The sequence below is a fragment of the Modestobacter sp. VKM Ac-2983 genome, assembly GCF_026967885.1.
Classification (GTDB): Bacteria; Actinomycetota; Actinomycetes; order Mycobacteriales; family Geodermatophilaceae; genus Modestobacter.
Map to the genome: position 1 here is coordinate 852,563 of NZ_JAPVBK010000002.1, position 55,283 is coordinate 907,845.

Below are 55,283 nucleotides of genomic sequence, written 5' to 3' on the forward strand. Positions count from 1 at the left end.
CGACGCCTACCACGGCCAGCGCCTGGTGGTTCGGGTCGCCGGGCGACTGGTCGCCACGCCGTTGCTGGCCGTGCTGGTGGTCATCGAGGTCACGGACGTCGTCTTCGCGATCGACTCGATCCCGGCCATCTTCGCGATCACCGACGAGCCGTTCCTGGTGTTCACCGCCAACGCCTTCGCCGTCCTCGGCCTGCGTGCGATGTACTTCCTGCTCGCCGACCTGATGCACCGGTTCGTGTACCTGAAGGCCGGGCTGGCGCTGGTGCTGGTCTGGGTGGGGATCAAGATGATGCTGAAGGTCGACCTGTTCTACGTGCCGACGACGATCTCGTTGGCCGTCGTCGCCACGATCATCGGGGTCTCGGTCGTGGCCAGCCTGCGGGCGACGCGCGGTCAGGGCCGGGCGCCGGTGGCCGCGGGCGCCGCAGCTCCCTTCCGGGTCGCCTCGGCCGAGGAGACCGCGGCGCTGGAGCCGACCTGGCGGCGGCAGCGGCAGCCGGTCGGGACGACGGGAGAGGGGCGCGACGAGCGATGACCGGTGAGCGGCGGTGGACGTTCCTGACCAACCACGGGCACGTCCTGCTGGCCGTCGCCGGCGCCCCCGACCTGCGGGTCGCGGAGATCGCCGCTCAGGTGGGCATTTCGTCCCGCGCTGCGCTGACGATCCTCCGCGACCTGGAGGACGACGGGTACGTCCTGCGGACGCGGGTCGGACGGCGCACCCACTACGCCGTGCAGCCGCACCAGCCGTTCCGGCACCCCGCGACGGAGGCGCACGAGGTGGACGAGCTGCTGGCGATCTTCGGCCGCCCACCGTCCGGCCGAGCCGGGAGCTCGGCCGGACAGTGACGTGCACCACTCTCGCCCCGTAGGCTGCGCGCATTCCTGACCGATCGGTCGGGAACCACCGGGGAGGAGTGACCGGCGCCCGGGAGGCCCCCGGCGAGGCCGCACCGTCCCTGCTCGGAGAGGAGCACCCGTGCCCGTCACCACCCGCGTCTCGCTCGTCCGCAAGGCCCCCGGCACCTACGAGACGGCCACCGTCGAGCTCGACGACCCGCGCCAGGGCGAGGTGACGGTCAAGCTCGCCGCCTCGGGCCTGTGCCACTCCGACGACCACGTCGCCACCGGGGACGTGCCGGTCGCGGTCTACCCCTACGTGGGTGGGCACGAGGGCGCCGGCGTCGTCACCGCCGTCGGGCCGAACACCCCGGGCTACGAGGTCGGCGACCACGTGGTCTTCTCCTTCCTGCCCGCCTGCGGGCGCTGCGAGCCGTGCGCCCAGGGGCAGAGCAACCTCTGCGACCTCGGGGCCTCCCTGCTCACCGGCGCCCGGGCCGACGACCCGACCAGCTTCCGGATGAGCGAGGACGGCAACCCCGTCGGTCAGCAGTGCGGCATCTCCACCTTCAGCGAGTACACGACCGCCTCGGTCGACTCCGTGGTGACGATCAGCAAGGACGTGCCGCTCAAGGCCGCTGCGCTGGTGGGCTGCGGGGTGCCCACCGGCTGGGGGTCGGCGGTCCGCTCGGCCAACATCAAGCCGGGGGCGACGGTGATCGTGATGGGCATCGGCGGCATCGGGGCGAACGCGCTGCAGGGGGCGGTGCACGCCGGGGCCAGCACGGTCATCGCGGTGGACCCGGCACCGTTCAAGCAGGAGAAGGCCAAGGAGTTCGGGGCCACGCACGTCTTCGCCGGCATCGAGGAGGCGACCGAGTACGCCCGGTCGATCACCAACGGGCAGGGCGCCGACGCCGTCATCATCACCGTCGGCGTGGTGCAGGGCGAGCACGTGGCCCAGGCGCTGGCCGCGATCCGCAAGGCCGGCACCGTCGTGCTGACCGGGCTCGGTGACGTCACCGCCACCGGCGCCCCGATCGCGCTCGGCGACCTCACGCTCATGCAGAAGCGGCTGCAGGGGTCGCTGTTCGGCGAGTCCAACCCGCGGCACGACATCCCGGCCCTGCTCCGGATGTACCAGGCCGGTCAGCTGAAGCTCGACGAGCTCGTCACCCGGGAGTACACGCTGGACCAGGTCGCCGAGGCCTACGAGGACATGCACGCCGGCAAGAACATCCGCGGCGTCATCGTCTTCGACTGACCGCACCCTCCACCACGCCCCAGCACCCTGCGTGGGTGCTGGGGCGTCGGCGGCTCAGGAGGACGCCGGGCGGCCGATGGTGGTGAGGAAGTCCTCGAGCAGGGCGGTCTGGCGTTCGGGGGTGTTGTGGCGTGGGGAGAAGCAGGCGTTGATCTGCAACCCCATCGTCGTGGCGAGCACCGCGTCGACGATCAGGTCGTGCGAGCGGCCCGGTGCCAGCTCGCCGGCGACCTGGGCCTGGCCCAGGTACATCCGCATCTCCGCGCGCCAGGTCTCCATGGCGTTGTCGTAGAACGCCACGAGCTCCGGCTGACCGGCGGCGTAGTCCCAGAAGCCGATCACCACCCGGGCCTCGGCGAGCCGGACCTCGTCCAGCGGCATGATCTCCAGGCACAGCAGCCGGAACGCGGTGAGCCCGCCGCGGTCGCCGATCGCGGCGCGGGCCCGCTCGTTCGTGGCGTCGAAGGCCCGTTGGAACGCCGCCCGGAGCACGGCGTCCTTGTCCGGGAAGTACCGGGCCAGGGCGCCGTTGGCGTACCCCGCCTCCGCGGCCAGCTCCCGCATGGTGACCGCGATGAAGCCCTTACGGACGATCAGCGACCACACCGCCTCGATGATCTCGGTGCGGCGGGCGGCGTGGTCGACGATCTTGGGCACGGGGCTCCTCGGGCGACGGGGGTGCTCAGGTGAGCATCGCGGTCATCCCCGACAGCATCACCAGCCCCCCGGTGAACCGCAGGGCACCCAGCGCCCGGCCGGCGCGGTCGGGTCGCTCCGGGACGACGGCGTCCCGGCCGGCGCGGTGGTCGTGCGGCCCGCCCTCGCGGGTCACGTGCCGCACGGCGAGCCAGACCACCAGGACGGCGACGGCATACGGGAGCGTGCCCTCGCCGCCGGTGTGGTGGGCACCGTGGACACCGCCCGCCGCCGTCCCGCCGCCGACCCCGGCGAGCGCGATGAGCGCGGCCATCGCCGCGGTGTCGACCGCCCCGGACCAGCGGGCGGCCGGCGTCCGCACGCGGCACAGCTGCCAGGCCACAAGCGCCGCCAGCGCGAGCAGCGCCAGCGGCTCGCCCAGCGGGCGGGCGGCGGGCAGCCAGGCCACCACCATCGCCACCAGCCCCAGGGCGTGCGGCACCCACAGCGGCGGCCGGTGCGGGAAGTGCCCGATCATCGCCAGCCCCGCGCCCGCGCCGCAGACCACCAGATGAGCGGTCACGGCTCAGCCCACGACGTCGCGCAGCGCAGGGCGCTGGTCGGCGTTCCGGGAGAGCACCGCGCCGACCACCGATCCGACCAGGAACAGCACGAAGGGCAGCAGCACCAGCGTCCAGCCGGTGGCGCTGAGCTGCCAGGCGGTCACGGTCGGGTCGACGCCCTCGGGGACGGTGCCCGCCAGCAGGCCGAACCGGCCGATCAGCAGGTAGAGCCCGGTGGCCAGGCCGAGGGCGGCGAGCACCGGTGCGGCCAGCGTCGACCACCAGTGGCCCCCGCGCCCCGTCCCGCGGAAGTGCACCAGGACGGCCACGCAGACGAGGATCTCCACCAGCACGACGGAGATGACCGCCATCCCGGAGGACCAGTAGAAGAGGTTGAGCACCGGGTCCAGGCCGGCCAGGGCGAAGACCACGATCACCGCGCCGGTGACGGCGCTGGTCACGATCGCCCCGATGCCGGGGGCACCGTGCCGGTTGGTGTTCTGCAGCGCCCCGGGGAAGACGCCGGCCCGGCCGAGGGAGAAGAAGTAGCGGGCGCTGCAGTTCTGGAAGGCCAGCAGCCCGGCGAACAGGCTGGAGAGCACCAGCCAGCTCATCACCGTGGCCAGCCAGTCGCCGACGTAGGTGGCGGCCACGGAGAACAGCACCGCCGCGGGATCGGCCAGCGGCACACCGTCGACCGAGGACTCCTCGAGCACTCGGGCGACGACGTCGTCGGTGCCCAGTCCGCTCACCACGGCCCAGGAGGCCGCCGCGAAGATGACGGTGATCAGCCCGACCGCGGCGTAGGTCGCCCGCGGCACGGTGCGCTCGGGGTCCTTGCTCTCCTCGCCGTAGATGGCGGTGGCCTCGAAGCCGATGTAGGAGGCGAACGCGAAGGCCAGCGCGATGCCGGCCGAGCCGGCCAGGCCGCCGACGAACACGTTCTGCGGGGCGAAGGACTCGACCAGGTTCGCCCCGTCGGGGCCGCCGCCCTCGAGCATGACGGCGACGGCGACGACGGCCAGGCTGAGCAGCTCCAGCACCATGAGCGTGCCGAGGACCTTGGCGCCGACGTCGACGCTGACCACCGAGAGGGCGAGCACCAGCGCCCAGGCGGCGAGGGTCCACAGCCACCAGGGGGCGTCGATGCCGAAGATGGCGTCCATCTGCCCGGCCATCAGACCGCCGAAGAACCCGTAGACCGCCAGCTGGATGCTCAGGTAGGCGAACACCGAGACGAACGCCGAGCCGACGCCGGCGGACAGGCCCAGGCCGCGGCCGACGTAGGCGAAGAACGCCCCGGTGTTGGTCACCACCCGGCTCATCGCCGAGAAGGCGGAGGCGAACACCATGAGGACGATCCCGACGGCGACGTAGGCGCCCGGGGCGCCGGCGCCGTTGCCGGCCGCGATGGCCACCGGCACGGCGCCGGTCATGCCGACCAGCGGGGCCGCGGCGGCGACGACGAAGAAGACGATGCCGAGGACGCCGAGCCGGCCGGACCTCAGCTGCTCGCCGTCGCTGCGGCCGGCCGGCGCGCCGGGGGAGGTCAGCGCGGTCGCGCCGGTCGAGGTGGTCGGGCGCTCACTCACCGGAGGCCTCCGTGGTCGAGCAGGAGGCGGCGCCGCCCGCGCAGTGCGCGGAGGTCGAGGCCGGCACGTCGAGGGTGGGGTTGCGGTCGAAGAAGCCGAACGGCTTGAGCCGGAACCCGGTGTAGTCCACCGGCATGATCGGCCAGTCCTCCGGCCGGGGAACGTGGGTGAGCCCGAAGGTGTGCCACACGACGAGGTCCTGGCCGTCGATGTCCCGGTCGGCCGCGGCGTACTCGGGCAGCCCGGAGCCCCCGCTGTGCTGGTTGACGAAGTCCCCGGCCGAGTAGCGCTCGGCAGGGTCGTAGCGGGTCACCCACAGGTGCCGGGTGGCGAACGCCGCCCGCCGGGCGATCGAGGACCCCGGGTCCGACAGCAGGGTCGGCAGCCCCTCCGGGTACAGGGCGTAGCCGACGGGCTGGCCGACGTGGTTGAGCCGCTCGGGGTTGACGATGTGCCAGACCCGGTCGGTGGCCGGGGAGGCGTCGCGCTGGCCGGCGGACTCGGTGGCCAGGGTGGTGCAGGAGGTGGTGAACGCGTTGCCGCGCTGGTTCTCCGGCCCCATCGGGACCCGGACGACCTCCACCTCGTCGACCCGGTTGGCGACGCCGTCGACGGTCATGTCCAGGCGGGCGCTGAACAGGTGCTGGTGCAGCGGGGCACCCAGCCCCGGCGCGATCTGGGAGGCGTAGGGGTACTCGCCGCCGGGGTGGGCGGAGGTGAAGACGACGCCGGTCGCCTTGGCCTCGAACTCGATGGTGCCGTCGAGGTAGAGGTACCAGTAGAAGCCGTAGTCGTAGTTGCCCACGGTGGTGAAGAAGGAGACGACCAGCCGCCGCTGCCGGCGGGTCTGCTGCGAGCCGCTCCACAGGTCGGTGTGCTTCCAGAGGATCCCGTGGTCCTCCTCGTGGATGCAGACGGCGTTGGGGAGCGTGCGCGGGTCGCCCTGCTCGTCGGCGATGACGGCATCCAGGTAGGTGATGTCGCCGAGGCAGTCGCAGCCGAGCTCCAGGGCGTTGGCGTAGCGGCCGACCAGGTACTCGCCGGTGTCGAAGTAGTTCTGCCAGGAGCGCACCGGGTTGGGGTCGGCGTAGGGGACGACCATCTCGGCGATCGAGGCGCGGTAGACGATCGGCCGCACGCCGGCGCCCTCGTCGAACCCGATCTGGTGCAGCACGAGGCCCTCGCGGGTGTCGAAGCCGACCCGCAGGGACCACTTCTCCCAGGTGAGCACGTTGCCCTCCAGGGTCAGGCTCGACCCCTGGGGCTGGGTGATCTCGATCGGCTTCTGGGTGGTCCGCGGCGGGCCGCTCACCGCTGGGTCGTCGTAGTTGCCCGAGCCGGTGGGCACCGGGACGGCGCCGGTGTCGATGACCTGGTCGACGACCCGGTTGATCGTGTCGACGTAGGCGACCAGGCCGTCGATCGGGTGTGCCCAGGCGGAGTCCGTCGGCGTCTCCTGCCAGAAGGCCAGCCCGCGCAGGACGCGGCGGCCCGCCTCGTCCGGGTACTCCTCGTAGGCGCCGGCCGACAGCGGGGCCACCCGGACCTGGGCGACGTCCAGGTCCCGGGCGGCCAGGGCGGCCAGCCACCGCTCGTCGGTGGACAGCAACTGCTCGACGAGCTCGAACTCCTCGTCCAGCACCGGGAGCTGACCGGAGGTGGCGGTGTCCAGCTCGACCGCGGTGACGACCTCACCGGCGGTGGCGTCGACCACGACGTCCCGGGAGACCTGCGAGGCGAGGTCCAGCAGCAGGACCCGGAAGCGCCGGCTGACCGGCTGCCCGGGACGGTGTGCCAGCACCTCGGCCTTCGGCGGTTCCTCGAGGCCGACGTAGACGAAGCGGGTGCTGTCGACGACCAGGCCGGCCGCGGTGGTGATCCGCCGGACCTCCTCGATCTCCGCGGCCTGGACGGGGTCCAGGGGATGGGTCAGTTGGAGCTGGGTGGTGGTCATGGCTGCACCTCGGAACGTCTACGGATGTTGACGAATGCGGGTGCGCGGCGAAGGGGTCGTCCGCGCGGTGTGCCGGACAGGGTGCCCCACGTCACGTTTCAGCGGAAGACCCTTCTGTGACGTTCAGGTCAATTCCTCTGCAGGCCTGGCCCACGGGGCGGCTGCGCTCGCAGCGGCCGGGCGGTCAGCCGCCGTCCGGACGGTGGGCGCGCGGTGTCCGGGGCATCGGCGCGTTCCAGCCGAAACGGACGCTGAGCATCCGGACGGTGAAGCACACGGCCGCCGCGCCGACCGCCGTGGCCACCCCGTAGACGTCCAGCTGGGCGGCCACCACGGTGACGGTCGCGCCGATCAGCGCCGGGATCGCGTACAGGCCGCTGCGGAAGACGGACGGGACCTGCCCGATCAGGACGTCGCGCAGCGTGCCGCCACCCACGCCGGTCAGGGCACCGAGCAGCACCGCCTGCGTCGGGCCCAGCCCGAGCGCGAGCGCCTTGCTGGCGCCGGTGACCGCGAACAGGCTCAGCCCCGCGGCGTCGAGCACCGTGATCGGGGTGTTCAGCCGGTCCAGCCCGGGCCCGAGAACGAAGGCGACCAGCCCGCCGCCGGCGGCCACCGCCAGGTAGCGCCAGTCGCTGAACGTGGCCGGCGGCAGGGCGCCGAGCAGGACGTCGCGGATGATCCCGCCGCCCAGGGCCGTGGTCATCCCCAGCGTGATGACGCCGACGATGTCGAGCCTGGTCACCCGCAGCGCGGTCAGCGCACCGTTCAGCGCGAAGGCGAACGTGCCGACGAGGTCGAGGGTGAGCAGCAGTGCCGCCTCGGTGCTCACCGGTCGGTTCTACCAGCGGGCTCCCCGGCGACCGCACCGGCCGGGCGCCCGTGCGCGACGGGCCTCCCGCGGTCGAGGTGCGCCCTACGCTCTCGCACGTGGCCGGTGGACCCGTCTCGGAACAGCGCCTGCGCGACCTGGTGCTGCTGCGCCGGGTGCGGGACCGGATCGACCGCGAGTACGCCCAGCCGCTGGACGTCGCCGCGCTCGCCCGTGGGGTGCACGTGTCGGCCGGGCACCTGAGCCGGGAGTTCAAGCGGGCCTACGGGGAGTCGCCGTACGCCTACCTCATGACCCGGCGGATCGAGCGCGCGATGACGCTGCTGCGCCGGGGCGACCTCAGCGTGACCGAGGTCTGCTTCGCCGTCGGCTGCGGGTCCTTGGGCACCTTCAGCACCCGCTTCACCGAGCTGGTCGGGATGCCGCCCAGCGCCTACCGCGAGCAGGCCGCCCGGGGGAGCGCGGGGATCCCACCGTGCCTGGCCAAGCAGGTGACCAGACCGGTCAGGAATCGAGAAGCCCGGACGTCCCTGCCGCCCCTAGCGTGGCCGACATGACCTTGATCATCCACTACGCGTTCCTGCCGCACACCGACCCGGAGGCCTCCGTGGCCTTCTACCGCGACGTCCTCGGTTTCGAGGTCCGCAAGGACGTCGGCTACGAGGACATGCGCTGGATCACCGTGGGCCCACCCGACCAGCCGCAGACCTCCATCGTCCTGCACCCGCCGGCCGTCGACCCGACCATCACCGACGAGGAGCGCAGCACCGTCCTCGAGCTGATCGCCAAGGGCAGCTACGCCGCGATCACCCTGGCCACCGACGACCTCGACGGCACCTTCGGGAAGATCGAGGCCAGTGGCGCCGAGGTGCTGCAGGAGCCGACGGACCAGGACTACGGCGTCCGGGACTGCGCCTTCCGTGACCCGACGGGCAACCTGATCCGGATCAACCAGCTGACCTGACCCCGCCGGGAGCCCTACGGTGCGGTGGCATGGTGCCCCGCTCCACACTCGTCGCCGTGTCGGCGGCCCAGCTGGCCGCTCAGCTCGCCGGTCACGTCGTCGCCCTGCGGCGCCGTCGGCACTTCGACGTGCCGTTCCTGGCCGGCAGCCCGGACCACCTCGTCCGGGACTGGCTCTGGTTCGGCACGGCGTTCAGCGCACCGCCGTACCTGCTCGGCCCGCAGCTCTGGGCGACCGCCCGGCTGCTCCACGGGCCGGACGACCGCGCCCGCTGGGTGCTCCGGTGGCTCGGCACCGGGCTGACGTTCGGCTACCTGAGCGAGCGCTGCACCCGCCTCCGGGTCAGCCCCGGCGGGTTCGACCCGGTCGAGACCCCGGTGGTGGTGACCGGGTGGGGGTGCGCGGTCGCCCTGGCCGTCCTCGCCCCCCGCTGACGACCGGTCAGCAAAGCAGCGGGGCACCGGCGAGTCACCGGGCTCGACGCGACCGTCGAACGACGGATCGCCGAGGTCGTCCGGCCCGCCGCAGGCTGACCCCGGCGGCGACCGGGAGCCGTGCGGTCACCCGTCGGCGTGGTGGTCGAGCACCTCGGCCTCGCGCCGGAGCCGGCCGGCGGCCTCGTGTTGCCCGAGGCCGTCGTAGCGGTCGGCCTCGGTCCGGCGGTCCGCGATCTCTGCGCGCAGGAGGGCGCGGACGTCGCCGATCGACAGGGCGCGGCGGTCCGCCTCGGTGGAACCGACCCCGGTCCGGGTGCCGGCGAGGTGTGCGTTCGTGGCCCCGGTCGCGGTCCCCGGCGGGACGACGGCCTCGGCGTTGTCGATCGCCGCCAGGGCGCTGCGGAGGGCGGCGACGGCGTCGGCCCGACGCGACCTCATCGCGGCGGCGAGCTCCGTGCGCAGCGCCGCACGCAGCGACCGCGCGTCGTCGGTGGAGTCGTTGCAGTCGGTCTTCACGTCCATCTGTCCTCCCTGGCTCTGCCGGTGTGGTCCACGGTCCCGCCGCAGCCGGTGGGGTCGTCGAGAGCACCCTCCCAGCCGCCGGGCCGGTCATCAGCTGAGTTCTGCCGCTGGGGGACGGCGGCGCTGCGCGGCCGTGTCCCCGGTTCGAGGGAGTCGGTCCTTGGTGCCGTGCCGGACGACGGGCACACTCCCGACGTGATGGACGACGGCCAGGCGACGACCGACCCCGACACCGACCCTGGCGTCGGGCTCCCCGCCCCCCGTGCCGGAGGTGCCGTCCCGCCGGAGGCGGGTGCGCGCATGTTGATCCCGGGGGAGACCTGCTGGCGGATCGAGCGGGCGGACCGCTTCGCCGTCTTCGTCGACGCGGCCGAGTACTTCGCCACCCTCAAGCGCGCCGTGCTGCGCGCCCAGCGGCGGGTGCTGTTCATCGGCTGGGACTTCGACCCGCGCATCCGGCTGGACCCCCTCGCCGCCGGCCGGCCGAAGGACGACCGGCTCGGCGCCGTGCTGGAGCGGGCGGTGGCGCAGAACCCGCAGCTGGAGATCGGCGTCCTCCAGTGGGACCTCGGCATGCTCCGCGCGCTCGGCCGGGGACTGCAGCCGATCGTGCTGCTGGACCGGCGCACCTCCGACCGCCTCACCCTGGCCATCGACACCCACCACCCGGTCGGCGGGGCACATCACCAGAAGATCGTGGTCATCGACGACTGCCTGGCCTTCACCGGCGGCATCGACGTCACCGCCGACCGGTGGGACACCCCCGACCACGCCGACGTCAACCCGCACCGGCGTTCCCCGGCCCCCGGCCGGGCCGAGGGGCGGCTGGCCGGACCGTGGCACGACGCGACGAGCATGCTGACCGGGCCCGCTGCCCGCGCCGTCGCCGAGCTGGCCCGCACCCGGTGGGAGAGCGGCACCGGGGAGCGCCTGGAGCCGCTGATCGAGGAGCGGACGTGCTGGCCCGAGGAGGTCGAGCCGCTGCTCACCGACGTCGACGTCGCCATCGCCCGCACCCGGCCCGAACACGACGGCGCAGAGCTGGTGCACGAGATCGAGCTGCTGTGGCTCGCCGGGATCGCCGCCGCCCGACGGTCGATCTACGTGGAGAGCCAGTACTTCGCCAGCCGCCGGATCGCCGAGGCGATCGCCGAGCGGCTGCGTGAGCCCGACGGCCCGGAGGTCGTCGTGCTCAACCCGTGGACCGCCGACGGCTGGCTGTCGGAGAAGGCGATGGGCACCGCGCGCGCCCTGGTGCTGGAGATCGTCCGCGAGGCCGACGTCCACGACCGGTTCCGGCTCTACTGTCCGGTGACCGAGCAGCGCGAGCCGATCTACGTGCACGCCAAGGTGGCCGTCATCGACGACCGCCTGCTCCGGCTGGGCTCCAGCAACCTGAACAACCGGTCGATGGGCCTGGACACCGAGTGCGACCTGGCGATCGAGGCGGTCGAGGGCCGGCCGGGCGCCGACCGGGTGGCCGCGACCATCCTCGCCTTCCGTGACCGGCTGCTCGCCGAGCACCTCGGGTGCACGCCGGACGACGTCGCCGCCGCTGTCGCCGACACCGGCTCGCTGGTGCAGGGCATCGAGCGGCTGCGCCGGCCGACCGGTCGATCGGTGGTGCTCTTCGAGCCGCCCGAACTCGGTCCGGTCGACCGGGCGCTCGCCGAGTCCGAGGTGCTGGACCGCGAGAAGACCCCCAACCGCTGGCGCCGGGTCGAACGGTGGTTCGCCGGCGGTCGGCGACCGCGGAACCGGGTCCGCCCCTGACCTCGCGGCTGCGCCGGCTCGTACATGGAATGCGCAGTCCCTGGGTATGGCCTGGTCCAACCGACCCGGAGGAGGAACCGACATGGGGATCGTGTCCGGACTGATCAAGGCCAACCTGCTCAAGAAGCTGCTCAGCCGCCTCACCGGCAGCCGTCGCAGCAACTGAGCCACCCCGACCGGCGGCGCCGGTCGGAGCCGGTGCCTGCGGGCACCGGGCACCAGCCCCCGCGGCGTGACGCCGCGGGGGCTGGTCCGTGTCCGGGGCCGCGCAGTCTCCCGGGGGACGGGTGCGGCCGACGTCAGCTCGGGGCCGCCAGGGACGGCCCGGAGTCGGCCAGGAACGCCTCCAACGACCGGGCCGGCCGTCCGGTCACGCGCTGGACGGCGTCGCTCACGACGGCGAAGCTGCCGGCCTGCACGCGCTGGAACGTCACCTCGGTGATCTCCCGCTCGAAGCCCTCGGTCCCGGCCAGCGCCTCGGCGATGGTGATCTCCCGGTGCGCCATGGAGCGCTTGGTGGCCCGGGAGATCAGCTCCGCGGTGCGGGGCAGCGAGAGCGCTGCCGGACCGGTGAGCTCGTACACCTGACCGGCGTGCCCCTCCTCGAGCAGCGCACGCTCGGCCACGGCGGCGATGTCCCGGGCATCGATCCACGCGAGGCCCGCGCCGCCACTGGCGAACGGCAGCTCGCCGGTGCTGGTGAGCTGGTGGAGGTAGAAGCGTGGGTCGGTGAGCACCTGCATGAACCAGCTCGGCCGGAGCACCGTCCAGCTGTGGCTGCCGGTGCGCACCGCGCGTTCGGCCCGCGGCGCCCACCCGGCCGGACCGGTGTGGTCGGCGTCCTGTTCGGACAGCAGGACGACGTGCGCCCGGGGTGGCGTCACCTCGAGGAGCGCCCCGATCAGCTCCGGTGCGTCCGCACGATCGGGCCGGACGACGAAGAGCGCATCGATGTCGCCGGTCGCCGCGGGCCACTCGGCCGGCCGGTCCCAGGAGAACTCCGTCGGCCGGACCCCGGCGACGTCCACCGTCTCCGGGTTGCTGCTGCCGCCGAGCACCTCGACGCCCGGCCGGGCGACGAGCAGCTCCGCCAGCGGGGCGCCGGTCTTCCCGCGCACCCCGGTGACCAGGACCCGGGTCGTCGCCGTGTCTCCGTGTCCGACCGCCATGTCGATCTCCTCCAATTGATTGAGCCACTCAAGTTCCTGTGGGTCATGGTGGCACGACTACTTCAGTCCATCAAGTAACCTCGGCGTCGTGGCAGACGACGGCAGCACGCTGCAGCAGCAGGTGTGGGACTTCGTGTACGCCTACGACGCGGCCTACGACCGCGCGGCGCAGGCGGTCGGGTTGAGCGCTGCCCAGGCCTGCCTGCTCGCCGAGCTGACCACGGGCGCCAGTGCGATGGGCGACCTCGCCGCCGAGCTGCTGTGCGACCCGTCGAACGTCACCCAGCTCGTCGCCCGGCTGGAGGCCCGCGGGCTGGTGACCCGGGTGCCCGACCCGGCGGACCGGCGGGTCAAGCGGGTCTCGATCACCCCGGCTGGGCGGCGCGAGCACCACGCCGTCCGGCGTGCCTTCGACTTCCCCGACGACCGGCTCGGCCGTCTGGACGAGGGGGAGCAGCTGCAGTTGTCCTCGCTGCTGGCGAAGCTGTTGGATCGTCCCGGCCAAGCTGCGGCAGGAGGGTGAGAGCCCGCCGCCCCGGATCGGGGAAACCGCTCGTGACGGGGTCGTGACCGAAGGGATCGACCAGTTAGACAGCGCCGCTCGACGTCGGTGCCGTGGCGGCCACGTCCGGGGTGGCTCCGCGTCCTCGGGGTGACGCTCTCCACAGCCGGGAGGGCGTCACGAGGCGTTCGGCGTCGGAGGGCAATCCGGTTCACGCCCGAGGCCGAGTCGCAGACCGTCTTCGCAGCGGTCGGGCGACCTGGTCACCGCGGACGAGGGCGACCTGGCCAGAGCCCAGCGGGGCCGGGGTGGACCGCCGTCGCGCCGGAGGGGCCGGTCCCTTTGGCGTCCGGGGCCACCGACAGGCAGCCCTTCACCGCCGACGGCGAGGTGCCCCGGCGGACGCAGTGGCGAGGGAACCGGAGGTCGCGCCGCCGGTCGACCGCCCTCAGAGCAGCGACGCGCGCGCTTCCGCGCACGCCTTCACGGGGCGGTGCTGAGCGGATCGGTCCGGGGAGCTGTGCTCGGAGGCGCTCTTCACCGTCGCGCGGGAGGCCTGCCCAGGAGGCGGACAGCCCGGCAGGCGCCGGGGACGGCGGTGCGGGCCGTGCACGCGGAGGGGCGCTCCGGCCCGAGCAGGCGGGAGGAGTCCCGTGCAGCAGTGTCCGGCGGTCGACGTCCGGGGTGCAGCAGCGGACGGCGGTCAGGGCGTGCCGGCGTCCACCCGTGTCTCGGCACGGCCCGCACGACCGCGCCGGCGGCGCCTGGCAGCAACGGTGAGGTAGCCGCTGACCGCCAGGTAGTACACCAGGTAGGCGAGTGAGACGGTCACCACGATCGGGTCCACGGACGGGAACTGGAGGAGGAGCAGCGCATACGTGCCGATCCAGATCGCGGTGAGCACCAGGCTGAGGGGTCTGAACGTCTGAGTGCGTGAGGGGTACAGGTAGCGCACCGGCACGAACACCAGGATCGAGCAGACGACCAGGATGGTCGCGACGGTGACCCGGTCGAGTTCGAGCACGATGACGTAGAAGGCGACGACGTTCCAGTAGCTGGGGAACCCGAGGAACGTGTGGTCATCGGTCTTCGCGTCCACCCGGCAGAACTGGTAGCTGGAGGAGAGCAGCGGCAGGGCGGCCAGCACCCACCCGGACGCTCCATCCGGCAGGGCCCCGGTCGTCCAGAGGAGGACCACGGGGGCGAAGACGTAGGTCAGGTAGTCGACGATGTCGTCGAGGCGGGCGCCGTCGAACCAGGGGATGGTCTCCTTCACCCGCGCGCCGCGGGCGAGCATCCCGTCCGTGCCATCGACGACGAGTGCGACCAGGCCGATCCAGAGGGCCATGACCACGTGACCGTCGAACGCAGCCAGCACGATCAGCAGCGCGAGCACGGAGCCGCTCGCTGTGTACACGTGCACGAGTGCGCCTGCCAGGCGCCGACTCAGGGAGAACAACTGCGGCCAACCGCCTCTGGGTCCGGGGACGGAGCGGAGCCGGTGACCCCGTCCGGGTGGCGTGTCCTGTTACGGGGACCTTTCCATGCCCGCGGCTCGTCGGCCGGATGACCGTGTCGCGCAGGCCGGATCGTCCGCTCTCGCGGGGGCGGCGGGTGCTGAATCGGCGCCAACATGGCCCAGACCGCGCCCCTCCCACTCGCGATCCACGTCATGACTCCGTCCGCGTCCGCGTGCGCCGGTTCCGGCAGGGCCCGCGCGAGTTCCCCGAGGACCGGCTGGGCAACCTGACGGGGGAGGAGCAACGGCAGCTGTCCGTGCTGCTGGCGAAGGTGCTGGCTCCCGACCCCGGCGCTGCCGGAGGGGGTGCGTCCACCGCCCCGGACACCGAACGCCCCTCATGATGGGGGCGTGGCCGACGGGCGATCGACCGGTTCGACAGCACCGCTGGGCGTAGGGGCCGCGGCCGCCCGGCTGGGGGTGGCCCCCGAGACGTTGCGCAGCTGGGGCCGTCGCTACGGGCTGGCGCCCAACGGGCGCACCGCCGGCGGCCACCGGCGGTACGACGACGAGGACATGGCCCGACTGCTCCTCATGCAGCGGCTCGTCGCCTCCGGGGCGGCCCCCGCCGAGGCGGCCCGCCGGGTCCTCGCAGGTGACTCCCAGCCGCTGGGCGGCGACCAGGCCACCGCACCGGCCGCCGGCGGACGCCGGGCCGGTGCCGGCGGGACCGTGCTGGCGCTCCCCGACGCGCCGCCGGAGGCCCGTGGGCTGGCCCGGGCGGCCGCCCGCCTGGACGCCGGCGCGGTGCACTCGATCCTGGGTGAGCTGCTGGTGGAGCGGGGGACCATCGCCACCTGGGACACCGTCCTGCGTCCGGTCCTGGTGGCGGCCGGCCTCCGGTGGGAGCAGACCGGAGCGGGCATCGACGTGGAGCACCTGCTCAGCGAGGCGGTCACGGAGACCCTGCGGGCGCACCGGGCCTGCCAGCGGAAGCCGGACGCGGGGCGGATCGTGCTGCTGACCTCCCCGCCCGGCGACTGGCACGTGCTGCCGTTGCACGTGCTCGCCGCCGCGCTGGCGGAGCGCCGCACGCCGGCGCAGGTGCTGGGGCAGCTCCCGGTGTCCGCGCTGGTGTCCGCCGTCCGCCGCACCGGTGCGTCGGGGGTCTTCATCTGGAGCCAGCGACCGCCGCAGTCCGCGGAGCAGACCGGGCAGCAGTTCCCGGTCGACGCGCTGCCCACCTCCCGGGCCCCGCGCGCACTGGTCGCCGGCGGCCCCGGGTGGGCCCACGGCGTCCTCGACCGGCGGGTGGTGGTGTCCGAGAGCCTCGCCGACGCCGTCGACCTGCTGGCCGCCACACCGCGCTGAAACCTGTGCAACTCGACCGGGAGCGTGGGACGGCGTAGACCCGCCACAACCGGAAACGGTTGCGGCCCGCCGACCGACGGGACGCCGTCACCCTCGAAGGGGCCCCGATGGTCCAGGCAGCCGCCGTCAACATCCCGTCGCTCTCCGCGACGAGCTTTGCCACGGTCTACAACCTGTTCTCGCTCGCCATCGCCTGTCTGCTGTTCACCTCGCTGTACCTGCTGGTCTCCCAGCGGCAGGTCCTCCGCCAGTACCGGAACGCGGTGGTCGTCTCCGCGATCGTCTGCGGCATCGCCGCCTACCACTACTTCCGGATCTTCAACAACTTCCAGGAGAGCTACCCGGCCGGCGCGACCATCGACGCACCGCACCAGCTGTCCAACATCGAGTTCAACGAGGGCTACCGGTACGTCGACTGGTTGCTCACCGTGCCGCTGCTGCTCTTCGAGACGGTCGCGGTGATGGCCCTGGGGCGGGCAGCGGCGAAGAAGCTGCTGGTCAAGCTGATCCCGGCATCCGCCCTGATGATCGCGCTGGGCTACCCGGGCGAGCTGGCCAACGAGGTCGGCCCCCGGCTGCTGTGGGGGACGCTGTCGACGATCCCGTTCCTCTATCTGCTGTACGTGCTCTTCGTGGAGCTGTCCCGGTCGCTGGACCGGCAGCCACCGGAGGTCGTGCACACCATCAAGATGCTCCGGATCGCCCTCGTCGGGCTCTGGGGCGTCTACCCGATCGCCTACCTGTTCCCGATCCTGGGCGGGGACTTCTTCGGCGGTGAGGGTGGCTTCGTGCTCAAGCAGGTCGGCTACTCCCTGGCCGACATCTTCGCCAAGGCGGCCTACGGCCTGGCCATCTACAAGGTGGCCCGGGTGAAGAGCCGGCTGGCCGATCCGTCCTACGACGACGACCACTCGGTGGAGCCGGCCGCCGCAGCGAACGGGGCGCACGCCGGGGACGAGGTCCTGAGCACGGCGGGGGCTCCGAACGGGAACGGCGCACGGGCCAGCCGGCCGAGCTGATGCCGGGCTCCTCGGTGGTGCGCCGGCCCGCGTCCCGGGCCGGCGCACCACGCCGGGGGCGCCGGCCGGTCCGGGCGGTCGGGCCCGCCCTGGCCGCCGGCGCCGTCGGCGCCCAGCTGCTCGCCCCCGCGGCCCTCGCCCAGGTCGCGCCCGCCGTCGCACTGGCCGGCATCGTGCTGGGCGTCCCGCACGGCGCGGTCGACCACATGGTGCCGTTCTGGACCAGCGGACGGCGGCCGGCAGCCGCGGCCCTGGCCCGGGTGCTCGCCGGCTACACGGCGGTGGCCGGGGTGGCGGTGGGCGCCCTGCTGCTGGCACCGACGACCACCGTCGCGGTCTTCCTGGTCGCGTCGGCCGTCCACTTCGGCCGGGCCGAGGTCGTGGTCTCCGCGGAGGACGCCGGCCGGCGGGTGCCCGGACCGGGGCAGGACTGGTGGCCGACGGCGGCGCACGGCCTCGCGGTGGTCGCGGTGCCGCTCGTGCTGTGGCCGGGGCCGTCCGCCGACGTCCTCGGCCGCATCGCACCGGGCTGGCAGCAGCCGTTGCCGCTCGCCGGCCGCGCCGCCCTGGGGCTGGGCTGCCTCGTGGCGCTGGTGGTGGCCCTCCGGCTCCAGGTGGGGGCCGGTCGGCGACGCGAGGCGGCCGAGCTGGCCGGGGTCGCCGCGCTGTTCGTCGTGGTCCCCCCGCTGGTGGCCTTCGGGGTGTGGTTCGCGGGCTGGCACGCCCTGCGGCACACCGAACGGCTGGTCTCGCTGCTGCGCACGACGTCCCCGGCCGGGGGGACGTGGCCGGCGCTGCGGCGGTTCGCCGCCCATGCCGCGCTGCCCACCGTGGTCACGCTCGCGGCCGTCGTCGTCCTCGCCGGCGGGGACACCTCGGCGGTCGCGGTGAGCGCGGCGCTCGCCGTCCTGGTGGCGCTCACCTTCCCGCACGTCCTCACCGTCCAGGCGCTGGACCGCTGGGCCGCCGAGCAGGGCCGCCCCGGCCCGTGACCGGGCGGCTCTTGGCACGCGGTGCGCGACGGCGGATGATCCGTCGCAGCGGCGGGAGGTGTGGTGACCCAGTCCCCGGAACCGGTGCAGCTCCGTCCCGGTCTCCTCGTGCTGCCCGTGCAGCGGCAGGTCGTCGAGGAGCTCGTCCCCGCCGCGGCCGAGCACCGCGTCCTGGTGAACGTGGGCCGGCCCTACCGCCTGCTGGAGACCCTGGACTCCCGCGAGCACGCCACCGCCGGCCTGCCCGGGGACGTCGCCGTCGTGCCGGCCGGGTTTGACCTGGCGGCCCGGTCGCGGGACGGCACCCCGCAGGGCGTCTCCACCGTCGTGGTCGCCGTCGCCCGGCAGGTCCTGGACGAGGCACTGAGCGCGGCCGGGAGCCACCGGACGCCGGGCCTGGCCCCGGTCGTGGGCGCACGCTCCCCGGCCGTCGCACCCCTGGCGCGGCTCCTGCAGGCCGGGCTGGACGACACCTCCGGTCTCGGCCGGCTGGCGCTGGAGTCGATCGGGCTGGCGCTGGTCGCCGCCCTCGCGCGGGACCACACCACGGCCCGGCCGCCGACCACCCCGGCTCCGGCCGGGCTCTCCCGGGGTCAGCTGGAGCGGGTGGTCCGGCACGTCGAGGACGACCTGGCCGGGCCGCTGTCCGTCGCCGAGCTGGCGGCACTGGCCGCCGTGAGCGAGTTCCACTTCAGCCGGCAGTTCCGCGCGGCGACCGGGGCGAGCCCGCACCAGTACGTGCTGAGCCGGCGGCTGGCCCGGGCCCGCCAGCTGCTGACCTCGACCGACCTCCCGATCTCGGCCGTCGCCGCGCGGTGCGGGTTCGCCGACCAGAGCCACCTGACCCGGCACCTGCGGCGGGCGGTCGGTGCCACCCCGGCCGCGGTGCGTGCGGCCGGCCGCGGTCGCTGAGCAGGAACGTCCCAGCACCGAGCAGAAACGTTCACGCGCGGCCCCGGCCGTCGGCGGGACCGTGGTCCCACCGACAGAGCGGAGGAGGGCGACGATGCAACAGGCAGAGCAGGACCTGACGCTGGTGCGTGAGGTGTACACGGCGTTCGAACGGGCGGACGTCCCGCGGATCATGGCGCTGTTCGCCGACGACGGGACGGTGACCCAGTCCCCGGAGCTGCCCTGGGGCGGCGTCCACGTCGGGCACGAGGGGCTCGGGCACTTCCTCGCCACGCTGACCGGTCACCTCGACTCGCACCCGGAGACCGAGCGCTTGTTCGCCGACGGCTCCGGCCACGTGGTCCAGGTCGGGCGGACCCGCGGTGTGGTGCGGGCGACCGGCGCACCGTTCGACGTCCCCGAGGTGCACGTCCTCACCGTCTCCGGTGGCCGGGTGCAGTGCTTCGAGGCCTACCTGGACACCGCGGCGATGCGCGCCGCACTGGCCGCCCCGGCCCCCGTTCCCGCCGGCACCTGACCGGTGCCGACGCGATCGTCGAGCGCCCCTCCTCCGGCTGCTGTGCGTCGCCTCAGTGGGGCGTGCGACGGACGCCGGAGCCGGTCGGGGAGGGTGCAGCGGCCGCAGGGAGCACCGGAGGCATCGCCGGCGGGGCGGTGAGCTCCTGGTAGGCGGCGGTGTGCGCGCGCAGCGCGGTGACCGCCTCGGCGACGTCGGCCGTCGTCCGGCTGGTCGGGGCGACGGCCCGCTCGGCCTGGAGCACCGCGTCGCAGACGTCGGCGACCGTGTCCAGGTACGCCCGGGCCTCCGGTCCCGGCTCGTCCCGGTCCATCGGCTCCGGGGCCAGGGCCCGCTGCCGCAGGCGCTGCTCGAGCCGGCTGCCCTCGGCCTCCAGTGAGGGGAGCAGGTCCGGCACCTCGCCGAGGTGGGCCCCGGCGGTCTGGGCGGCGGCCACCTGGCGGCGCAGCCGGTCACGGGCGCGGGCGACCTCGAGCTGGAGCTCCGCGGCCGCGCGCCGTCGGCCCGGCGGCAGGCGGCGGGCAGCGACGGCGGTGGCGCCCTGCGCGCCGAGCTCGCGGCCGCGCGAGGCGAGTTCCCGGCTCCGGGCCACCAGGGGGCTGCGCCGGACGCGCCGGACGACCAGCCACCCGGCGAGCAGGGCCATCAGCAGCACGGTCACGAACACGCCACCGAGGACGGCGAGCACCGTGCTGTCCAGCGTGAGCAGCCAGGCCAGCTCGTCGTCGGCCCGCAGGTCCAGTGAGCCGGCGGGGCTGGTCGGCAGCGGGGTGGTCATGGTGCTCCTCGGAGGGACGGGCTCGTCGTCCAGACGACGATCGGCTGCCGGGCCAACGTCCCGGCGGCCTCCACCGGTTCCCTGGCCGTGCCGGGTGCTCGCCGAACACGGCTGACCGGGCCCCCCGGGAGCGCGGCTGGTGCGGTGTCACCGCCTCGGTTTACCCCCCGGGTGGGTGCGGGCACGGCTCGGGAACGGCGGACGCCGGCGGGTGTGGTGGGCGCGCCCGAGGGAACGGGAGGGGACTCGGGATGGACGTCGCCGAGCGGTTCGCCGAGGCGCTGGCCGAAGAACTGCCCGACCGCGACGGCGACCTGGACCACCTGCCGATGCGACTCGTCCGCGCCGCCGCTGCCGTGCTGGAGGTGGACGGAGCCGGCTTGGGCATCCACGGTCGCCCACACCAGCGGACACCACTGGCGGCCAGCGACGCGACCGCGGCGCTGGTGGAGGAGCTGCAGTTCACCATGGGCGCCGGCCCGTGTCTGCAGGCCGTGGAGTGCGGCGCCCCGGTGCGGGCCGTGGAAGCGCGCCTGGTGAGTGAATGGCCGGCGTTCCACGACCAGCTGGTCGCCCGCACCCCGATCCGCAGCATGCTGGCGCTGCCCCTGCCCGGCTCGCTGACGGGGTTGGGCTGTTTCTCCCTGTACTGGGTCGACCCTGTCGGTGCGGCCACCGCGGCAGAGTGCGCGGCCGAGCTGGTCGCTGCCCTCGTCGCCCAGCAGCTGGAGCAGGCCGCCGCGTGGAGCCCGTGGCTGCCCCCCGAGGTCCCGGATGCGCGCGAGAGGCCGGAGGCGCGCCGCCGCGGTCGGCTGTGGATGGCAGTCGGCATGGTGATGCTGGCTGGACGGCTGGAGGCCACGGACGCCCTGGCGTTGCTGCGGGCCCAGGCCTTCGCCGGCGACCGGACGGTCGACGACCTGGCGGACGACCTCGTGGAGCGACGCCTCCACCCCGGCCACCTGGCCGGTGAGGACCCCCTCGGCCCCTGAGCGTTCCTCGAGCCCAGGGCGGAGGAGTTCGGGTCCGGTCGTCGGGCACACGTCCTCGGCTGCCGATCAGTGCATCCGCGGTGTGGGGGGTGGGCGAAGAGCCAGGTGTTCGTGATCGAGCAGAGGCACGAGGCCGCAATCCCGCAGGAGACCGCGTGAACGTCGAGAACACCTTCACCTACGACTTCTTCCAGTACACGATCGTGTCCCACGTCTTCACCGTCGGCTACGCCGCCATGGCGGCCGGGCTGGTGTACTTCGTGCTCACCAGCAAGAACTCCCTGCCGAGGTACCAGCTCTCCTCGACCCTGTCCGCGGTCGTGATGGTGTCGGCGTTCCTGGAGCTGTTGGTGATCTCCCAGAAGTGGGAGAGCTCCTTCCGCTGGGACGGCGAGTCGTTCAGCCAGGCGGACGCGTTGTTCTCCAACGGCTACCGGTACATGAACTGGTCGATCGACGTCCCGGTGCTGCTCCTGCAGATGCTGATCGTGCTCGGGGTGACCGGCGCCGCCTTCCGTCGCGGCTGGATCGTCTTCACCGTCGCCGGGCTGGGGATGGTCTACACCGGCTACGTCGGCCAGTTCTACGAGGTCGAGCGCAGCGCCCCCTTCTGGGTCTGGGGGTCGATCAGCACGGTCTTCTTCCTGGTCATCCTGGCGCTGGTGTACCGCACCGTGTACGGCAACGTCGGCCGGCTTCCGGCTGAGGTGCGCCCGCTGGTCAAGGCCGTGTGGTGGCTGCTGCTGGTCTCCTGGATGCTCTACCCCGGCGCCTACCTGATGCCGGCGATCTGGGACTCCGCCGACGGCGTGGTCGCCCGGCAGATCACCTACACCGTCGCCGACGTCACCTCCAAGGTGGTCTACGGGATCCTGCTGGCGGTCATCGCCCGCAAGGTGAGCAAGCACGAGGGCCACGACGAGGCCGTCGCCTCCGACGTCACCATGCCCCGCGGTGGCATCACCGAGGTGGCTGCTCCCGGCCGAGCCGCCTGATCCGGAGGACGGCGTCGTGACCGGGGGCGCGCGGGTGACCGCGCTGACGACCCGGCTGTCGGTCGGAGTCGTCGGCGCGGCCGTTGCGGCGGCCGTGCTGCTGCCTGAGCAGGTCTCCGCCTGGGCGCTCGGGATCCTGGCCGCCGGGGTGCTGCTCGGGTTGCCGCACGGTGCGGTCGACCACCTGGTCCCGGACTGGGTGGCCGGCCGCCCGGGGCGGATGCTGCGGCCGGGGGTGCTCGCCGGCTACGCCGCCACGGCACTGCTGGCGCTGGGTGCCCTCCTCGTGGCGCCGGTGGTGAGCCTGCTGCTGCTGTTCGCCGTCTCCGCGGTGCACTTCGGCATGGGGGAGGTGGCGTTCGAGGCGGAACGGTCGGGACACCCGTGGCGGCCGGGTCTGCGGGACATCGCGCCGGTGGTGGGCCTGGGCGGGCTGCCCGTCGCCGTCCCGCTCGCGTGGTGGCCCGCGGAGGCCGACCGGGTGCTGGCGGCGCTGGCTCCGGAGCTGCCGGCCCTGCTGACCCCCGGGGTCCGGCAGGTCGCGCTCGCGGTCGTCGGCGTGACCCTGCTCGGCTCCGTCCTCGGCGCGCTGGCGCGTGGCCGGCCGGGGTGGGCGGCCGAGGCCGGCCTGCTGGCCGCGCTGTTCACCCTCGCGCCACCGGCCGCCGCGTTCGGGGTGTACTTCGGTGGCTGGCACGCGGTGCGGCACATCGGGCGCCTGCTGGTGCTCGACCCGCGCAACGGGGACGACCTCGCCGCCGGCCGGCTCGGGGCCCCGCTGCGCCGCTACGCCGTCGCGGCTGCAGCTCCTACCGCGGTGGCCCTCACCGGGATCGTGTTCCTGGTTCTGAGCGCGCAGCGGCCCGACTGGACGGCGGGCGCACTGGCCGTCCTGCTGGGTCTCACCGTGCCGCACATGGCCGTGGTCGCGCTGCTCGACCGGCGGGCGGGCCGGCCAGCGGGCGTCGTCCAGGTCCGGGAGCCCGGTCGCGCGGGCTGACCCGCCGGCGGGCGCGGAGCTCCGGCGCGGGCCGGCGACACACCGGGCGACACACCGGCCGGCGCCCGAGTTCGAGGCGGACTCCCCGGCCGTCTCTCCGTGACCCCCCGCACGTTCACCTGCCGGGCCGAGCCTGGAGGTCCCGATGGACCGAGCACAGGAGGACCACCTCATGACCGGACCGACGAACACGACGAAGCAGGCCGCGGCCGAGAAGAACCAGCCCGCCGACGCACCCGACGTCGACCAGCGGACGGCATCGGAGCTGCCCACGGGGTCCGACGGCGAGGTCCAGGAGCTGGCCCGGACCCAGGAGGACGTCGCCCAGCGCGCCCGGCAGCTGGTCGCCGGCGAGCTCGTGCGTTCCGCGTCCGGCGGGACGGAGGAGCGCCGGCAGGCCGACCGGGTGCTCGAGCAGGCCCGCGCCGGCCTGCTCGCGGAGCTGCGTGACCAGGAGCAGGAGCGCGCCCGGCGACAGCTGCAGGAGGCCGCCCGCAGTGGCGAGGACGCCGTCGCCGGCGTCGTCCAGAGCATCACGACGATCGTCCGCGGCATCGTGCCGGCGGCGCTGGTCCGCCCCGAGGACGTCATCGAGGCGACCTTCGCCCTCGCCGACCAGGGGCTGCGGATCAGCCGCCGGCTGGCCCTCACGACGACCAGCAGCGTGCGCAGCCTGTCGACCTCGGCCTGACGCCGGACCGGCGGGCGGCGGCAGGGGGTCGAGGACCCGGCCGCCGCCCGAGTCCCTCCGCCGGGCCGGGTGGCTCAGCTGCGCGCGCAGCGGTCGCGCAGCACGGGCACGCCGGGGCCGGTCAGCTCCTCGCAGAACGCCGCGCGTCCGGCCATGGCCATCGTCAGCGCCAGGGTCGTGCCGGTGACCAGCGGGCCAGCACCCGCGGCGAAGGGCCCGTCGTCGGCCTGCAGGCGCAGGCCGGCGGCGGCGGTGCGGCTGTTCACGGCGAAGTCCCGGGCGGCGTAGAAGCGGGCGACCGCGGTGACCACGGGCACCGGGGGTCGACCGGGCAGACCGAGCGGGCGCCGGACGTCCTGGGCGTGGACGACGACCTCGCCGAGCCAGGCGGCGGTGTGCCCGCTGGGTGCGGTGGTGCTGTCGCCGACCGTGCGGAAGCGCTGCAGCGTCTCGGCGGGCGTGCCACCGCGGTGCTCGGCCAGCCGGCGGTCGTTGTGCACGTCGGCGTCGAAGCGCGCGCCGATCATGCTCACCAGCCAGCGTGCCCGCCCGGTGCTGGCAGCTGCGCTCAGGTGGGCCACGACCTCCTCGACGCTCCACCGCCCGCACAGCGACGGCTCGGCCCACTGCGCCTCGTCCAGGTCGGCCAGGTCGCCGGCCAGGGCGGCGCGTTCGGCGTGGGCGGCCGCCCACAGGGCCTGCGGGGTGGTGACGGGCACGAGGGCCTCCAGTCGCATCGGTCGCGGTCAGCTCTTCGACTCGGTGGCTCCGCGGAACTCATCGCTCACCACAGTGCAGCGTTCGTCGGCGCGCCCCGTGGGATGGGCGGTCGGTGCTCGCCGATGGGGTGGCGCGAGGAGCTCGGGAGGTGTCCGATGTGTCCCTGCGCATCGATGACGCCCGAGGAGTCTCCATGTCGCGTCCACGCACCACCCTGGTCGCCCTGACCGCGCTGACCGCCGGTGCCCTCGCGGCCGCAGGTCCGGCCGGCGCCGTTCCGCCCGAGCTCGTGACGGAGAAACGGGCGCTGGCGGTCGGTACCGGGGGCGCGGTCGCCACCGTCGACCCCGACGCCACCCGGGTGGGCCTGGAGGTGCTGGCCGACGGCGGCAACGCCGCGGACGCCGCCGTGGCCACGGCCGCCGCGCTGGGCGTGACGGAGCCCTACTCGGCCGGGATCGGCGGTGGTGGGTTCTTCCTCTACTACGACGCCGACACGGGGGCGGTCACCACGATCGACGGCCGGGAGACCGCGCCGCTGGCGATGGGCGCCGACGCCTTCCTCGACGAGGCAGGCGACCCCCTCCCGTTCGCCGAGGCGGTGCAGAGCGGGCTGTCGGTGGGCACGCCGGGGACGCCGCGCACCTGGGCGACGGCGCTGGAGGAGTTCGGCACCTGGTCGCTGTCGGAGGCGCTGCAGGGGGCGATCGAGCTGGCCGACGAGGGCTTCGTCGTCGACGAGACGTTCCAGCAGCAGACCGCGGAGAACGAGGAGAAGTTCCGCCGCTTCGAACCGACCGCCGAGCTGTTCCTGCCGGACGGCGCCCTGCCGGAGGTGGGGTCCACCTTTGCCAACCCCGACCTGGCCGAGACCTACCGCCTCCTGGCGGACGAGGGGGTCGACCCCTTCTACGACGGCGAGCTGGCCGAGGACGTCGTGCAGACGGTCCAGGACCCGCCCGAGGCAGCGGGCGCGGCGGAGGTCCGCCCGGGTCTGCTCGAGGCGGTCGACCTGGCGCTGTACGACGCCCCGCTGCGCGAGCCCACCCGGATCGACTACCGGGGGCTCGAGGTCTACGGCATGGCCCCGCCGTCCAGCGGCGGCTCGACCGTCGCGGAGGCGCTCAACATCCTGGAGCAGTACCCGCTCGGGTCGCTGCCCCCCGTGCCGGTGCTGCACCACTACCTCGAGGCCAGCGCGCTGGCCTTCGCCGACCGCAACGCCTACGTCGGCGACCCGGCGTACAGCCAGGTGCCGCTCGCCGAGCTGCTCGCGGACGGCTTCGCCGGGGAGCGGGCGTGCGCGATCGACCCGGCGGTGGCCCTGGCGAAGCCGACGACCGCCGGGGACCCGGACGGCGAGTACGGCCCGTGCCCGGTGGAGGGGGAGCCCACGGTGCCGGAGGGCCCCGAGGGACCGTCCACCACGCACCTCACGGTCGGCGACGCCGAGGGGAACATCGCCAGCTACACGCTGACCATCGAGCAGACCGGCGGCAGCGGGATCACGGTGCCCGGCCGCGGGTTCATCCTCAACAACGAGCTCACCGACTTCACCTTCGCGGCGGCCGATCCCACCCAGCCGGAGCCGAACCTGCCGGCCCCGGGCAAGCGGCCGCGCAGCAGCATGGCACCGACGATCGTGCTGCACGACGGCGAACCGGTGCTCGGCCTCGGCTCGCCGGGCGGCAGCACGATCATCACGACGGTGCTGCAGACGCTGGTGAACCGCATCGACCGGGACATGGACCTCGCCGAGGCGATCGCCGCCCCCCGGGCGAGCCAGCGGAACACCACCGCGGTGAGCGCGGAACCGGCGTTCATCGAGGCCTACGGGCCGCCCCTGGAGGCGCTCGGGCACGAGTTCACCGTCGTGGAGGAGCTCGGCGCGGCCACCGGCATCGAGTACCTGCCGGGCGGGCTGATGCTCGCTGCCGCAGAGGTGGAGCGGCGCGGCGGGGGCAGCGCGGGCGTGGTGCACGACGTCCTCGGCCGCCCGGAGGGACCAGGCGCGGACGACCCCGGCCTGGCTCCCCGACGCGGGGACGGCTGACGGTCGACCGGAGAACCGAGACGACAGGAGGAGGACCGCTGTGACCAACCCCGATGCACCGGGCCCCGACGCCGGCCGGCCGGGTGCCGGCCCGGAACAGGAGAAGGACGCGCCCGGCGTGGAGATGGGCCTGTCGGAGGAGGCCGGCGGCACGTTCGAGCCCGAGGAGGACCCGGACGCCAACGGCCCGCCCGCCTGACCCGACCCGACCTACGAGGCGTCCCGGCGGAGCAGTGACCAGCCACCCGCCGCCAGCGCCGCGGCGGACCAGCCGATCAGCAGCGCCGCCGCCTGGGCGGCCGTCATGTCCGGCTCACCCAGCAGGGTCCAGACGGCGCCCGTGCCCGGCAGCAGCTCACCGAGGTCGGCCATCCACTCGACGCCGAACCCGGGGAGCAGGGCGGGCAGGACCAGCTGGAGCAGGAAGACGGTGGCCAGCGCGCCCGCCGTGCTGCGCAGCAGCAGGCCGACCCCGACGGCCAGCACGCTGCCGGCGACCAGCACCGCCGCGACCCGACCCAGGCTGCCGGCCAGCTCGGCGGCCGACAGGGTCAGCTGCGGCGCGATGAGCCAGGCGGCGACGTCGGCGACCAGCGCGAGGAGCACCCCTGCCACGGTCGCGACCACGACCGGGACGGCGACCCGCGCGGCCAGCAGCACCCCGCGGCGCGGCGTCCACTGCAGGGTCGGGCCGATCGAACCGCTGGCGTGCTCCTGCGTCACGGCGACCAGGGCGAGCACCAGCAGCCCGAACTGGCCGAGCAGCACGCCGAACTCACCGGCGAACGTCGCCGGCAAGGCTGCGGTCGGGGCAGCCGGCCCGGTGGCCTCGTCGAAGGCCGCGGTGGCGCCGATGCCCACGACGGTCACCGCGGCGGCGAGCAGGCACCACCACGTCGACCGCACGGTGCGCAGCCGCAGCCACTCGGCCGCGGCGGTGCGGGCGAGGAGGGTCGCCGTCCCCGGCTCCGGGCCCGCCGCCGTCGCCGTCCGGTCGGCGGTCTCTGCCGCGCTCATCGCCGCACCAGCTCGGCCGGCTCGGGCGAAGTGGCGACCCGGTACTCGACGGTGTCACCGGTGAGGTCGAGGTAGACCTGCTCGAGCGAGGAGTGCTCCTCGGTCAGCCGGTGCACCGCCACGCCCAGCTCGAGCGCGACGTCGCCGACGGTCTCGGCCGTCGCGCCCTCGACCAGCAGGTCGCCGTCGTCGGTGGGGTGCACCTGCAGCCGACGGCGCCGCAGGGCGCCGGCGAGGTCGCCGGGGGAGGGGGTCCGGACCCGGACCTGCCGCTGCGCGTCCTCCCGGCGCATCACCTCCTGCATCGAGGCGTCGGCGATCAGCCGGCCACGGCCGATGATCACCAGGTGGTCGGCCGTCTGCTCCATCTCGCTCATCAGGTGGCTGGACAGCAGGACGGTCCGCCCCTCGTCGGCCAGCCCGCGCACCAGCCGGCGGACCCACCGGACGCCGTCGAGGTCCAGGCCGTTCATCGGCTCGTCGAACAGCAGGACGGCGGGGTCCCCGATCAGTGCGGTGGCGATGCCGAGCCGCTGGCGCATGCCCAGGGAGTAGCCGCGCACCCGCCGCCGGGCCGCCGGGCCGAGCCCCACCTGGTCGATGACGTCGTCCACCCGGCGCAGCGGGATGCCGTGCGTGCGGGCCGCGACCCGCAGGTGGTCGCGGCCGCTGCGCCCGGGGTGCACCGCGCCGGCGTCGAGCAGTGCACCGGCCAGCCGCAGCGGTTCGGCCAGCTCGCCGAAGCGGCGGCCGGTCACCAGGGCGGAGCCGGCGGTGGGCCGGTCGAGGCCGAGGACCATCCGCATCGTCGTCGACTTGCCCGCGCCGTTCGGACCGAGGAAGCCGGTGACCTTTCCCGGCTGGACGTCGAAGGTCAGGTCGTCGACGGCCCGGACGACGCCGGCCCCACGCAGCCTGGACCCGGTGCCGTACTCCTTGGTGAGGCCGCGCACCTGGATCATGGTCGCGGCCCGTCGGGGGTGTGCCGGCGTCGCCGACACGGGAGGGGTGCAGTCATGGCACCGAGCGTGTCGGGCCGGCCGGCCCGGGCGGATCACCCCGCGGTGCCGACCGGGTTCCCCCGCGTGGGGGAGGGGAGCGGGGCGCGGGAGGGGGAGTCGCCGGGCGCGGCGGTGGGCCAGGATCGAGCCGTGCCCCCGACGACCTCCCCGCACTCGGCGACCAGGATCGCCACCCGACTGCGGGAGCTGCTGATCGCCGCCCGCCCGGGGTGGCGCGGCCGGGCCCTCTACGCGCTGGCGAGCGTGCCCCTGGCTGCGCTGTACCTGGCCCTGTACCTGGGGCTCATCGGTTCGGTGGTGGCCCTGGTCTACGGCGTCGGCGTGCTGCTCATCCTGCTGGTGCTGGCGGTGACCCGCGGGCTGGCCGGGATGGAGCGCCGGCTGGCCCGACGCCTGCTCGGGGTCGACATCCCCGAGGGGGAGCGGGTCCGCGACCAGCGTGGCGTCGTCCGCAAGCTCCGGCGGCTGGTGCTCGCGCCCGACACCTGGCGCGCCCTGGGCTGGCTGGGGGCACGCCTGCTCTTCGGCGTCGCCACGTCCGCCGCCCTCCTCTTCGGTGCCGCCCTCTTCGCCGTGATCGGCTGGGACCCCGAGTGGAACCCGTTGAACGCACTCCCGCTGCTGGCGTTGATGGTGCTGGACGTCGTGCTCACCCTGGCCGTGGTCGACCTGCTGGTGCGGCTGTCGGCATCCGTGGCGCCGCGGCTGCTCGGCACCGCGCCCGAGCAGCGGATCGCCGCGCTGCAGCAGCGCACCCGACGGCTGGCCGACCGGAACAAGCTGGCCCGCGACCTGCACGACACCATCGGCCACGCGCTGACCGCCAGCCTGCTGCAGGCCACCGCCGCCCGCCGGACGCTGACCCCGGCAGGTGACCGGCCGCTGCAGCCGGACTTCGCGCGGCAGGCGCTCGGGCACATCGAGACGAACACCCGGGCCGCGCTCGCGGAGCTCGACCGGGTGCTCACCGTGCTCCGGGCGGAGGACGGCGGCCGGGACCCCGTCCCGTTCGCCGCGCCGTCGCTCGAGGACCTCGAGGACCTGCTCGCCGGCCTCCGCGACGGCGGCCTGCCCGTTGCGCTCGTGGTCGACGGCGACGTCGACGACGTGCCCGCCGAGCTCCAGGAGCTGGCCTACCGGGTGGTCCAGGAGGGCACGACGAACGTGCTGCGGCACGCGGGCACGCCGTTGACGGTCGCCCAGGTGGTCCGGAGCGAGGGCACCCTCGCCGTCCGGGTGTGCAACGAGGGGGTCGTCCAGCTCGACGGCCGCCCGGGCCCCGGCGGCGGCCGCGGGCTGGCGGGTCTCCGGGAGCGGGCGGTCGCCGCCGGTGGGACGCTCAGTGCGGAGCCCACGCCTTCCGGCGGGTTCGACCTGTGCGTCACCCTGCCGCTGTCGGGCGCCGCGTGAGCGCCGTGCGGCTCCTGCTCGTGGACGACGACGTGCTCGTCCGCTCGGGGCTGCGGGTCATCCTGGAGAGCGAGCCGGACATGACCGTGGTGGGCGACGCCGGCACCGGGCGGGAGGCGCTGGCGGTCGCCGCCGACACCGACCCGGACGTCGTCCTCATGGACGTCCGCATGCCCGACATGGACGGCATCGCGGCGACCGCAGAGCTGGTCGCCCGGGACGCGCAGCGCCCTCGCGTGCTCGTCCTGACCACGTTCGAGGACGACGACTACCTGTTCCGCTCACTGCAGGCCGGGGCGAGCGGCTTCGCGCTGAAGCGGTCGGACCCCGAGGAGCTCGTCGACGCCATCCGGGTCGTCGCCCGCGGGACGTCGCTGGTGCTCCCGGACCTGACCCGGCGGCTCATCGCCTCGCACGCACCCTCCCGCGCGCGGGGGCCGGCCGCCCTGCCGGAGCTGACCGGCCGTGAGGCCGACGTGCTCCGGTTGGTGGCCGGTGGGCTGTCCAACGCCGAGATCGCCACCGAGCTGTTCCTCAGCCGCGAGACGGTGAAGACCCACGTCAGCAGCGTGCTGCTCAAGCTCGGGGCGCGCGACCGCACCCAGGCGGTCATCGCCGCCTACGAGAGCGGCTTCATGACCGGCTGATCACCGCCGGCACCCGGCGGGGAGCCGGCACCCGGCGGGGAACCGGCCCCCTCGCTGGAGCTCGGCGCACCGGACGTCCCCGTTCCGGCCGATCCGGGCGTACGGTCGCGGACAGCCAGCGACGCTCCAGAACAGCGGGCCCGGGGTCAGGTTCCATCGGTTGAGCCTTGCCGGTGGGGCCGCCTGCCTTCCGGGCCCCTTCCTGGCCGGCCTTCGCTGCGTTGCTGAGCCGGCAGCGCCTGCCTGAGCAGCGGGGGCACGTGGCCCCCCGTGGCGGTACCGTCGGAGCGTCTCGGGAGCGCGTCCCGACGGCCCGGGTGCGTCAGACATCGGCGCACCGCGGCCGGGCACCCGCGGGTGTCGACGCCGGGGGACTGGCCCCCGGTGACGACCGGGAGCGCCCACTGTGCCCAACACCGGCGAGTCGTTGCCGTCACAGACCGACTCCGCTCTGCACCGGATCAACTCGTTGCTCCTGGCCGAGCACTCCATGGACTCGCTGTTGCAGGCGGTCGTCGACGCGACGAAGGACACGCTGCCGGGGTACGTGGACGCGTCGATCTCGGTCCTGATCGGCACTCGCCCGGCCACCGCCGTCTACTCCGGACAGCTCGCCCTCGACCTGGACGAGACCCAGTACGCGCGGGGCCACGGACCCTGCCTGCACGCCGCTGTCAGCGGCGAGTTCGTCGAGATCACCGACGCCCGGAGCGAGACCCGATGGCCGGACTACATGGCCCGGGCGGTGGAGCGGGGGAGCCTCAGCTCCTTGTCGCTGCCGCTGCCGATGGACGGGTTGCACGGGGGGATGAACGTCTACGCCACCGAGGCCGGCGCCTTCGACGAGGACGCCCGGACGGCCGCCGCCCGGTTCACCCGCAGCGCGGCGCTCGCCATCAGCAACATGCACGCCTACGAGACCGCTCGCGACATCGCGGACAACCTGGACGTGGCGCTCCGGTCCCGGGCCGTCATCGACCAGGCCAAGGGCATCCTCATGGAGCGGCAGAAGCTCAACGCGGACCAGGCCTTCCAGTACCTGGCCCACGCCTCGCAGGCGACGAACCGGAAGCTGCGGGACGTCGCCGAGCACCTCGTCCGGACCGGGGAGGTCATGCAGCCGACGCGACGCCGCTGAGCCCACCCGGCGGATGCGTGACCCGGTCCACCGCGCGCGCCGGCGGGTACGGTCGGATCCCCCGTCGAAGGGCTGGCCGATGCCTGTCTTCATGATCGAGCGCCGATACGCCGACGACCTGGAGCTCAGCGCCGAGGACGTGGACAGGGTCAACCGGATCAACTCCGACGAGGGCGTCGAGTGGTTGTACTCGTTCCTGTCCGCCGACAAGCGCAAGACGTACTGCCTCTACGAGGCTCCGTCGGCCGAGGCGATCCGGCGCGCCGCCGTCCGCGCCGGGCTGCCGGCCGACGTCATCGTCGAGATGACGGCGATGGTGCGGCCTGACGGCACGACAGCGCCGTTGTGACCGTCCGGGTCGCGGTCCGACGGCTCTCAACGCTGGTCGAGCAGCCCGTGGGCGGCGGCGAACATGGCCGCCTGCGTCCGGTTCCCGGAGCCGGTCTTCGCCAGGATGCTGCGCACGTGGTTGGCGGCGGTGTTCTCGCTGATGACCAGCCGCTGGGCGATCTCCCGGTTGAGCAGGCCCTCGCCGAGCAGTCGGAGCACCTCGGTCTCCCGTGGTGTCAGGGCGCCGGGACCGCGCGCCGGTTCCGGTGGTCCCGGCCCGCCCAGGAGCCGTAGCGCCCGACGGAGCGCGAGCGGTCCGGCCGACTTCCGGGCCCGTCCGGCGAGCTCCTCCAGCTGCCGCGGATCCGCGCCGGTCCGGCGGCCGTGCACCACCAGCGCCACGAGGGTGTGCACCTCGTGCACGGTCGCGCCCATCCGGACGTCCATCTCCAGGGCCGAGGCCAGCAGGTCGGCAGCTCCGGCCTCACCGAGCAACGAGTCCAGGGCGCCGAGGTAGCGGTCGGCGCTGCCGAACACGGCGACGAACTGACCGGCGACGAGATTGGTGCCGGTGTACTCGGCCAGCAGCGGCCGAAGCGACCTCGCGGCGACGTCGTCGTCCAGGAAGAGCGCTGCCTCGGTCGCGTAGGCGAGGACGCAGGGCCACTGGGCGGAGTCCTGGTACCGGGCCAGGCGGCCGTCGAGCAGCCAGGCGAGCAGGCGCGCCGCGGGCCGGGCCAGCTCCAGCTCCGTGTAGAGGGCCAGCAGGCCGGGCGCCCAGTGGTCCTCCGGGTGCTCGTCGCCGGTGATCAGCGGACGCACGCGCTCGACGGCCCCGCTCTCCCTCCTGACCATGTAGTTCTGCACGGCACACGGGCCCTCGGTGTCGTCGCTGCCGAACGAGGTGCCCAGTTCCAGCAGGACGTCGCAGGTGCTCTGCGCCGCGGGCAGGTCCCCGGCGAGGAACTGCCGCGCGTAGCTCATGCAGCCGGCCATGTAGTCGAAGAAGGTCTGCCCCGTGGCCCGGGCCATCCGGGTCAGGTCGTCATGGGCTTCCGCGAGGGCCACCGGCTCTCCCTGCAGGTAGGAGATCACCCCTCGGTAGTAGGCCGCCGGCCCCAGGTGTCCCATCGCCCCGGTCCGGTGCGCCAGCCGGGACAGCTCTCCGGCGCGGTCCAACTTGTCCGGCGCGTCCTCCGGGCGCAGCCCGTTCCAGAGGCTCGCCTGCAGGGCGTCGGCGAGCAGCTCGTCGTCCCCGTGGGCCCGGGCCAGCGCGATCGCTCGCCGGCCGAGGGAACCGGCCTGTTCGGTGGCGCCGGTGAACGCCAGGGCCCGGCCGAGACTGGCCAGGCCGCGCACGTAGCCGGGATCGGCGGGGTCCGGCTGGATCCCGGCCAGGGCGTCGGCCAGCAGCTGCACCGCCCGGTGCCCGGGCAGGCCGGGACGCCAGGACGCGTCCTCGAAGACGACGGCACCGGTCAGCCGTGCACCGGCGTCCGCCCCGCTGGCGGCCACCTGCTCGGCGAGTGCCCGGGCGTGGGCGAAGTCCCCGGCCAGGAGATGGCTGTCGGCGGCCGCCAGCACCAGCTCGCTGCGCTCCGGGCCGTCGTCGACGAGACCGGCGGCCTGCTCGAACCAGCCTGCGGCGTCCTCGTGGGCCAGGCTCCGCGCAGCCGCCCGGGCGGCCGCGGTGAGGTACTGCACCGCCTTCCCGGCGTGGCCGAGTGCCTGTGACTGCGCGTAGTGGAAGGCCAGCTGCTGGGTCCGCCGTTCGGAATCCGGCCCCGTGCACTCGATCGCACGCGCGACCTCCGCGTGCAGGCTGAGACGGCGGGAGGCCGGCATCAGGTCCAGCACGGCCTGGCGGGAGAGCGCATGCGGGAACCTGAGCACGTCGTCCGTCGGGGGCACGGGCTCGAGCAGTCCGAACGCGACGGCCTGGTCCAGCGCCGCCAGCGTGGTCTCCCGGCCCCACTCGGCTGCCGCGAGGACCGTCGCGACGTCGACGTCCTCGCCCACGACGGCGGCCAGCTCGACGGTCTGCCGCTCGGGTGCCGTCAGCCGCTCCAGCCGGTCGAGGATCGTGTCGCGGACCGAGGCCGGCGCCTTCCTCGCCGCCGTGCCGGGGAGGAGGGCGCCTCGCGTGGAGTGGTCGCGCACCAGCTCACGGAGGAAGAACGGGTTCCCACCAGTCTGGTCCCGCAGCACCGTCGCGGCCCGCCGTGCCGCGCGCGGGGAGAGCCGGCCTTCCGCCACCAGGTACTCGGCGATGTCCTCGGCGGCCAGGCCGGCCAGGTCCAGTCGGCGCACGCCGTCGAGCCGGTGCAGCTGCGCGACGGTGCGGACCAGGCCGGCGGAACGGTCCGGCGCCGTCGTGCGGTGGGTGGCGAGCACGAGCATCGGGCAGTCCGCGGTCTGCTCGACGAGGTGGGCGAGCAGCTGCAGCGCGGACGGGCCGGCAAGGTGGAGGTCCTCCAGCGCCAGGACCAGCGGCTGGCGGGCGGTGACGTCGCAGACCGCGTCCACCGCCGCGTCGTACAGCGTCCGCCGGTGCTCGTGGGAGGGCGCATCGGCGTCGCCCGGCGGGCCCCGCCCGGCCAGGGTCGACAGCCGCTCGGCGTGGCGGGGCTCGGTCCGGGTGCCCAGCAGCGCCTCGAGCGGTGCGCCGAAGGGCTGGTAGGGCGGCCCGAACTCCGCCGCGCACGTGCCGACCAGCACGGCCGCCCCGTGCCCGTGCAGCGTCGTCGCCACCTCGGCCAGCAGCCGGGACTTGCCGGCACCCGGCTCCCCACCCAGGAAGACCACCTGCCGGCTCCCGGCACGGACCGCCGACCAGACCTCCTCGAAGGCGGTCAGCTCGGCCCACCGGCCGACGAAGGGCGGGCGCGCGGGTGCGGACCAGCGCGCCGGGAGCGGTGGTGGCGCCCAGCCGGACACGGAGCCGACGCTAGCCCTGCCCGGTCCCGCCGTCGATGACCAGAACTGACCATGCGAGCCCCCCGGACACATCGCGCACATCTGGTCATGTGCGACCCCTCCCGCCGCTCCTAGCGTCGGGTGCACACCGCGAGTCCGCGGCGCACCGGCGTCCACGCCCCGAGGGGGAGCCATGGCCATGCCAGCACTCGACAGCCTGACGACGCAGGTGGACGGACGCGTCGTCCGGCCGGGGGACGAGGCCTACGAGGAGGCCCGGCACGTCTACAACGCGATGATCGACGCGCACCCTGCGGTGGTGGTCCGCTGCGCGGGAACCGCCGACGTGGTGGCGACCGTGCGCTGCGCGGCCGGGAGCGGCAGTCCGCTGGCCGTGCGCGGTGGGGGCCACAGCGTGCCCGGGTTCGGCACGGCGGACGACGCCGTCGTGGCGGACCTGTCGGGCATGCAAGCGGTGGACGTCGACGACGAGACCCGCACGGCCACCGTCGGGGGAGGCGCCACCTGGGGCCGGTTCAACGACGTCACCGCCGCGCACGGCCTGGCGACGACCGGCGGGATCGTCTCGACGACCGGTGTCGGCGGCCTGACCCTCGGCGGCGGCATCGGCTACCTGGCCCGCGGCTACGGCCTCTCCTGCGACAACCTGCTCTCGGCCGAGGTGGTGACCGCCGACGGGACGGTGGTGACCGCGAGCGCGTCGGAGCACCCGGACCTGTTCTGGGCGCTCCAGGGCGGTGGCGGGAACTTCGGTGTGGTGACCCGGTTCACCTTCCGGCTGCACCCGGTGACCACCGTCCTCGGCGGGCCGATGTTCTTCGAGCTGGCCGACGGGGCGGCGGTCCTGGCTCACTTCCGGGACTTCATCCGGACGGCGCCGCGGGAGTACGGCGGTTTCCCGGCCTTCCAGATCGCGCCCCCGTTGCCGTTCGTGCCGCAGGACCGGGTGGGGGAGCCGTTCGTCGCCGTGGTGTCCTGCTGGACCGGCTCCGCGGCGGAGGGGGAGCAGGTCCTCGACGGTCTCCGACAGGTCGCCCGCCCGGTGGCCGAGCACGTCGGCCCGATGCCCTACGCGGCGCTGAACAGCGCGTTCGACGGCTTGGTGCCACCGGGGCTGCAGCACTACTGGAAGGCCGCCTTCGTCCGTGAACTGACCGACGACGCGATCGCCGCACACATGGAGCACGGGCCGAAGGTGCCCACCGTCAACTCCACGGTGCACCTCTACCCGATCAACGGCGCCGTCCACGACATCGCGGCCGACGCCACGGCGTTCGGGCACCGCGACGCCGCGTTCGCGCCGGTCATCGCCGGCATGTGGCCCGACCCCGCGGACAACGAGCGCAACACCGCCTGGGTCCGCGAGTACCACGCCGCGATCGCGCCGCACTCCGAGGAGGGCGGCTACGTCAACTTCGCGTCCGCCGACGACCAGCCGCGTGCCGGTGCCAACTACGGCGCCAACCACGCGCGCCTCCGGGAGGTGAAGCGGCGCTACGACCCCGACAACCTGTTCCACCTGAACCAGAACATCCAGCCCTGACCCGGTGCCCGCCGCGGCGCCCGAACCGAGGAGACGACATGCGCGCCATCGACCGCACCGACCTGCCCATGGCGATCGAGGGCGGGGGGGTGGAGTTCCGGACCGACCGGGCCGGGGAGAACAGCATCGCCTGGGTCCGGCTGCCGGCCGGCGCGGACCTCCGGCCGGGCCTGGCCGGACTCCCGGGCGATCTGTGCTCCTGTCCGCACTGGGGGTACATGATCTCCGGCCGCCTGGTCATGCACACCGAGGACGGTGACTCGACCTACGAAGCCGGGCAGGCCTTCTACTGGGCGCCCGGGCACGCGCCCGAGGCACTCGAGGACTGCGAGTACCTCGACGTGTCGCCGACCGGTGAGCTCGAGCAGGTCGTCCGCCACCTGCAGGGGGCATGACCAGGTGACCGCGGGACGCCGGCGGCCCAGTGCCGCCGGCGTCAGGTGGCCAGCGAGCCGGCGAAGACCTGCCAGGCGAGCACGCTCTTGGCGACCAGGCTCAGCACCAGGTAGGCCTTCTCGCCGTGGGCGTAGCTGCGCCACGGGCCGATCTCCCGGTACTGCAGCCACTGGTTGACCGCGAAGCTCATGAAGAAGACGAACAGCGACACGAAGATCCCGATGACGAAGCCCGGGAGCTGGGCGGCGCCGACGATGTTGGCGGTGATCGCCACCCAGGGCGCGGCCCCGGCGATGCAGCCGAACCAGAACGGCAGCATCGTCGTCCGGGTGCGGCCGGGCGGGTTCATCCGCTCCTGCAGCCAGCCGAACAGGATCATCGCGACGTTCGCACCGGCGATGCCGATCAGTGCGCTGAGCCCGGTGATGCCGGTGTAGGTGCAGATCAGCAGCACCATGATGGTCGAGCTGATCGAGTACTCCGACCAGCGGAACCGGTTGATGCCGCCGCGCAGGTCGTCCTCGTACCGGCGGCGGAGCACTGTGCCGGTCAGCAGGTGGTCCACCGCGGCGAGGGCGAGGAAGACCGCGATGGCCGCCCCCACGCCGATGTCGACCAGGGGTTCCGGCGCCGGCACCGCCGTCCCGGGCGGACCGGCCGGGAAGGACGTCGTCACCGTGATGGCGAAGCTGCTCGCCAGCAGCAGGACGGCGACGGCCTGGGCGGCGTGCAGCACGGTCAGCGCCAGGTTCCAGCGCCGGAGGCCGGCCAGCCGCGCGTCGTCCACCCCGGTCGCGACCGGTGCCGGTCCTGGACTGTCGGGCTCGCTCACGACGACCTCCTGGGTAGAGGGCCGGCCGCTGTCTGCGGTGGGCCCGAGCATCAGTCTCCTGATGCTCGACGGTAGCCCGCCGGCCGGGGTGGGGACGGCGGCGTCGGCGATCCCGTGGTGACGTGACCCGGACGGCAGCCGGGCAGCGCCGTCGTCCGGTCGCTGGCAGGGTGGACGGCATGGTCACGTCCTCTCCCGTCGTCGTGGTGACCGGTGCCAACGGACTGGTGGGGACCGCCGTGTGCCGGGCGCTCGTCGAGCGCTCGGCGCAGGTGCGCGCGGTCGTCCGCCGGGCCGGCAGCGCGCCCGTGCTCGACGGGGTCACCGAGTCCGTCGGCGACTTCGCCGACGAGCAGCTCGCCCGCGAGGTGACCCAGGGCGCTGACGCGGTCGTCACGACGGTCCACCCGATGGGCTCGTCCCGGGAGGTCCAGCACCGGGTGGCCGTCGAGGGCACGCCGGTCATCGCTCGGGCGGCACGGGACGCCGGGGTCGTCCGGCTCGTGCACATGTCCACGGCCGGGGTCTACGACCGTTCGGCCGGCGTCGGGGACGTGGCCGAGGACGGCGCCCTCCTGCCCGAGGGCAGCGGTGACTACCCGGACACCAAGCGGGCCACCGACGCGGCGCTGGAGCAGGTCGGCGGGCTCACGACGGTGCTGGTCCGCCCGCCGGCGATCATGGGCTCCGGCGACACGTCGGTCTGGAACACACTGCGACCGCAGGCGATGCGCGACGGTGATCGCCGGGCGAACCCGGCGAAGACGTTCGCGTGGGTGCACGTGGACGACCTGGCGGCCCTGATCGCGGACCTCGCCACGGGCGCCGTTGCCACCGCCGACGACCCCGATCGGGGCCCCGTGGCGGGGGGCTCGACCCCGGTCGTCGTCGCGGGTGACCCCGCGACGTGGCACGACTACCTCGGCACGGTGACCGACGCGTGGGGGATCACGCCGGAGTGGACCGACGAACCGGTCTGGACCGGACAGCTGCTCACCGACCGCGCACGGGCGTGGGGCTGGGCGCCGCGGGTGAGCCTGGAACAGGCGATGGACGAGCTGCGGCGGGGTCTCCTGCCTCGTGCGTGACCGCGCTGCGGTCCCCTGACATCCCCGGGTCTCGAGACAACAGGGGCCGACGACCCTGCCGCTGCGCCCTGAGGTGCGGCATGCTCGGGCGGTCGGACTCCCGTGTTCCTCTTCGCCCCGAGTCGCGCCTCCGTCGACCCGGATCACCTCCTCCTGACCCGATCCGAGGAACCCCATGACCAGCTCAGCACCGCGACCGGCCGAGACCGAGCGCCTGGACGTGCACAACGCGAGCATCGACTCGTCGGCCGCGGACGCCGGCCACTGCGGCATGACGGACCTGCACACCGGTCGCGTCTGCCAGGAGCCGCAGGACCACCCCGGGAGCTGCGTCTTCGTCGCGCCGTCCTCCTGACCGGCTGCCGCGACGCGCGCTCGGCCGGTCGGTGCCCGAGGGGGACACGCTCACCGACCGGCCCCGCCGGATCAGCTGGGCCCGCCACCGCCACGGGGTGAGCGGCTCAGGAAGTCGTCGGCGATCTGGTCGAAGGTCGCCCAGCGGACGCCCTCGTGCCCGTTGATGTGCTCGATGAGCCGTTCCAGCATGAGCAGCACCTGCGGGCGTCCGGAGACGTCAGGGTGGATGGTCATGGTGAAGGCCGCCTGGTCCATCTCGCGGTGCACCCAGTCGAACTGGTCGCGCCACATCTGCTCGATGTCCCGCGGGTTGACGAAGCCGTGGCTGTTGGGGCTGGACTTGACGAACATCATCGGCGGCAGGTCGTCGAGGTACCAGTTGGCCGGGATCTCGACCAGGTCGGTCTCCTCCCCGCGGACCAGCGGCTCCATCCAGCTCTCCGCCGACGCCGAGTAGTCGATCTTCGTCCACGAGTCGCCCACCCGGACGTGGTAGGGCTCGAAGTCCCGGTGCATCAGCGAGTGGTCGTACTTGATGCCGCGTTCGAGCAGCAGCTCGTTGGTGACGCCGCTGAACTCCCACCAGGGGGCGACGTAGCCGGTGGGCCGGCGCCCGGTCCGCTCCTCGATCAGCGCGATGCAGCGGTCGAGCACCGCCTGTTCCTGCTCCCGGCTCATCGCGATCGGGTTCTCGTGGCTGTAGCCGTGCACGCCGATCTCGTGCCCGGCGGCGACGCAGGCGTCGAACTGCTCCGGGAAGGTCTCGATCGAGTGGCCGGGCCAGAAGAACGTCTGGGTCAGGCCGTACCGCCGGAACAGCTCGAGGATGCGCGGGACACCGACCTCACCGGCGAACACGCCCCGGGAGATGTCGTCGGGGGAGTCCTCCCCGCCGTACGACCCCAGCCAGCCGCCCACGGCGTCGATGTCGACGCCGAAGGCCACGAAGATCTCCTTGCTCATCGTCGAAGCGCTCCTTCGGGTAGGTCGCCCCGCCGGCCGGGGCGGTGCTCTCAGACGGCGAGGTGCTGGGCCAGCACCCGCAGTGGGTCGTCGGGGGCGACGGCGAGGGCCGCAGCCAGCAGCAGCCGCCCCTGCCAGGGGCTGAGGTCACCGGCGAACACGGCCCCGCCCCGGGCCAGCCGGGCACCTCCGGCGGCGTAGATCGGTGCCACGGGACCGGACGGCACCCGGGAACAGACCAGGACGGGGATCCCGCCGGCGACCAGGTCCTCGGTCGCCTCGGCGACCGCCGGGGGGACGTTCCCGGCGCCGAGGGCCTGCAGGACGAGCCCGGCCGCGCCGGCCGCGACGGCGGCGTGGAGCAGCGCCGCGTCCGCGCCGAGGTGGCAGGCGACGACGTCGACCCGGGGCAGTTCGGCGTGCAGGTCCAGCGGGAGCGGCGCGGGCCGTGCGGGCCGGGACAGGGGCCGGACCGCCTCCCCGGCCAGCCGGAGCACCGGCCCTCGTCCGGGAGCCCCGAAGGCACCGCTGCGCAGGGTGTCGACCTTGCGCACCCCGCGGGCGGCGAAGGCGAGGCCGTCGAAGCACACCAGGACACCGAGGTCGCGGGCGGCGGGTGCGGCGGCGACCCGCAGGGCGTCGGCGAGGTTGGCGGGACCGTCCGGAGCCGGGCTGTCGAACGGGCGCTGCGCGCCGGTGAAGACGATCGGGCGCGGGTCGTCGTGCACCAGGTCGGCGAGGTGGGCGGACTCCTCCAGGGTGTCGGTGCCGTGGGTGACCACGACGCCGTCCACGCCGTCGCCCAGGCAGCTGCGGGCGACCGCCACCAGCTCCCGCAGGTCGGCGGTCGTGAGGGCGAAGCTCGCGACGGTGCCGTGGTCGCTGGTCGTCACGGTGACCCCGGCCGGGGCATCGGCGGCGGCGAGCAGCTCGGCGGCGGGGGTGATCGCCGCGAGCCCGTCCGGCCCCTGCCGGCTGGCGATGGTGCCGCCGGTGGCGAGCAGGTGTACCCGGTGCACGGGACCTCCGTCCGGGTCTGGCGCGGCCACGGGGTGCGGTCCTGCCCCACGTTCCTCCGCTGCTGGCCCGTCGGCGACCGGAGCTGCCCCGCCGTCCGCGGGACGGTCTCGTACCCTCCTCCGGCATGCAGCCCCCTGGAGCGGTCGACTCGGCCCGCGCCTGGGTGATGGTCGCCGCGGCGTTCGCCGGGATGTTCGTCTCCTTCGGGATCGCCTACTCCTTCGGCGCGTTCCTCGAGCCGATGGCCGAGGAGTTCGGGTCCAGTCGCGGCACCACGTCGGCCTTCTTCGCCCTGACCTCGCTCACCTACTTCGGTCTGGGTGCCCTCAGCGGCGTGGCGGTGGACCGCTACGGCCCACGCCGGGTGCTGCTCGTGGGTGGCATCGCCCTGGGCGTCGGGCTGGCTGCGACGTCCCAGGCCGGTGAGCTGTGGGTCGGTCTGGTCACCTACGGCCTGGGGGTCGGCATCGCCGTCGCCTGTGCCTACGTGCCGATGGTGGCGGTCGTCAGCGGGTGGTTCGAGCGACGGCGCACGCTCGCGATCGGGGTGGCCGTGACCGGGATCGGCCTGGGCACCCTCACCGTCGCGCCACTGGCCGCCGCGCTGATCGGCGAGCTGGGGTGGCGGGACACGCACCTCGTGCTCGGCTCGGCCGGTGCGGTGGTCCTGGTGGTCTGCGCGTTGGTGGTCACCCGCCCGCCGGTGCAGGCCGGGCCGGCGGCGCTGACGCTCCGGCAGGCGGTGCGGGACCGCGACTACCGGCGGCTGTACCTGGCCTCGGGGCTGATGGCCGTGGCGCTGTTCGTGCCGTTCGTGCACCTGCCCGGGTACGCCCAGGACGCCGGGGTGGACCCGGTCGCGGCCGCGGCGCTGGTCGGGGTGATCGGCGCGGCCAGCATTGCGGGCCGGCTGCTGCTCGGCCTGGTCGCGGCGAGGACGGGTGCGCTGCGCGCCTTCCAGGGCTGCTTCCTGACCATGGCCGCGAGCTTCCTGCTGTGGGGCCTCGGGGGCGGCTACGGCGTGCTGCTCGCCTTCGCCGTCGTGCTGGGCGTCGGCTACGGGGGCTTCGTCGCGATCGGTCCTGCGGTCGTCGCCGAGCGCTTCGGCACGACACGCCTCGGTGGGCTGCTGGGGGTGCTCTACACCAGTGCCGGGCTCGGGTCGGCGGTGGGCGCGCCGCTCGCCGGTGTCGCGGTCGACACCTCCGGTTCCTACACCCCGGCGATCGCCGGGTGCCTGGCCCTCGGGCTGGCCGGCTACCTGGCCGTGCTCAGCGTCGGTCGCACCTGAACACCGCCGCGCGGTGGCGGGTCAGCTCGTCAGTCGAACACCGCCCGGCGCAGGGCTCGCGCCTGCTCGCCCCAGGTCCGGGTGGAAGAGGCTCGTGTCAGCTCCTCGGTACGGCGTCGCCCTCGTGCACTCGGGGCACAGGCTGCCACGTGACCGGGGTCGCCCGGGGCCTCACCTGGGCAACGTCGGCTTCTACGCCTCCCCGGAGCGTGACCTGGTCATCGACCTCAACGACTTCGACGAGGCGCACCCGGGCGGCTGGGAGTGGGACCTCCGCCGGCTGGCGGCCAGCGTCTGGGTGGCCGGTCGGCAGACCTCGGCCACCGAGGAGCAGTGCGAGGACGCCGTCGCCTCCATGGCGCGCCGCTACCGGGAGCACGTGCGCCGACTGGCTGGGGAACCGCTGCTTCCCCAGCACCCCGCCGGCCAGAGTCGCGCACGGACGCGACCGGATCGGCGCCGAACCTCCACATGGTGCGGACGCCGCCGACGCCGGCCCCCGACGGGACCGGCGCCGGCGGCCGACGGATGGACGAGGCCCCCCCTAGGGCCGGGTCAGCGCAGCACGCCGCACGCGGCCGGATCGGTCGCCTCGGCCGGCAGCGAGGGGTCGAGTTCGCTGGCGCCGGCGGAGGCGAAGTCGTACCGGCCATTGTGGTTGTAGTCCACGCCGTGGATCACGACGACGCCCTCCCCGTTCCGGATGGCGTCGGCGATCTGCTTGGCAGTGCCGGTCCCGCCGGCCCCCGAGTAGCCGGTGCCGGCGACGTCGGTGAACTCGATCTTGTCCCGGCTGTAGTGCAGGGCGCCGTCCGTCGAGACCGGGAAGCGGCTCACCGCCAGCGCCGATGCCGGGCTCGTGTCGCCCGTCGTGGTCAGGGAGACGACGATCGGGCCGTACGCCGGCAGGCCGTCGACGGTGCTGAGCCGCGAGGTCCCGGCCTCCCCGCGGGTGTTGGTGGCGTCGGCCATGGTCGGGCACTCGTTGCGTGCATCGTCGCCGTAGTGGATGTGCATGGCATGCGGCGCGTCCGGGCTCAGGCCCTGGGCCTGGACCTCGATCGAGCGGATCAGCTGGTTCCGCACGACCGCACTCGCGGTGCCCGTGGCGCCCGAGTCGTTGAGCTCGTGGAGCGAGGCGTCCAGCTGCACCGTCTTGGCCTGTCCGGGCGGGCCCGACGGGTGGGCGCTGGCGGCCGGGAGGCCGAGCAGCATGCTGCCCCCGAGCAGCCCGGCGGTGGTGGCGGTGATGAGCAGTCGCTGGTTCATGAGGAGCTCCCTGGTGGTGGTGTGGTGCTACAGGGCGTTCGCAGACCGGACTGCCGCGGATGGGAGAAATGTGATGCAGATCGCAGAGAGGTGACCCTGTCGGCGCGTTGCGCCTCTGGGTGAGGAGATGCGGACAGGGTGGTCTGACCCAGGTCGGCGGTCGGCACAGCAGCACCCGGCCGCCGCCCCTCGCCGCGCCTTCCGAGTCTTCCGTCGTCAGGGGACGCCCCGCCCCGGTGTCGCCGTCTGCCACCACGGGCCACGCGTCGGTCCCCCGCGCCCGGGGTCGGCTCCTGGGCGGCGAGGAAGGCCTCCAGCGTCCGTGCCGGGCGCCCGGTCACACGTTGGACCGTGTTGGTCACGACGGCAGAGCTGCCGACCTGCACCCGTTCGAACGTCAACGCGAACAGCTCGCGCTCGAGATCCTCGGTCCCGGCCACGGCTTTGTCGCTGGTGACCTCACCGGCGCAGAGGGCTCGCAGGGCGAGCCCGGCGGCGCCCGGGGGGACCGCGTCGTGCAGCAGCGCTGCGTCCGCGGCGAGGTGGCAGGCCACGTCCTCGATCCGGGGCAGTTCCGCCCGCAGGCCCTGACGGTCGTCCGCACTGGGAGGAGGATGCACCGAGGGCCGAGCACGGCCCGTCGAGTGTCTGGGGTGGCCGGTGGACGGTGGACGACAGCGTGAGCACGTGGTGCTCACGGCAGCTGACGGCGAGGGCTACGGCTCGCTGCGTCGTCGCGCCACACCCCGCGCGGAGCGCTACGCCCTCGGGCGGTCGCTGCGCAAGGAGGTGCCCCGCTCCGAGCTCGGGCGGTGGACCGCGCCGGCCGACCGGCCCGACGTCGTCGACCAGATCCGGGCGTCCCACGTCGGGCGCGTGGAGCGGCTCGTCCCCGTGCGGGTGGCCCGGATGGCCGCCTCCCCCTACGGCTTCCTGCGGGGCACGGCGGTGGTCATGGCCGCCGACCTCGCCGGCCTCCCGGCCACCGGGATCCGGCCGGTCATCTGCGGGGACGCCCACCTGGGCAACTTCGGCTTCTACGCCTCCCCGGAGCGTGACCTGGTCATCGACCTCAACGACTTCGACGAGGCGCACCCGGGCGGCTGGGAGTGGGACCTCCGCCGGCTGGCGGCCAGCGTCTGGGTGGCCGGTCGGCAGACCTCGGCCACCGAGGAGCAGTGCGAGGACGCCGTCGCCTCCATGGCGCGCCGCTACCGGGAGCACGTGCGCCGACTGGCCGGGGAACCGCTGCTGGCGCGGTCGTTCGAGCGGCTGGACGTCACCCGGCTGCACACCACGGTCGCGGACAAGTCGCTGCGGAAGGAGATCAAGCGGGCCTCACGGCGGGCCCGCAAGCGGGTGAGCGACCGGGCGCTGCCCCGGTTCACCGAGGAGCGGGAGGAGGGACGGCGGATCGTCGAAGAGCCCCCGTTGATCACCCGGCTCGACCAGGACGAGGCGGCTGCGGTGGCCGACGGACTGGACGGCTACGTCGACACGCTGCCCTCCCACTGGCGACGGGTCCTCAGCGGCTACACGCTCGTCGACGTCGCCCACAAGGTGGTGGGGGTGGGCAGCGTGGGGCTGCGGGCCTACGTGGCGCTGTGCGAGGGGAGCAGCCCCGACGACGTGGTGTTCCTGCAGCTGAAGCAGGCCCGCCGGTCGGTCGTGGCCGAGCACGTGCACGGCGAGTCCGCCTGGCACGCCCACCAGGGGCAGCGGGTCGTGGAGTACCAGCAGGCGCTGCAGACGGTCAGCGACCCGCTGCTGGGCTGGACGACGATCGGGTCCCGGCAGTACTACGTCCGTCAGTTCAGGAACATGAAGGGCACCATCGCGATCGACTCCCTGGACGCCGCTGCGCTGAGCGACTACGCGGGGGTCTGCGGCCGGCTGCTCGCCAAGGGGCACGCCCGCACCAGCGGCGCCTCGATGATCGCCGGCTACCTGGGCCACTCCGACAACGTCGACGTGGCGCTCTGCCGGTTCGCCCGCGCGTACGCCGACCAGACGGAGCGGGACCACGAGACCCTCGTCCAGGCGGTCGCCCGCGGTGCACTGCCCACCGAGCCGGGGGCATGACCGCAGGCACCAGCAGAGAAGGGGGTGAGCGGAGGAACCGCCTGTGCGGGTGAGGCGTTGATCACCGGACACCGTCGGACACCGTCGGACACCGGAGGCTCCCGTGTCGCATCGCCGCATCCGCCACCTGGTGCTCGTCCTCGTGGCCGTCGTGGGCACGGTGGCGGCTGTCACCCTCCTCGATCGCCCGCAGGCCGTCCGTGCCGCACCGGCGGAGCCTCCTCCCGACGCGGCTGTGCAGGTCGAGGGGGTCGGCACGGCCACGGGCGCACCCGACGTCCTGCGGGTCACCGTCGGCGTCGAGGCGACGGCCGAGACGGTGCAGGAGGCCCTCGACCAGGCGGACGCCGCGGTACTGCGCATCTTCGACGCGCTCCGCGCCCAGGAGGTGCCCGAGCGCGACGTCCAGACGGTGAACCTGTCCATCGATCAGGCCTACGCCGAAGACGGGCGGGAACCGACCGGGTACACAGCCCGGCAGGACCTCGCGGTGACACTGCGCGACGTCCAGGAGGCGGGGGAGACGATCGGGGCACTGGTGGACGCCGGCGGTGACGCTGCCCGACTGCGGGGTGTCTCCTACGCGCTGGAGGACGACGCGGGCCTGGAGGCGGAGGCCCGTGCGGAGGCTCTGGCCGTTGCCCGGCAGAAGGCGGAGCAGTACGCGGAGCTGGCGGGCCGGGAACTCGGCGAGGTCGTGGAGATCCGGGAGCAGGTGTCGTCGCCCGGTCCGATGCCGTTCGCGGGCGCCGACGCGGCGGCGGCCGAGGCGGTGCCGTTGGCTCCCGGGTCGTCGACCGTGGCGGTCACGGCCCAGGTCCGCTGGTCGCTGCGCTGACCGGCTCTTGGGACGGACCCTGGCGAACGCGCACCAGTCGGCGTCGCCGCGCACGCGGGGGAGGTGGTCCGTCGGGACCAGGGAGCCATGTCGGTCGGTCCGGGGACTGATCGTGTCGGTGGACGGCCCGACTCGTGAGGGCCACCAGCACGACGACCGCCGCTGCCTCGATCCAGAACGACTCCCACCACAGCAGCGCGCTGGTGGACTCCACGAAGCCGAACAGGCCCACGGTCGTGGACACGATGAGCGCGCCGAGGGAGCCGACGGCGAGCGCGGCTCCGGCCGCCGCGACCCAGGGCAGCCAGCGGCGCGCTGCGACGACGAGCGCGAGCGCGCCGAGCAGGCCGAGTGCGGCGTTGACCAGGAAGGACGGCCCGATGACCGGGATGCCGTCGTAGCCCTGCTGCCACAGGTGGGCGTGGACAGCGGCCATGGCGGCCAGGAGGAGGGCCCCGAGCACCCGGAGTGCCCAGGTCAGGGTGTCCGAGCGCGGGGATGCCAGGGTGGTCATCACACGACCGTGACGGTGAGTTCCATGCCCATGCCCCGGTGGTTGCCCACGGAGCAGTAGAAGACGTACTCGCCCGGCGCCAGGTCCACCTCGATGGTCCCCGACTGCCCCGGCGACAGGATCTCGCTGGCAGCGACCTCGGATCCGGCGGCGTCCTCGATCACCAGGTCGTGGCTGGCAGAGCCGTCGTTGGCCACCTCGATCGTGTAGCTGCCCGCCTCCAGTTCCTGGTCGGGCAGTTCGACGGCGAAGTCGACCAGGGACGCCGAGAGGTCGCCGCCCACGGACGCCGGGGTCGCCGAGCCGGCGTCCGATCCCTCCGGGGCGGTCTCGGACTGCTCCGCGGTCGAGGTCTCGGGCTGCTCGGCGGTCGCGGTGGGAGCCGCGCTGGCGGGCGCGTCGGAGTCGGCGGAGCAGGAGCTCAGCGCAGCGACGGTCACGGCCAGGGTGAGCGCCGCCGCCGGTCGAGCCACCCGCCGGTGGAGGACGGCGCGTGTGCTGGCGCTGCGGGAGGGGGAGGTGATCGGCACGGATGCTCCTCAGGACGGTGCGCTCTCCCCGGAGGAAGGGCTGTCACACGGCCTTCGGCGAGCGAGGCCCTTCCGGTTCACTGGAGGAGCGGCTTCCCGAGTCGCGGGGCTGTTCGGGATGCTGGGGCGGTGCCGTCCGCTCCCGCTGCTGTCCACCATCCCGTGTTCGCCCGGGTCTTCGGCCGGCTCGCCGCGGCGGGGGAGCGATCTGGCCTGGCCGAGGTCCGGGGGAGGGTGCTCGCCGCCGCGGCCGGTCGGGTGCTGGAGGTCGGAGCGGGATCCGGCACCAACTTCGCGCACTACCCGCCCGCGGTCACCGAGGTGGTCGCCGTCGAGCCGGAGCGGTACCTGCGCGGACTGGCCGAGCAGGCCGCTGGACGAGCACCCGTGCCGGTGCGCGTGGTGGACGGCACGGCGGAGGCCCTGCCCGCAGGCGACGGCGAGTTCGACACCGCCGTCAGCACGCTGGTCCTGTGCAGCGTGGCCGACCAGCCGCGCGCGCTGTCGGAGCTGCACCGAGTGCTGCGACCCGGCGGGCGGCTGGTCTTCTGGGAGCACGTCCGGGCCGAGCGGCAGCCGCTGACGGTCGTGCAGGACGCACTCGACCGGACCGTGTGGCCGCTGTTCGCCGGCGGGTGCCACGTCGGACGCGACACCGCCGCGGCGATCACCGCGGCCGGCTTCACCGTGGAGCGCATGCAGCGCTGCCGCATGCCGGACACCCGGGTGCCCCTGCCCATGGCACCGCACGTCATCGGCACGGCCCGGCGGGCGTAGCCCGGAGCCCCGATCTCCTCGTCCCTGTCGGTCAAGCCGTCTCCGGGGAGCGCGGGTCGAGCGGGTTAACCGACGCGAAACGCCTGGGGTCGAACCGCGAAACGACCCGCTCCTAGCTTTCGGTCGAACCCCACGCCGGACGGCACCCCCCACCCCGCCGAGGGTGTGGCTGAGAGACGGAGCACCCCATGACCTTCCGCCACCGCGCCGTGCGCGCCGGAGCACTGCTCACCGCCGCGGCCCTCGTGCTCACCGCCTGCGGGTCCGACGACGAGACCGCCGCAGCCGCCAGCGGCGGGGAGGGCGACCTCGGCGACCTCACGCTCCAGTTGTCGTGGATCAAGAACGCCGAGTTCGCCGGTGAGTTCTTCGCCGACAGCCAGGGCTACTACCAGGACGCCGGGTTCGGCTCGGTGACGATGGACCCCGGGCCGGGGGCCATCGAGACGCTCGTCGCCACCGAGGACGCCGACTTCGGTCTCAGCAACGCCGTCTCCGCCGCCCAGGTGATCGCCGAGGAGGACGCGCCGCTCAAGATCGTGGGCACCAAGTTCCAGAAGAACCCGTTCACGATCCTCTCGCGTGCGGACGGCGGGAACATCGCGACGCCCCAGGACCTGGTGGGCAAGACGATCGGCGTCCAGGCCGGCGGCAACGAGACGCTCTTCGACGCGCTGCTCGAGGTGAACGGCATCGACCCGGCCGACGTGCAGAAGGTCCCCGTCGAGTACGACCCGGCACCGCTCGTCGACGGCGAGGTCGACGGCTTCCTGGCCTACCTGACCAACGAGTCCATCACCGTCCAGTCGCTGGGCATCGAGGTGACCAACCTGCCCTTCGCGGACAACGGGCTGCCCTTCGTCGCCGAGTCGGTCATCACCACCGACCGCATGATCGCGGAGGAGCCGGAGAAGGTGAAGGCGTTCCTCGAGGCGGAGATCCGCGGCTGGCAGGACGCGCTCGCGGACCCCACCGAGGGCGCGCGGATGGCGGTCGAGGAGTACGGCAGTGACCTGCAGCTGGACATGGAGAAGGAGCTCGAGCAGTCGGAGGTGCAGGCCGGCCTGATCGTCACACCCGACGTCGAGGCGAACGGCCTGTTCACCATCTCCGACGAGCTGATCGAGCAGAACATGGCCACCCTGGAGGCTGCCGGCATCGACCTCGAGGCCGCCGATCTCTTCGACCTGTCGCTGCTCGAGGAGCTGCTCGAGGAGAAGCCCGAGCTCACCGAGCTGCCCTCCTGACCCGGCCGGACGCGACGGAGAGGTTCGACATGGCCCAGGTCGCAGAGGCGTCGACGAGCGCGGTCACCGGGGGAGCGGCTCGCTCGATCGGCACCGGCGTACGGATCGACCACCTGAGCAAGGACTTCCGGGTCGGCCGCCGTACGGTCGCCGCCTTGGAGGACGCCACCCTGTGGACGGACAAGGGCAGCTTCCTGTCGCTGCTCGGTCCGTCGGGCTGCGGGAAGTCCACGATCCTGCGGATCCTCGCGGGGCTGGAGGAGCCGACGTCCGGCTCCGCGCTCGTGGAGGGCCGGACGCCGCTTCAGCTCCGCCGCGGCAACGAACTGGGGATCGCCTTCCAGGACTCCGCCCTGCTGCCGTGGCGGTCGGTGCTGTCCAACATCCGGCTGCCCTTCGAGGTCTCGGGGCAGAAGCCGGACGACGCGCTGGTGGGCGAGCTGATCGAGCTGGTCGGCCTCAGGGGCTTCGAGAAGGCGAAGCCGGCCCAGCTGTCGGGCGGCATGCGCCAACGCGTGTCGATCGCCCGGGCCCTCGTCGTCACCCCGTCGGTCCTGCTGCTCGACGAGCCCTTCGGCGCGCTGGACGACATGACGCGGCAACGGCTCAACGTGGAGCTGCTGCGGATCTGGACGGAGAAGCCGGCGACCACGCTGATGGTCACCCACAGCATCTCGGAGGCGGTCTTCCTCTCGGACCAGGTCGCCGTGATGAGCGCGCGCCCCGGGCGGGTGCAGGAGGTCCTGCAGGTCGACCTGCCCCGACCGCGGACCCCGGACCTGATGCGGACACCGGAGTTCCACGCCCTGCACGACCGGGCCTCGGAGCTGCTGTTCGGCGGGGCGTCCGCCGCACCGGGGGAGGGCTGAGCGTGCACCTCTCGCGTGAGTCGATCCGCTCCCTGCGCACCGGCGCGGTCGGCATCCTCGCGTTGGTCGCCGTGTGGTGGCTGGCCGCGCTCACCGTGCTGTCCGGCGCGCGGGTGCCGACCCCGGACGGCGTGCTCACCACCGCGGTCGAGGACGGGTGGGGCTTCTGGTCGCTGCACTTCGGGATGACGCTCCAGGAGGCCTCGGTCGGTTTCCTCTACGGCACTCTGGCCGGCCTGGTCGTCGCCTCCCTGGTGCTCCTGTTCCCCGTCGCCGAGCCGGTCCTCATGCAGGTGGCGGTGATGAGCTACTGCGTGCCCCTGGTCGCCATCGCACCCGTGCTGTTCATCGTCATCGGCAACCCGGACGAGGGCGAGCGCTCCGGCACCGCCACCGCGCTCGCCGCCCTGGCGGTCTTCTTCACCACCGTCGTCGGCACCGTGCTCGGGCTCCGCTCCGCCGATCGGGCCAGCCTCGACGTGGTGCGGGTCTTCGGTGGCGGCCGGGTCCGGCAGCTGCAGAAGGTGCAGCTGGTCTCGGCCCTGCCCTCGATCCTCGCCGCCATGCGGATCGGCGCGCCGGCTGCCTTCCTCGGCGCGATCCTCGGCGAGTACGTCGGCGGGGTGCAGCGCGGCGTCGCGCTCATCCTCAAGATCGCCCAGCAGAACGTCGACGTCGAGCAGGCGTGGGCGGTGGGGATCGGCTGCGCACTGGTGGCCGGGACGGTCTACGCCGTCCTGGGTCTGGTCGGCCGGGTGGTCACGCCGTGGTCGAAGGGAGCGGCGTCGTGAGCACGATGCTGCCCGGTACCGACCGGGTCACCGGCGGGACCGGGTCGCTGCTGCGCTCCGTGCTCCGCCAGGTGGCCACCACCGTGCTCGTCCTGGGTGTGGTGGTGCTCCTCTGGATCGCCGCGCTGCGGGTCTGGGACGTCTCGACGTACGTCGGCAAGACCCCGGCGGAGGTGTGGACCAGTCTCTTCGGGGACGCGGACTCGGTGGAGCTGCGCGCGGAGATCTGGACGCTGTTGCAGCAGACGTTGATCGACGCCGCGGTCGGGTTCGCCGCCGGCATGCTGACCGCGATCGTGCTGTCGGCGGTCGTCGTCCGGTACAGGCTGCTGGAGGGGGCCGTGATGCCGGCCGCGGTGGTGCTGCAGACCGTCCCGCTCATCGCGCTGGCGCCCATCCTGATCCTGCTCGTCGGCCGCGGCTACGCCGTCGTCGCGCTCATGAGCGCCATCGTCGTCCTCTTCCCGGCCCTGGTGAACATCGTGGCCGGGCTGCGCTCGGTCACCCCGCAGATGCGGGACCTCGTGCTCGTCTACGGCGGGTCGCCCTCGACCGTGCTGCTCAAGGTCGGCTTCCCGTCCGCGCTGCCCGCGCTCTTCGCCTCCGTGCGGATCGCGGTGCCCGGGGCACTGACCGGCGCGCTCCTCGCCGAGTGGCTGGCCACCGGGAAGGGCATCGGGTACGCCGTCGTGTCCGCCGCCAACCGGTCGCAGAACACCCGCGTCTGGGCGTTGGTCGTGGCCATCACCCTGACCGCACTGCTGCTCTACCTGCTCGCCCAGCTGCTCGAGACCGCGGTGCTCAGCCGGTTCGGCCGCGCGGCGGGTCAGCGGTGAGCCTGGCGACCACGGTGCACTCGACGCCCGTGCCGGCCGACCCGGCCATCGACGCGATGGTCGCCGCGCTGCCGAAGGTCAGCCTGCACTGCCACCTCATCGGCAGCGTGGCCCCGCAGACCGTGCTCGACCTCGCCCGGAAGCACGGCGTCGCGCTCGGCCGGTCCGCCGAGGAGCTGTACGACCACCACAGCCACGCCGACCTCGGTGAGTTCCTCCGCGTGCTCGACGTGGTGGGCTCGCTGATCCGCGACGTCGACGACTTCCGCCGGGTCACCTACGAGTCGCTGACCGCCGGTGGCGCCGACCACGGGGTGCTCTACCGGGAGGTCCACCTGAGCCCGCCCGGCCACCCCGGCGTGCCGTACCGCCGGATCCTGGAGGGCGTGCTCGCCGGGGCCCGGGACGCGGAGGCCGACACCGGTGTCCGGGCCGCCTTCATCGTCGGCCTCTGCCGGGAGCGCAGCGGCGCCGCCGCCGCGGAGCTGGTCGAGCAGGTGGTGGCGCACCGCGCCGACGAGGTGCTCGGAATCGGGCTCGACTACGCCGAGGTCGACGGGCCGCCGGGCCGTTTCGTCGAGGCCTACCGGCTGGCGGCGCGGCACGGCCTGCAGCGGACGGCGCACTCGGAGTCCGGCCCGCCGCAGCACGTCGAGGTCCTGCTCGACCAGCTCGGCTGCAGCCGGGTCGACCACGGCTACCACGTGGTGGACGACCCGGTCCTCACTGCGCGGTGCGTGGCCGAGCGGGTGCCGTTCACCTGCACCCCGGTCAGCTCCGACATCGGTCGCTACTCCGGCAGCGGGGACGGCAGCCACCGCCGGATCGCGGAGATGGTCGACGCCGGGCTCTGCGTGACCATCGACAGCGACGACCCACCGATGTTCGGCACCGACCCGACCCACGACTTCCGCGTCCTCGCGCACGCGCTCGGCTACCGCCGCGACCAGCTCGCCGCGTTCACCCGCAACGCCGTCGAGGGCTGCTGGCTCGACGAGACGGACAAGGCCGGCCTGCTCGCCCGCGTCGAGGCCGCGGTGGCCACCACTGCCGATGCACCCCCACCCGTCCAGGAGGACCGAGCATGACCACCGCGTTCCACGTCCCGACCGTCGACATCTCCTCCTACGTCGGCCCCGGCACTCCGGAGCAGCGCGCAGCCACGGCGGCGGCCTTCGACGAGGCAGCCCGCACCGTGGGCTTCGTCCAGGTTCTCGGTCACGGCATCCCGACCGCCGTCACCGACGCGTTCGCGGCCGCCCTCGACGAGTTCTTCCTCCTGCCACTGGAGGTCAAGGAGCAGTACCGGACGCCGCCGGAGATCAACCGGGGCTACGCACCGCCCAAGACGGAGTCGCTCAGCCTGAGCCTCGGCCTCGCGCCGTCCAACCGGATGCACGACTTCTTCGAGGCGTTCAACGTCGGGGCCGCGGTGTCGGACTTCCCGGGGCTCGAGCTGCCCGCGGCCGACTACCCGGAGAACGTGTGGCCGGCCGAGGCCTCGTCGTTCCGCAGCGCCGTCTCCGCCTACTCCGCCGAGGCGTCCCGTGTGGCCCGGACCCTGACGTCGATGTTCGCCGATGCACTGGGCCTGCCGGCCGGCTTCTTCGAGCACTACACCGACCACAGCCTCGACGTGCTGAGGATGAACAACTACGCCCTGGAGCCCGGAGAGCTGGAGCTCGACGGCGATCTGACCGGCATGGGGGAGCACACCGACTACGGCATCGTCACCGTGCTCTGGGCCGACCAGGTCGCGGGGCTCCAGGTGCTGGGGCGCGACGGGGGCTGGCACGACGTCCAGCCCGCCGATGGCGCACTGCTGATCAACCTGGGCGACCTGATGGCGCGGTGGACCAACGAGCGCTGGATGTCGACCCTGCACCGGGTCAAGCCGCCGATCGTCGACGGCAGCATCCAGCGGCGGCGCAGTGCGGCGTTCTTCCACGACGGCAACATCGACGCCGTCATCGAGACCCTGCCGACCTGCGTGGGCGGCGGGTCGCCGTACTCGCCGATCACCGTCGGCGAGCACATCCGCGCCAAGCTCGCCGGCTCCCGGGCGGGGGTGGCCAACACCGAGGCCGAACGTGAGGCCGCCCGGGTGCTGGCAGCGCAGGGCAGCGCCTGAGGGCCGGACGGGCGGTCAGCCGCGCCCGCGACCGCCGGCTACGGGGTCGGAGAGCCCGGGGGCCCGCGGCGCGACAGGAGGTGCGCGCTCAGCAGCACCACCGCGAAGACGCCCATCACCACGAGCGCGGTCGCCCCCGACCACGGCAGTGTGTTGCCCGGCGTCTCTCCGTTCGCCGCCGTGTCGACGTCCGTCGCCGTGTCTGCGCCGGACGCTGTGCCGGGCCCGGTCGGTTCCTGCGAGCCGGCCGCCGTCCCAGAGCCCGTCGACGTCTCGGCGAGGGACTGGAGCTGTCCGGCCAGCGTGACGAGCGCGTCGGTCCACTCTCGCGCCGCCAGGTCCGGGCTCACCTCACTGGCCAGCACGGCGTCGACGTCCGCCACCGGCAGCGGGAACCCCTCGGCCACCCACCACCCGTAGTCGTAGGTGCCCCCGCCGACGGCCACGGCCAGGAGGAGGTCCGAGTTCCCGAGCCCGGACAGCTCGGCGGTCCGTCGCGCCCATTCACCGGCCGGCACCGCGTCGAAGTCGGAGACGAAGACGGCGTGGAGACCGATGTCGCGTTCGGCCTCCAGCCGGTCCGCGGCCTGCGTGACGACCTGTCGACCGGCCGCGCCGATCACGACGCTGTCGTCCGTGAGCTGCCCCGACACCTGCCTCGGCGGGCCGGCCGACGCCGGCCCGGCAGCGAGGAGCACGAGCACCAGTGCACCGAGGACCGTCCATGTCCTGCGCATCCCACCAACTCCGAGGTCCAGGCGACGTGAGAACCGATCACGGGTCGGATGACCCGTCCAGGGTTCGGCGCGGCCGGCGTTCCCGGATGGGTCGCCGTCCTCACCGGACGGCCCCGCATGTGGA

At 73.9% G+C, this 55,283-nt stretch carries 59 protein-coding genes (1 of these 59 cut by a window edge); 39 read left to right on the forward strand and 20 right to left on the reverse strand.

The annotated features are described in order from the left end of the window. From O2W18_RS10460 to O2W18_RS10470, 3 genes are all read left to right on the forward strand, one after another. Positions 1 to 535 carry the 3' portion of a TerC family protein gene (locus O2W18_RS10460; protein WP_269187464.1) on the forward strand. Its footprint begins 515 nt before the window's first position, so 535 of the gene's 1,050 nt are visible here — the last part of the coding sequence; its start codon lies beyond the left edge, outside the window; its stop codon occupies positions 533 to 535. Beyond that, a complete protein-coding gene (locus tag O2W18_RS10465; RefSeq protein ID WP_269187465.1) occupies positions 532 to 849 on the forward strand; it encodes a helix-turn-helix transcriptional regulator in 318 nt (105 codons plus the stop codon). The genes O2W18_RS10460 and O2W18_RS10465 overlap by 4 nt, the downstream gene beginning before the upstream one ends. Positions 850 to 979: 130 nt before the next feature. Further along, positions 980 to 2,104, forward strand: a complete 1,125-nt coding sequence (locus O2W18_RS10470; RefSeq protein WP_269187466.1) for an NDMA-dependent alcohol dehydrogenase — start codon at positions 980 to 982, stop codon at positions 2,102 to 2,104. 54 nt (positions 2,105 to 2,158) lie between these two features. Here O2W18_RS10470 and O2W18_RS10475 read toward each other — a convergent pair whose 3' ends face one another. The 5 genes from O2W18_RS10475 to O2W18_RS10495 form a co-directional block, all read right to left on the reverse strand. After that, positions 2,159 to 2,761: a TetR/AcrR family transcriptional regulator gene (locus O2W18_RS10475; RefSeq protein ID WP_269187467.1), complete on the reverse strand. Its 603-nt coding sequence runs from the start codon at positions 2,759 to 2,761 to the stop codon at positions 2,159 to 2,161. Positions 2,762 to 2,786: 25 nt separating this feature from the next. Further along, positions 2,787 to 3,323, reverse strand: a complete 537-nt coding sequence (locus tag O2W18_RS10480; protein WP_269187468.1) for a hypothetical protein — start codon at positions 3,321 to 3,323, stop codon at positions 2,787 to 2,789. Between the two features lie 3 nt (positions 3,324 to 3,326). Beyond that, positions 3,327 to 4,895 carry an APC family permease gene (locus tag O2W18_RS10485; RefSeq protein WP_269187469.1) on the reverse strand — a complete coding sequence of 523 codons (1,569 nt, stop codon included), beginning with the start codon at positions 4,893 to 4,895 and terminating at the stop codon, positions 3,327 to 3,329. Further along, the gene (locus O2W18_RS10490) at positions 4,888 to 6,849 is read right to left on the reverse strand and encodes a primary-amine oxidase (RefSeq protein WP_269187470.1); all 1,962 of its coding nucleotides are present in this window, start codon (positions 6,847 to 6,849) and stop codon (positions 4,888 to 4,890) included. The genes O2W18_RS10485 and O2W18_RS10490 overlap by 8 nt, the downstream gene beginning before the upstream one ends. A 184-nt stretch (positions 6,850 to 7,033) precedes the next feature. Then, positions 7,034 to 7,681, reverse strand: coding sequence for a trimeric intracellular cation channel family protein (locus tag O2W18_RS10495; protein ID WP_269187471.1), 648 nt, complete (start codon positions 7,679 to 7,681; stop codon positions 7,034 to 7,036). A gap of 98 nt (positions 7,682 to 7,779) precedes the next feature. Here O2W18_RS10495 and O2W18_RS10500 point away from each other — a divergent pair, with 98 nt between their 5' ends. From O2W18_RS10500 to O2W18_RS10510, 3 genes are read left to right on the forward strand one after another with little or no spacing between them, the layout of a single operon-like run. After that, complete coding sequence (locus O2W18_RS10500; RefSeq protein ID WP_269187472.1) at positions 7,780 to 8,238, forward strand: helix-turn-helix transcriptional regulator; 459 nt, start codon at positions 7,780 to 7,782, stop codon at positions 8,236 to 8,238. Continuing rightward, positions 8,235 to 8,645: a VOC family protein gene (locus O2W18_RS10505; protein ID WP_269187473.1), complete on the forward strand. Its 411-nt coding sequence runs from the start codon at positions 8,235 to 8,237 to the stop codon at positions 8,643 to 8,645. The genes O2W18_RS10500 and O2W18_RS10505 overlap by 4 nt, the downstream gene beginning before the upstream one ends. 29 nt (positions 8,646 to 8,674) lie before the next feature. Further along, positions 8,675 to 9,079 carry a hypothetical protein gene (locus tag O2W18_RS10510; protein WP_269187474.1) on the forward strand — a complete coding sequence of 135 codons (405 nt, stop codon included), beginning with the start codon at positions 8,675 to 8,677 and terminating at the stop codon, positions 9,077 to 9,079. Between the two features lie 126 nt (positions 9,080 to 9,205). Here O2W18_RS10510 and O2W18_RS10515 read toward each other — a convergent pair whose 3' ends face one another. Continuing rightward, positions 9,206 to 9,604, reverse strand: a complete 399-nt coding sequence (locus O2W18_RS10515) for a hypothetical protein (RefSeq protein WP_269187475.1) — start codon at positions 9,602 to 9,604, stop codon at positions 9,206 to 9,208. 300 nt (positions 9,605 to 9,904) lie between these two features. On the opposite strand from O2W18_RS10515, the gene O2W18_RS10520 reads away from it, so the two are divergent. Continuing rightward, positions 9,905 to 11,377: a phospholipase D-like domain-containing protein gene (locus O2W18_RS10520; protein WP_269187476.1), complete on the forward strand. Its 1,473-nt coding sequence runs from the start codon at positions 9,905 to 9,907 to the stop codon at positions 11,375 to 11,377. 299 nt (positions 11,378 to 11,676) lie between these two features. On the opposite strand, the gene O2W18_RS10525 is transcribed toward O2W18_RS10520, so the two are convergent. Beyond that, positions 11,677 to 12,546, reverse strand: a complete 870-nt coding sequence (locus O2W18_RS10525; protein WP_269187477.1) for a nucleoside-diphosphate sugar epimerase — start codon at positions 12,544 to 12,546, stop codon at positions 11,677 to 11,679. An 88-nt stretch (positions 12,547 to 12,634) separates the two neighbouring features. Between O2W18_RS10525 and O2W18_RS10530 the strand changes: the two genes are divergently transcribed. Beyond that, positions 12,635 to 13,069, forward strand: coding sequence for a MarR family winged helix-turn-helix transcriptional regulator (locus tag O2W18_RS10530; RefSeq protein WP_269187478.1), 435 nt, complete (start codon positions 12,635 to 12,637; stop codon positions 13,067 to 13,069). Between the two features lie 682 nt (positions 13,070 to 13,751). Here the strand turns inward: O2W18_RS10530 and O2W18_RS10535 are convergent. Then, positions 13,752 to 14,465, reverse strand: a complete 714-nt coding sequence (locus O2W18_RS10535; protein WP_269187479.1) for a CDP-alcohol phosphatidyltransferase family protein — start codon at positions 14,463 to 14,465, stop codon at positions 13,752 to 13,754. A gap of 275 nt (positions 14,466 to 14,740) precedes the next feature. On the opposite strand from O2W18_RS10535, the gene O2W18_RS10540 reads away from it, so the two are divergent. The 6 genes from O2W18_RS10540 to O2W18_RS10565 all read left to right on the forward strand — a co-directional run bounded on the left by O2W18_RS10540 (position 14,741) and on the right by O2W18_RS10565 (position 19,318). Further along, complete coding sequence (locus O2W18_RS10540) at positions 14,741 to 14,911, forward strand: hypothetical protein (protein WP_269187480.1); 171 nt, start codon at positions 14,741 to 14,743, stop codon at positions 14,909 to 14,911. 7 nt (positions 14,912 to 14,918) lie between these two features. Beyond that, the gene (locus tag O2W18_RS10545) at positions 14,919 to 15,878 is read left to right on the forward strand and encodes a MerR family transcriptional regulator (RefSeq protein ID WP_269187481.1); all 960 of its coding nucleotides are present in this window, start codon (positions 14,919 to 14,921) and stop codon (positions 15,876 to 15,878) included. A gap of 107 nt (positions 15,879 to 15,985) precedes the next feature. After that, the gene (locus O2W18_RS10550; protein ID WP_269187482.1) at positions 15,986 to 16,897 is read left to right on the forward strand and encodes a bacteriorhodopsin-like; all 912 of its coding nucleotides are present in this window, start codon (positions 15,986 to 15,988) and stop codon (positions 16,895 to 16,897) included. Next, the gene (locus tag O2W18_RS10555; RefSeq protein ID WP_269187483.1) at positions 16,897 to 17,889 is read left to right on the forward strand and encodes a Brp/Blh family beta-carotene 15,15'-dioxygenase; all 993 of its coding nucleotides are present in this window, start codon (positions 16,897 to 16,899) and stop codon (positions 17,887 to 17,889) included. The genes O2W18_RS10550 and O2W18_RS10555 overlap by 1 nt, the downstream gene beginning before the upstream one ends. A gap of 63 nt (positions 17,890 to 17,952) precedes the next feature. Beyond that, positions 17,953 to 18,801, forward strand: a complete 849-nt coding sequence (locus O2W18_RS10560) for a helix-turn-helix domain-containing protein (RefSeq protein WP_269187484.1) — start codon at positions 17,953 to 17,955, stop codon at positions 18,799 to 18,801. Between the two features lie 94 nt (positions 18,802 to 18,895). Further along, complete coding sequence (locus O2W18_RS10565) at positions 18,896 to 19,318, forward strand: nuclear transport factor 2 family protein (RefSeq protein ID WP_269187485.1); 423 nt, start codon at positions 18,896 to 18,898, stop codon at positions 19,316 to 19,318. A gap of 52 nt (positions 19,319 to 19,370) precedes the next feature. Here O2W18_RS10565 and O2W18_RS10570 read toward each other — a convergent pair whose 3' ends face one another. After that, complete coding sequence (locus O2W18_RS10570) at positions 19,371 to 20,096, reverse strand: hypothetical protein (RefSeq protein WP_269187486.1); 726 nt, start codon at positions 20,094 to 20,096, stop codon at positions 19,371 to 19,373. A gap of 251 nt (positions 20,097 to 20,347) precedes the next feature. Here O2W18_RS10570 and O2W18_RS10575 point away from each other — a divergent pair, with 251 nt between their 5' ends. From O2W18_RS10575 to O2W18_RS10590, 4 genes are all read left to right on the forward strand, one after another. After that, positions 20,348 to 21,088: an ANTAR domain-containing protein gene (locus O2W18_RS10575; protein WP_269187487.1), complete on the forward strand. Its 741-nt coding sequence runs from the start codon at positions 20,348 to 20,350 to the stop codon at positions 21,086 to 21,088. A gap of 155 nt (positions 21,089 to 21,243) precedes the next feature. After that, positions 21,244 to 22,083 (forward strand): bacteriorhodopsin, encoded by an 840-nt coding sequence (locus tag O2W18_RS10580; RefSeq protein ID WP_269187488.1) that lies wholly within the window; start codon positions 21,244 to 21,246, stop codon positions 22,081 to 22,083. Continuing rightward, positions 22,043 to 23,083, forward strand: coding sequence for a Brp/Blh family beta-carotene 15,15'-dioxygenase (locus O2W18_RS10585; protein ID WP_269187489.1), 1,041 nt, complete (start codon positions 22,043 to 22,045; stop codon positions 23,081 to 23,083). Before O2W18_RS10580 ends, O2W18_RS10585 begins: the two co-directional genes overlap by 41 nt. Before the next feature lie 172 nt (positions 23,084 to 23,255). Next, positions 23,256 to 23,774, forward strand: coding sequence for a hypothetical protein (locus tag O2W18_RS10590; protein ID WP_269187490.1), 519 nt, complete (start codon positions 23,256 to 23,258; stop codon positions 23,772 to 23,774). 74 nt (positions 23,775 to 23,848) lie between these two features. Here O2W18_RS10590 and O2W18_RS10595 read toward each other — a convergent pair whose 3' ends face one another. Next, the gene (locus O2W18_RS10595; protein ID WP_269187491.1) at positions 23,849 to 24,493 is read right to left on the reverse strand and encodes a maleylpyruvate isomerase family mycothiol-dependent enzyme; all 645 of its coding nucleotides are present in this window, start codon (positions 24,491 to 24,493) and stop codon (positions 23,849 to 23,851) included. Positions 24,494 to 24,687: 194 nt separating this feature from the next. On the opposite strand from O2W18_RS10595, the gene ggt reads away from it, so the two are divergent. Next, complete coding sequence (gene ggt / locus O2W18_RS10600; RefSeq protein ID WP_269187492.1) at positions 24,688 to 26,547, forward strand: gamma-glutamyltransferase; 1,860 nt, start codon at positions 24,688 to 24,690, stop codon at positions 26,545 to 26,547. Between the two features lie 40 nt (positions 26,548 to 26,587). Next, the gene (locus tag O2W18_RS10605; RefSeq protein ID WP_269187493.1) at positions 26,588 to 26,746 is read left to right on the forward strand and encodes a hypothetical protein; all 159 of its coding nucleotides are present in this window, start codon (positions 26,588 to 26,590) and stop codon (positions 26,744 to 26,746) included. Between the two features lie 11 nt (positions 26,747 to 26,757). Here the strand turns inward: O2W18_RS10605 and O2W18_RS10610 are convergent, their stop codons facing one another. Next, on the reverse strand, positions 26,758 to 27,564 hold the full coding sequence (locus O2W18_RS10610) for a hypothetical protein (RefSeq protein ID WP_269187494.1): 807 nt from the start codon (positions 27,562 to 27,564) through the stop codon (positions 26,758 to 26,760). Next, a complete protein-coding gene (locus tag O2W18_RS10615) occupies positions 27,561 to 28,526 on the reverse strand; it encodes an ATP-binding cassette domain-containing protein (protein WP_269187495.1) in 966 nt (321 codons plus the stop codon). Before O2W18_RS10615 ends, O2W18_RS10610 begins: the two co-directional genes overlap by 4 nt. 189 nt (positions 28,527 to 28,715) lie before the next feature. On the opposite strand from O2W18_RS10615, the gene O2W18_RS10620 reads away from it, so the two are divergent. From O2W18_RS10620 to O2W18_RS10635, 4 genes are all read left to right on the forward strand, one after another. Next, positions 28,716 to 29,996 carry a sensor histidine kinase gene (locus O2W18_RS10620; RefSeq protein ID WP_269187496.1) on the forward strand — a complete coding sequence of 427 codons (1,281 nt, stop codon included), beginning with the start codon at positions 28,716 to 28,718 and terminating at the stop codon, positions 29,994 to 29,996. Further along, positions 29,993 to 30,643: a response regulator gene (locus tag O2W18_RS10625; protein WP_269187497.1), complete on the forward strand. Its 651-nt coding sequence runs from the start codon at positions 29,993 to 29,995 to the stop codon at positions 30,641 to 30,643. The genes O2W18_RS10620 and O2W18_RS10625 overlap by 4 nt, the downstream gene beginning before the upstream one ends. Positions 30,644 to 31,049: 406 nt before the next feature. Next, positions 31,050 to 31,781: a GAF and ANTAR domain-containing protein gene (locus O2W18_RS10630; protein WP_269187498.1), complete on the forward strand. Its 732-nt coding sequence runs from the start codon at positions 31,050 to 31,052 to the stop codon at positions 31,779 to 31,781. A 79-nt stretch (positions 31,782 to 31,860) separates the two neighbouring features. After that, complete coding sequence (locus O2W18_RS10635; protein WP_269187499.1) at positions 31,861 to 32,130, forward strand: DUF4242 domain-containing protein; 270 nt, start codon at positions 31,861 to 31,863, stop codon at positions 32,128 to 32,130. 26 nt (positions 32,131 to 32,156) lie between these two features. On the opposite strand, the gene O2W18_RS10640 is transcribed toward O2W18_RS10635, so the two are convergent. Beyond that, positions 32,157 to 35,048 (reverse strand): ATP-binding protein, encoded by a 2,892-nt coding sequence (locus O2W18_RS10640; RefSeq protein ID WP_269187500.1) that lies wholly within the window; start codon positions 35,046 to 35,048, stop codon positions 32,157 to 32,159. A 178-nt stretch (positions 35,049 to 35,226) separates the two neighbouring features. On the opposite strand from O2W18_RS10640, the gene O2W18_RS10645 reads away from it, so the two are divergent. Continuing rightward, positions 35,227 to 36,591, forward strand: coding sequence for an FAD-binding oxidoreductase (locus tag O2W18_RS10645; protein WP_269187501.1), 1,365 nt, complete (start codon positions 35,227 to 35,229; stop codon positions 36,589 to 36,591). A gap of 38 nt (positions 36,592 to 36,629) precedes the next feature. Next, positions 36,630 to 36,986, forward strand: coding sequence for a cupin domain-containing protein (locus O2W18_RS10650; RefSeq protein ID WP_269187502.1), 357 nt, complete (start codon positions 36,630 to 36,632; stop codon positions 36,984 to 36,986). Positions 36,987 to 37,027: 41 nt separating this feature from the next. Here O2W18_RS10650 and heR read toward each other — a convergent pair whose 3' ends face one another. Next, entirely contained in the window at positions 37,028 to 37,819 is a 792-nt protein-coding gene (gene heR / locus O2W18_RS10655) for a heliorhodopsin HeR (protein WP_269187503.1), read from the reverse strand. Positions 37,820 to 37,998: 179 nt separating this feature from the next. On the opposite strand from heR, the gene O2W18_RS10660 reads away from it, so the two are divergent. Continuing rightward, positions 37,999 to 38,907 carry an NAD-dependent epimerase/dehydratase family protein gene (locus O2W18_RS10660; RefSeq protein WP_269187504.1) on the forward strand — a complete coding sequence of 303 codons (909 nt, stop codon included), beginning with the start codon at positions 37,999 to 38,001 and terminating at the stop codon, positions 38,905 to 38,907. 175 nt (positions 38,908 to 39,082) lie between these two features. Next, on the forward strand, positions 39,083 to 39,262 hold the full coding sequence (locus O2W18_RS10665; protein ID WP_269187505.1) for a hypothetical protein: 180 nt from the start codon (positions 39,083 to 39,085) through the stop codon (positions 39,260 to 39,262). A 71-nt stretch (positions 39,263 to 39,333) separates the two neighbouring features. Here O2W18_RS10665 and O2W18_RS10670 read toward each other — a convergent pair whose 3' ends face one another. Next, complete coding sequence (locus O2W18_RS10670) at positions 39,334 to 40,227, reverse strand: polysaccharide deacetylase family protein (RefSeq protein WP_269187506.1); 894 nt, start codon at positions 40,225 to 40,227, stop codon at positions 39,334 to 39,336. A gap of 50 nt (positions 40,228 to 40,277) precedes the next feature. Further along, positions 40,278 to 41,246, reverse strand: coding sequence for an asparaginase (locus O2W18_RS10675; protein WP_269187507.1), 969 nt, complete (start codon positions 41,244 to 41,246; stop codon positions 40,278 to 40,280). A gap of 125 nt (positions 41,247 to 41,371) precedes the next feature. Between O2W18_RS10675 and O2W18_RS10680 the strand changes: the two genes are divergently transcribed. Both O2W18_RS10680 and O2W18_RS10685 read left to right on the forward strand, forming a co-directional pair. Beyond that, the gene (locus O2W18_RS10680) at positions 41,372 to 42,538 is read left to right on the forward strand and encodes an MFS transporter (protein WP_269187508.1); all 1,167 of its coding nucleotides are present in this window, start codon (positions 41,372 to 41,374) and stop codon (positions 42,536 to 42,538) included. Between the two features lie 124 nt (positions 42,539 to 42,662). Further along, the gene (locus O2W18_RS10685) at positions 42,663 to 43,202 is read left to right on the forward strand and encodes a DUF2252 family protein (protein WP_269187715.1); all 540 of its coding nucleotides are present in this window, start codon (positions 42,663 to 42,665) and stop codon (positions 43,200 to 43,202) included. Here the strand turns inward: O2W18_RS10685 and O2W18_RS10690 are convergent. Continuing rightward, the gene (locus tag O2W18_RS10690; RefSeq protein ID WP_269187509.1) at positions 43,094 to 43,807 is read right to left on the reverse strand and encodes a hypothetical protein; all 714 of its coding nucleotides are present in this window, start codon (positions 43,805 to 43,807) and stop codon (positions 43,094 to 43,096) included. The genes O2W18_RS10685 and O2W18_RS10690 overlap by 109 nt on opposite strands. Positions 43,808 to 44,494: 687 nt before the next feature. On the opposite strand from O2W18_RS10690, the gene O2W18_RS10695 reads away from it, so the two are divergent. Continuing rightward, positions 44,495 to 45,889, forward strand: coding sequence for a DUF2252 domain-containing protein (locus O2W18_RS10695; RefSeq protein ID WP_269187510.1), 1,395 nt, complete (start codon positions 44,495 to 44,497; stop codon positions 45,887 to 45,889). A gap of 103 nt (positions 45,890 to 45,992) precedes the next feature. Continuing rightward, complete coding sequence (locus O2W18_RS10700; RefSeq protein WP_269187511.1) at positions 45,993 to 46,727, forward strand: SIMPL domain-containing protein; 735 nt, start codon at positions 45,993 to 45,995, stop codon at positions 46,725 to 46,727. Here O2W18_RS10700 and O2W18_RS10705 read toward each other — a convergent pair. Then, complete coding sequence (locus O2W18_RS10705) at positions 46,696 to 47,241, reverse strand: hypothetical protein (RefSeq protein WP_269187512.1); 546 nt, start codon at positions 47,239 to 47,241, stop codon at positions 46,696 to 46,698. The genes O2W18_RS10700 and O2W18_RS10705 overlap by 32 nt on opposite strands. Further along, positions 47,241 to 47,771 (reverse strand): cupredoxin domain-containing protein, encoded by a 531-nt coding sequence (locus tag O2W18_RS10710; protein WP_269187513.1) that lies wholly within the window; start codon positions 47,769 to 47,771, stop codon positions 47,241 to 47,243. Before O2W18_RS10710 ends, O2W18_RS10705 begins: the two co-directional genes overlap by 1 nt. A gap of 129 nt (positions 47,772 to 47,900) precedes the next feature. On the opposite strand from O2W18_RS10710, the gene O2W18_RS10715 reads away from it, so the two are divergent. The 7 genes from O2W18_RS10715 (at position 47,901) to O2W18_RS10745 (ending at position 54,422) form a co-directional block, all read left to right on the forward strand. Further along, positions 47,901 to 48,548 (forward strand): class I SAM-dependent methyltransferase, encoded by a 648-nt coding sequence (locus tag O2W18_RS10715; protein ID WP_269187514.1) that lies wholly within the window; start codon positions 47,901 to 47,903, stop codon positions 48,546 to 48,548. 188 nt (positions 48,549 to 48,736) lie between these two features. After that, a complete protein-coding gene (locus O2W18_RS10720; protein WP_269187515.1) occupies positions 48,737 to 49,795 on the forward strand; it encodes an ABC transporter substrate-binding protein in 1,059 nt (352 codons plus the stop codon). 29 nt (positions 49,796 to 49,824) lie between these two features. Continuing rightward, a complete protein-coding gene (locus tag O2W18_RS10725) occupies positions 49,825 to 50,664 on the forward strand; it encodes an ABC transporter ATP-binding protein (protein WP_269187516.1) in 840 nt (279 codons plus the stop codon). A gap of 2 nt (positions 50,665 to 50,666) precedes the next feature. Beyond that, positions 50,667 to 51,455, forward strand: a complete 789-nt coding sequence (locus tag O2W18_RS10730) for an ABC transporter permease (protein ID WP_269187517.1) — start codon at positions 50,667 to 50,669, stop codon at positions 51,453 to 51,455. A gap of 5 nt (positions 51,456 to 51,460) precedes the next feature. Next, the gene (locus O2W18_RS10735; RefSeq protein WP_269187716.1) at positions 51,461 to 52,291 is read left to right on the forward strand and encodes an ABC transporter permease; all 831 of its coding nucleotides are present in this window, start codon (positions 51,461 to 51,463) and stop codon (positions 52,289 to 52,291) included. Then, on the forward strand, positions 52,288 to 53,379 hold the full coding sequence (gene add / locus O2W18_RS10740; RefSeq protein WP_269187518.1) for an adenosine deaminase: 1,092 nt from the start codon (positions 52,288 to 52,290) through the stop codon (positions 53,377 to 53,379). Before O2W18_RS10735 ends, add begins: the two co-directional genes overlap by 4 nt. Then, positions 53,376 to 54,422, forward strand: coding sequence for an isopenicillin N synthase family dioxygenase (locus O2W18_RS10745; protein ID WP_269187519.1), 1,047 nt, complete (start codon positions 53,376 to 53,378; stop codon positions 54,420 to 54,422). Before add ends, O2W18_RS10745 begins: the two co-directional genes overlap by 4 nt. 38 nt (positions 54,423 to 54,460) lie before the next feature. On the opposite strand, the gene O2W18_RS10750 is transcribed toward O2W18_RS10745, so the two are convergent. Next, the gene (locus tag O2W18_RS10750; RefSeq protein ID WP_269187520.1) at positions 54,461 to 55,159 is read right to left on the reverse strand and encodes a TPM domain-containing protein; all 699 of its coding nucleotides are present in this window, start codon (positions 55,157 to 55,159) and stop codon (positions 54,461 to 54,463) included. Between the last annotated feature and the right edge of the window lie 124 nt (positions 55,160 to 55,283).

Bases quoted from the DNA above. Each gene is read 5' to 3' on its own strand.
- O2W18_RS10665 (WP_269187505.1), top strand. From the start codon at position 39,083: ATGACCAGCTCAGCACCGCGACCGGCCGAGACCGAGCGCCTGGACGTG.
- O2W18_RS10645 (WP_269187501.1), top strand. From the start codon at position 35,227: ATGCCAGCACTCGACAGCCTGACGACGCAGGTGGACGGACGCGTCGTC.
- O2W18_RS10525 (WP_269187477.1), bottom strand. From the start codon at position 12,546: ATGGCGGTCGGACACGGAGACACGGCGACGACCCGGGTCCTGGTCACC.
- O2W18_RS10690 (WP_269187509.1), bottom strand. From the start codon at position 43,807: ATGAACCAGCGACTGCTCATCACCGCCACCACCGCCGGGCTGCTCGGG.
- O2W18_RS10575 (WP_269187487.1), top strand. From the start codon at position 20,348: ATGGACGTCGCCGAGCGGTTCGCCGAGGCGCTGGCCGAAGAACTGCCC.
- O2W18_RS10510 (WP_269187474.1), top strand. From the start codon at position 8,675: ATGGTGCCCCGCTCCACACTCGTCGCCGTGTCGGCGGCCCAGCTGGCC.
- O2W18_RS10550 (WP_269187482.1), top strand. From the start codon at position 15,986: ATGGTCCAGGCAGCCGCCGTCAACATCCCGTCGCTCTCCGCGACGAGC.
- O2W18_RS10490 (WP_269187470.1), bottom strand. From the start codon at position 6,849: ATGACCACCACCCAGCTCCAACTGACCCATCCCCTGGACCCCGTCCAG.
- O2W18_RS10720 (WP_269187515.1), top strand. From the start codon at position 48,737: ATGACCTTCCGCCACCGCGCCGTGCGCGCCGGAGCACTGCTCACCGCC.
- O2W18_RS10565 (WP_269187485.1), top strand. From the start codon at position 18,896: ATGCAACAGGCAGAGCAGGACCTGACGCTGGTGCGTGAGGTGTACACG.
- O2W18_RS10670 (WP_269187506.1), bottom strand. From the start codon at position 40,227: ATGAGCAAGGAGATCTTCGTGGCCTTCGGCGTCGACATCGACGCCGTG.
- O2W18_RS10635 (WP_269187499.1), top strand. From the start codon at position 31,861: ATGCCTGTCTTCATGATCGAGCGCCGATACGCCGACGACCTGGAGCTC.
- O2W18_RS10465 (WP_269187465.1), top strand. From the start codon at position 532: ATGACCGGTGAGCGGCGGTGGACGTTCCTGACCAACCACGGGCACGTC.
- O2W18_RS10745 (WP_269187519.1), top strand. From the start codon at position 53,376: ATGACCACCGCGTTCCACGTCCCGACCGTCGACATCTCCTCCTACGTC.
- O2W18_RS10590 (WP_269187490.1), top strand. From the start codon at position 23,256: ATGACCGGACCGACGAACACGACGAAGCAGGCCGCGGCCGAGAAGAAC.
- O2W18_RS10505 (WP_269187473.1), top strand. From the start codon at position 8,235: ATGACCTTGATCATCCACTACGCGTTCCTGCCGCACACCGACCCGGAG.
- O2W18_RS10570 (WP_269187486.1), bottom strand. From the start codon at position 20,096: ATGACCACCCCGCTGCCGACCAGCCCCGCCGGCTCACTGGACCTGCGG.
- O2W18_RS10650 (WP_269187502.1), top strand. From the start codon at position 36,630: ATGCGCGCCATCGACCGCACCGACCTGCCCATGGCGATCGAGGGCGGG.
- ggt (WP_269187492.1), top strand. From the start codon at position 24,688: ATGTCGCGTCCACGCACCACCCTGGTCGCCCTGACCGCGCTGACCGCC.
- O2W18_RS10555 (WP_269187483.1), top strand. From the start codon at position 16,897: ATGCCGGGCTCCTCGGTGGTGCGCCGGCCCGCGTCCCGGGCCGGCGCA.
- O2W18_RS10705 (WP_269187512.1), bottom strand. From the start codon at position 47,241: ATGACCACCCTGGCATCCCCGCGCTCGGACACCCTGACCTGGGCACTC.
- O2W18_RS10750 (WP_269187520.1), bottom strand. From the start codon at position 55,159: ATGCGCAGGACATGGACGGTCCTCGGTGCACTGGTGCTCGTGCTCCTC.
- O2W18_RS10515 (WP_269187475.1), bottom strand. From the start codon at position 9,604: ATGGACGTGAAGACCGACTGCAACGACTCCACCGACGACGCGCGGTCG.
- O2W18_RS10610 (WP_269187494.1), bottom strand. From the start codon at position 27,564: ATGAGCGCGGCAGAGACCGCCGACCGGACGGCGACGGCGGCGGGCCCG.
- O2W18_RS10735 (WP_269187716.1), top strand. From the start codon at position 51,461: ATGCTGCCCGGTACCGACCGGGTCACCGGCGGGACCGGGTCGCTGCTG.
- O2W18_RS10660 (WP_269187504.1), top strand. From the start codon at position 37,999: ATGGTCACGTCCTCTCCCGTCGTCGTGGTGACCGGTGCCAACGGACTG.
- O2W18_RS10615 (WP_269187495.1), bottom strand. From the start codon at position 28,526: ATGATCCAGGTGCGCGGCCTCACCAAGGAGTACGGCACCGGGTCCAGG.
- O2W18_RS10680 (WP_269187508.1), top strand. From the start codon at position 41,372: ATGCAGCCCCCTGGAGCGGTCGACTCGGCCCGCGCCTGGGTGATGGTC.
- O2W18_RS10725 (WP_269187516.1), top strand. From the start codon at position 49,825: ATGGCCCAGGTCGCAGAGGCGTCGACGAGCGCGGTCACCGGGGGAGCG.
- O2W18_RS10520 (WP_269187476.1), top strand. From the start codon at position 9,905: ATGTTGATCCCGGGGGAGACCTGCTGGCGGATCGAGCGGGCGGACCGC.